This window comes from Paenibacillus sp. OK003 (genome assembly GCF_900109515.1).
In the GTDB taxonomy this organism is placed as follows: domain Bacteria; phylum Bacillota; class Bacilli; order Paenibacillales; family Paenibacillaceae; genus Paenibacillus; species Paenibacillus marchantiae.
This window is the reverse complement of record NZ_FOBD01000011.1, coordinates 173,014-221,720: the sequence shown is the minus strand read 5'-3', so window position 1 is coordinate 221,720 and position 48,707 is coordinate 173,014. Positions and strand designations below refer to the sequence as shown.

Below are 48,707 nucleotides of genomic sequence, written 5' to 3'. Positions count from 1 at the left end.
AGCGCCGATGGTACTTGGACCGCAGGGTCCTGGGAGAGTAGGACGCCGCCAAGCGAACTCTTTCATCCTACATAGAAAACAGGCTCTGCATGTTAACGTTGTACGATGAATTGCATTTGCACTGCAAATGCATATTATTCCCTGATAGCTCAGTTGGTAGAGCACTCGACTGTTAATCGAGTTGTCACAGGTTCGAGCCCTGTTCGGGGAGCCATTTGCTCTCATAGCTCAGTAGGTAGAGTGCATCCATGGTAAGGATGAGGTCACCGGTTCGATCCCGGTTGAGAGCTTTGGAAATGGGGCCCGTTGGTCAAGGGGTTAAGACACCTCCCTTTCACGGAGGTAACAGGGGTTCGAATCCCCTACGGGTCATAGGATGGAGGCTTAGCTCAGCTGGGAGAGCATCTGCCTTACAAGCAGAGGGTCGGGGGTTCGATCCCCTCAGCCTCCACCACTTAACTTAATGGGGATTAGCCAAGCGGTAAGGCAACGGACTTTGACTCCGTCATGCATAGGTTCAAATCCTATATCCCCAGCCATTTTAATTTTTAGTTTGAGTCATTAGCTCAGTTGGTAGAGCACCTGACTTTTAATCAGGGTGTCGAAGGTTCGAGCCCTTCATGACTCACTTTTCACATGCGCGTGTGGCGGAATTGGCAGACGCACTAGACTTAGGATCTAGCGTTTCACGACGTGGGGGTTCAAGTCCCTCCACGCGCATAGGTTTTGCGGACGTGGCTCAGCGGTAGAGCATCGCCTTGCCAAGGCGAGGGTCGCGGGTTCGATTCCCGTCGTCCGCTCCAATATTTGCGCCCTTAGCTCAGCTGGATAGAGCGTTTGACTACGAATCAAAAGGCCGGGAGTTCGAATCTCTCAGGGCGCGCCATTATTTTTCATAAGTATCGGGATGTAGCTCAGCTTGGTAGAGCACCTGGTTTGGGACCAGGGGGTCGCATGTTCAAATCGTGTCATCCCGATTTTTATTTGCGGGTGTAGTTCAATGGTAGAACTTTAGCCTTCCAAGCTAATAGCGTGGGTTCGATTCCCATCACCCGCTTCATGTTTCATCGAAAAGCCTCTTTATACAGAGGCTTTTCTTTTATTTATAGAAACAACACCTCATTAAAATAAGAATCTCCTCTATATTGGCTGATAAGTAAAAGAATACCTTGAGCCCCTTCATTAAATTCTACAAAAAGAAACAAAAAATTATAAATACACTCTTTAATTTATTGCGTCACTGTGATAAAGTATACAAAAGCTTGCTTTGCCGGTCATGTTTCTTTATGTTTCGTCTGGTTTGTAACCATGGAAATCACGCAGATACGAATCTATTCAGGTACAATGAACATTCCCACTCTAACTGTATATTTATGAAAAATTAAGAATAGGTATGAGTTATTCGAGTAGTGAAAAGTACGTGAAAAAGGTATCATGCGACAGCATCTGACCATTGATCGAAGCAGAACAAGAAAATGAATAATAAAGCGTGTTTTTGTGCTGTAAATCAGGGTAAATCCCCATTTTTACTAGTAGAAAAATAAAGATTTTCGGTCCATTTTATTGTATGATGTTATGAAGGTGTCAAATTTACGTGTACGAATGGAACGATCAGATGGGAGGATAAGCATGACTGAAACTATGGTAACCGCCAGCAAAAGCCAATCCAACAACCTGCTTCGGCGAGACGTGCGGTTCCTGGGCAATATACTCGGAGAAGTTCTTGTCCATCAAGGAGGCACGGAGCTTCTAGATATCGTTGAGAAGATTCGGGAAACGAGCAAATCGTTGCGTGCAGAGTTCTTGCCAGAACTTTATGCGGAGTTCAAAACGATGATCCAGGAATTAGACTCGGAAAATCGCCATCAGGTGATTAGAGCTTTTGCGATTTATTTTCAATTAGTTAACATTGCTGAACAAAACCATCGGATCCGGCGTAAACGGGATTATGAACGTTCTGCAGGGGACGCTGTGCAGCCAGGATCGATTGAAAAAGCAGTACAAGATCTGAAGGAACGTGGACTGTCTCACAAGGAAGTAGAGGATATTCTAGAAGATTTATCGCTGGAATTGGTTATGACAGCTCATCCAACCGAAGCCATGCGTCGGGTTATACTGGACATCCACAAACGGATATCCGAAGATGTCATGTCACTTGATAATCCTACGCTGACGTTGCGTGAACGTGAACAGTTGCGGGAGAAGCTGCTGAACGAAGTCATTACACTATGGCAGACGGATGAGCTTCGTGACCGTAAACCGACTGTGCTTGATGAAGTACGGAACGGAATGTATTACTTTCATGAAACGTTGTTCCATGTACTTCCGGATGTATACCAGGAGCTTGAACGCTGCCTGAATAAATTTTATCCTGACCATGACTGGCATGTGCCGACGTATTTGCGGTTCGGTTCCTGGATCGGTGGAGACCGGGATGGAAATCCTTCGGTAACTTCAGATGTAACATGGCAGACACTGTTGATGCAGCGTAAGCTCGCTTTACGTGAGTATCAACGGATTATGATTGAACTTATGGGACATCTCAGCTTCAGCACGAACATCATCCACGTATCGGATGAACTGGTTCAGTCGATTGAGCAAGACCGTAGTTGTGTAACATTGAAAAAAGTGGATATGTGGCGAAATGAAAAAGAGCCATATCGCATTAAATTGGCATATATGATTGCCAAGCTGAACAATGTCCTGGATGAGAACAAAGTAGGACAGCCTGATCGCTATGACAGCGCTCAAGGACTGATGGATGATCTGATGATTATCGATCGCAGCCTGCGTCATCATTTTGCAGACTATGTAGCAGATACGACCATTCGCAAAATGATCCGTCAAGTGGAGCTGTTCGGTTTCCATACGGCTTCATTGGATGTGCGTCAGCACAGCAAAGAGCATGAAAATGCGATGTCGGAGATTTTGGCCAAGATGAACATCGTAGAAGATTATGCTCGACTGACGGAAGATGGCAAAATCGATTTGCTGGCTCGTTTGCTGGATGATCCTCGTCCGCTGACGTCCCCTTATCACCAATACACAGAGGGAACCAAAGAGTGTCTGGATGTATTCCGTACGATCAAGCGTGCTCAGAGCGAGTTTGGGGCCGGTTGTATCACAAGCTACCTGATTAGTATGACCCAAGGAGCAAGTGATCTGCTTGAGGTTATGGTATTTGCCAAAGAAGTAGGTTTGTTCCGTAAAGAACATAACGGTGAAGTGGTATCTACGCTTCAAGCGGTTCCATTGTTTGAAACGATTGATGATCTTCATGCCGCTTCGGAAATTATGGAGAAGCTGTTCAACCTTCCGATATATCGCGCAAGTGTGAGTGGACGGAATGAACTGCATGAAATCATGTTGGGTTACTCGGACAGCAACAAGGATGGCGGAGTGGTTACAGCCAACTGGGAGCTGCGCGTGGCGATGAATGCTATCACCGATGTTGCTAATAAACACGGCGTTAAGCTGAAGTTTTTCCATGGTAGAGGTGGGGCGCTAGGACGTGGAGGCATGCCTCTCAACCGCAGTATTCTTGCTCAACCACCACACACCATTGGTGGGGGAATCAAGATTACAGAGCAGGGTGAGGTTATTTCTTCCCGTTATTCCCTTCAGGGAATTGCATACCGGAGTCTTGAGCAGGCTACATCGGCTTTGATTACCGCTGCACTAAACGGTCTGGAGCCGCAAGAGTCGGCATCAGAGCGTCATTGGGATAGCATCATCAAAGATATTTCTCAAGTTTCCCTGACCAAATACCAGGATCTCATTTTCCGTGATCCAGACTTCTTTACCTTCTTCAAGGAATCGACACCGCTGCCTGAGGTTGGGGAACTGAATATTGGTTCACGTCCATCCAAACGGAAAAACAGCGACAAGTTCGAGGATTTGAGAGCGATCCCTTGGGTATTTGCCTGGACCCAAAGTCGTTATTTGCTTCCCGCATGGTATGCGGCAGGAACGGGACTGCAAAGTTACTATCAGGATAAAGAAGAAAATCTGGTTGTCCTGAAAGAAATGTATGAAAACTTCCCATTCTTCCGTACACTAATTGATACGGTCCAGATGGCTGTTGCCAAAGCAGATTTGGTCATTGCGAAGGAATACTCGGCCATGACTTCCAATGAGGAAGCACGTGATCGCATCTATGGTCAGATTGAATCGGAATTCAAGCTCACCAAAGATCTGATTCTGAAAATTACCGGAGAAGCTGAAATTCTGGATGATGTACCGGTAATTCAAGAGTCGATCCGACTTCGTAATCCGTATGTCGATCCATTGTCCTACATGCAGGTCCAACTTCTGAGTGAGCTCAGAGACATGCGTGAGCGCGGCGAGGATGACACAGAGTTGCTGCGAGAAGTGCTGCTTACGATTAACGGCATTGCTGCAGGACTTCGTAATACGGGCTGATCGTTAATCTGCTTAACCATAAATGAAGTGAATTTTCCAGCCAAGTAGATAGCAAAAAGCTTAATTCTTTCCTCAGCCTGAGTGAGAGATGAAACGGGACTCCTTCGGGAGTTCCCGTTTTTACTGTTTTTGGCGGATATTTTCCGGCACAGTCTTGATTTTTGACCAAAGTTGATTTACGATTTGATTGGTGAATTACAAGTGTGGACGGGTATCAGAACGCGGAAGACCCATCAGCATGTCTGGGGGAATAAGGGTGGACAATTTGGAGAACAGGCTTGTTAAGCTGGTACTGAAGGGTGACCAGCGGGCCTTTGCAGAAATCGTTGAATTATACAAGGACAAGCTGTTTCATCTGGCATACCGGATGCTGAACAATCGTCATGAAGCCGAAGACGTTGTACAGGAGACGTTTTTGCGTGTGTTTCGTAATATGGAAAAGTATGATCCGAACCAGAAGTTCTCAACATGGATTTACCGGATTGCGACCAATCTGTGTATTGACCGCTTACGGCGGAAGAAACCTTCTTATTCATTGGATGCAGAACTGAATGATCAGGAAGGATCTGACGGTTATGCGATGCTTCCAAGCGATGATCGTACACCAGAGAGCGAAGCACTTTTGTCTGAGACACAGACACTTATCCGTGAAGCGATTGACAGTTTGCCGGCCAAGTATAAATCAGTCATGATTTTGAGATATTTACAGGACTTGTCGCTACAGGAAATCAGTGATGTGACAGGTATGCCCGTAACAACGATTAAGACTCGTGTTCATCGGGGGCGTGATTTTTTGCGTAAAAAACTGGAGTATAAGTTGTAAATGAAAAACGTCTTTATTTTGGGCGAATTTATTTGAAACATATCCGAAACGGATACGTATGTAATGTATGCAAGTCTTATGCGTGCTTTTTGGCGATGCAAGGACTAAGTGATCTAAGAAAGGATTGGCTCTCATATGGATTGCAACTCGGCCGTCTCTTTAATGCATGAATGTTTGGATGAGTCGTTGTCCCCGGCCCAGAAGGTTGAACTGAAAAGTCACCTTGTGACCTGTCCGGATTGTCGCATGCGCTTTAAAGAGTTGGAACAGACGGAAATGCTACTCTTTGCCATGAAACACTATTCACCGTCTGCCTCGGATGAGCTGACCAATCGAATTATGAATGCTCTGCCCCAGCCCAAGAGACAGCAAATATGGCTCAAATGGGTCAAAGGACATCCCGCGCTGACGGCGGCAGCCTTCTTTTTGGTCGTGATGCTCTTTAGCGCCTGGAATTTCTGGAATCAGAATAACGAAATGGTCGTTAAGGGAAATAATCTGGACCAGATCGTGATTGAAGGAAACACGGTTATTGTTCCGGAGGGCAAGTCCATTGCTGGCGATCTTACGATAGAGAATGGAACTGCTCAGGTATACGGTGATGTAAATGGCAATCTGACAGTCATCGACGGACAGTTGTATCAGGCCTCAACGGCACATATTTCCGGTCAGGTGAAAAGTATTGATCAGGCGCTGGACTGGTTCTGGTACAAAATAACCAATATGGTAAATGAAGTGGCTTATCGCTAAAACAGGGTAAATTCTTCAATGGTATATACCAAGCAGGGTACCTCCAGATTGCTGGGGTACTCTTTTTTTATCTGATGACTTTGTAATTTATGGGATTTGTGTTGTTTCTGCGCAGTTTGTGACTCCCGTAACTTGCAACCTGAACGTTAACGTTATAACCTAGATACTAAAGAGAACATACTACTACATATAGATAAGCTTTTTGCATAAATCTAAAGAGCGTCTTTCCATCAGCAAAATATAGATCGAAATGATTCTATTCGTCTATACGTTGGTTGGATCAGAGTGCTCTTTCCTGGCCAACTTTTGTTTCTGAGGGCGAGCCTGAATGGATGATGCAAATGCGAGAAAAGGATTAATTAAATCCGAATGGGTTAATATGAGAGCAGGGTTTACTCATCAATGGGGATAGCGGGGGCTGGCTTATGAACTATTTTGCTGACTTAACGTGGAAAGAGTCCATTAAGGACGTTATCGATATATTGATCGTTACCTATATTATGTACAAATTGATTTTGCTTGTGCGGGGTACCCGTGCGGTTCAGCTGCTCAAAGGTATTTTGTTCCTTGTAGTGATCTGGGCATTAAGTACGTGGCTAAATCTCTATACGCTCAAATGGCTGATGAACCAGATGTTTACGTTTGGTGTCGTTGCGGTCTTTATTATCTTCCAACCGGAACTGCGCCGTGGTCTGGAGCAATTGGGTCGAGGCAAGCTGTTTGGACGCTCGGCAGCAGCAAGTGATGAAGAATTAACGGTGTTAATTGGTGAGATTATCAAGTCCGTAAATTATTTGTCACGACGTAAAATTGGTGCACTGGTTGTATTCGAACGGGAAACGGGTCTGAACGATTACACAGAGTCTGGGATCCAGATGCAATCTCTGGTCAGCTCAGAGCTGATGATTAACATTTTTATTCCGAACACACCTCTCCATGATGGAGCCGTCATTATACAGGGCAAACAGATTTCGGCGGCAGCCTGTTATTTGCCTTTATCCGAGAATCCGTTTATTAGCAAAGAGCTAGGAACACGTCACCGTGCAGCAATCGGAATTACCGAGGTTGCGGATGCGATCTGTTTGGTTGTTTCGGAGGAGACAGGACAAGTGTCGCTTGCGATGAATGGACAGGTTGTTCGTGATATTAAGGAAGAATCGCTGATTGCCAAACTATACGAAGAACTACGTCCAACCTCCAATCTGACTAAAAAGAATGGTTGGACTACCCTCTGGAAACGGAAGGGGGGACGTAAAAATGGATAAATGGTTCAATAACAACAATTTTGCCAAGATTCTCGCTTTAGCGGTGAGTTTGTTGCTCTGGTTCATGATACATCTGGATGAAGTACCAACTACGCCAACGATCTCGACCGGGACAACGAATAAGGTTGTGGAGCGCACTGTGCCTGTTCAGCCCTATGGTCTCGACAGTAACTCCTACGTACTTACTTCATTAAGTACGGATGAGGTCCGGCTGGAGATTAAAGGGCAGCGTTCAATGTTAACTTCGATTTTTACGAATGATGATTATAAAGTGCTAGTGGATCTTAGTCAGGTGAAGGATGGGTCCAATACACTGCCATTGGTGCCTGATCTGCCTTCCGGGGTTGAGGTAGTCAGCATGGAGCCTTCCATGGTTACGGTCAACGTGGAAAAATTGGGCACCAAATCCTTCGATGTGAATATTGTACCCGAAGGAGAACCATCCGCCGGATACAACGCTGGAACGCCCGTTGTTGAGCCTTCAGGTCCAGTTAAGGTAACTCTGCCGGAAGGGCAGCTAGACGCCGTAGCGAAGGTTCAGGGCAGTGTGAGCGTGAAGGATGCCAAGGATGACGTGACGCAGAAAAAAGTGAAGCTTCAGGCATACGATGCCGAAGGCAAGGTTATTGAAAATGCGATTGTTACACCAGAAACCGTTGAAGTCCGTATTCCGGTCAGTCAGCCCTATACAACTGTGCCCTTAAGAATCAAATATTCGGGACAGCTGCCGGAGGGAATGGTGCTCTCCACAGTTGAGCCAAGCGTGAAAGAAGTCTCGGTTTACGGAACAGAGGATGCGCTTGCGGGTATACAGTCCTACGACCAAGTAACCCTTGATCTTACTCAGTTCGATGAGGCAGGGACGTCGACAGTTAACCTGGACTTGACGCCGCCGCCCGGTTTTGAGAAAATCGAGCCTAGTTCGATTCAGCTTAAGGTGACGGTATCGCCTTATGATGAGCTTCAGGAGACGACCAAAGTCTTTCCGAACGTACCCATTACGCTTACTGGCGCGGGAAACGGGCTGGAAGGGACACTGGTTACTCCCAAAAGTGGCGGCTTGAATATTACGCTTAGAGGTTCTTCAACGATGCTTGAAGGTCTAAGTAGCGATGATATCAAGTTGACTGCGGATCTTGCTGGACTTGCGGTAGGTACGCATGAAATAAAGCTTGAGGCTGACTTACCTCGTTTTGCCAAACTGGATGAGTCATCAGATGATCTGAGCGCTACCGTCAAAATTAGTGAAAAGGCTGATGATACGACGGTTGCTCCCGGCGAGGATCCGAAGGATCAAGGGACGGTGGGGCCTGAGCCTTCACCAGCCGAAGTTGAGAATGGGGATACCGAAACTGCTCCTGGAGAAGAAGAAACAGAATCGAATACGGACAATCAGGAGCAGAGCCAGCAGGGGAATACCAGTCGAGGTAACTCCAATAACAGTGGTAGCAGTAATAGTGGCTCCAATCCGTAAAAGAACATGTTCAGATCCGAATTTTAAAATAACGTTTATGCTCTTATATGATGCGAATAGAAGGAGTTAGATCATGGGGAAATATTTTGGTACAGACGGCGTAAGAGGTGTTGCCAATAAAGAGTTAACGGCGGAGCTGGCTTACAGCATCGGACGTTGTGGTGGTTATGTGCTTGCAGGTGGTGTGGAAAGACCAAAAGTGGTTATCGGTATGGATACCCGAATCTCGGGGCTTATGCTGGAATCCGCACTGGTTGCAGGTTTGCTGTCCATTGGCGCTGATGTAATTCGTCTGGGCGTTGTATCCACTCCTGGAGTGGCGTATATTGCTCGTCTGCTGAAAGCCGATGCAGGGGTAATGATCTCGGCTTCCCACAATCCGGTTGAGGATAACGGAATCAAATTTTTTGGGGGAGATGGCTTCAAACTGTCGGATGAGACGGAGAACCGGATCGAAGAATTGATGGATGCAGAAACGGATCAATTGCCGCGCCCTGTGGGTGGTGGTTTGGGAACCGTAATAGTGGATGAAGAATCCCGTTATCGCTATTTGGACTACCTGAAAACAACGGTAAATGAATCGTTTTCAGGACTCAAAATTGTTCTGGACTGTGCTAATGGAGCAGCTTATGAGCTGGCACCCAAATTATTCAGAGAACTTGGTGCAGAAGTCATTGCCATTGGTGCTGAGCCTAACGGCCTGAATATCAATGAGCAATGCGGATCAACTCACCCGGAGCATTTGAAACAAGAGGTGCTGAAACATAATGCGGATCTGGGCCTTGCTTTTGACGGGGATGCGGATCGACTGATTGCTATTGATGAGACAGGCGCTGAGGTTGATGGTGACTTCATTCTGTGCATCTGTGGTGATGCGATGAATCGTGCAGGCAAGCTGAAAGACAGTACCGTGGTATCTACCGTAATGAGTAACATCGGATTCTACAAAGCAACGGAGAAACTGGCACTGAAAACAGCAAAGACTGCCGTGGGTGACCGTTATGTGATGGAAGAAATGCGCCGTGGGGGTTATAACCTGGGTGGAGAGCAGTCCGGTCATGTTATTTTCCTGGATTACAATACAACAGGCGACGGCATGCTGACAGCGATTCAGCTCGTGGACACGATGAAAGCTTCCGGTAAAAAACTGAGTGAACTTAAGGCGCTGATGACCCAGTATCCACAAGTATTGGTGAACGTTCGCGTTGAAGATAAGAGCAAATACGAGGGCAATTCGGCGATTGAGCAAGCTATTGCTACAGTCGAGCAGCATCTGGGTGATAATGGACGTGTACTCGTTCGTGCGTCCGGGACTGAATCCTTGATCCGCGTTATGGCGGAAGGACCAGATAAGGATGAACTTGAACAATTCGTATCTCAAATTGCAGATGTTGTGCAAAAAGAACTGGTATAGGACCTGATCTATAGGCCTTCCAAACACGGTTGTATCAAGGGAATCACTGTCTCATAAGGTTTAATCTAACAGGGTTTATGCCATACAAACCCATATTCCTACGTCCCGGCCTAGTGAGACCATGGGTCTGTTTAACCGGTCGGGATTGTGGGTAAATATGCCGAAATTGTCACAGGTACTTTGCTCCATTGCAAAATGAACCTGACGTGCATATAATGAGTGGAGTCGTCATTCAGACACAGAAAGTGAGGATCGTAAGGTACTAGTTACACAAGCGCCAGAGCTTGAAGTTGCGCGGGAAGGATTTTGATCGGTATGAATCTTGAAATAATGAAGATGCTACTGAGCAAGATCGACGGCAATCAAGCTGACGAGGTGGAGGTGTTCGGATTGTTCGGCGGGGACCTCCCGGTGATGCACCAGAGCCGTGAACCGGATTGCGGAAAATGGATGGGTGACTGTCCACACAACGCGCCGGTAGGTGCAAGATTCAACTAAAATTCAAATGAATGTGCGCGAAGAGCGTGAACAGTGCGCGGACGGGAAAATGATGTACATTCATGATTGCATCTAATAACAGCTTATGACTGCGGAGCGGCAAGAGGCTGCTCTGATCATTGATAATTGAATAATTGAAAGTTCTCATGATACGTTAGGCAATCATTTTCATTTTTTCGATATGCCGTGCCAGCCTGTTTCTCTTCGTGACACAGTATTCATATACAATCGGAGGAAATAAACTATGTGCGGTATTGTTGGATATATTGGTAATAAGAACACTCAATCGGTATTGGTCGAAGGATTGAAGAAACTCGAGTATCGTGGTTATGATTCTGCAGGTATCGCGGTATTCACACCAGAAGGTCTGCAAATCACAAAAGCTCTTGGTCGTCTTGCGAATCTTGAAGCTAAGCTGGATGGTGCACCACTGGTAGGTAATGCCGGAATCGGACACACACGTTGGGCAACTCATGGTAAACCATCGGATGAGAACTCTCATCCACACACGGATGGAAGCCAGAAGTTCTCTGTTGTGCATAACGGTATTATTGAGAACTACCTGGATCTGAAGGACGAATTGATGGCTCAAGGTCACACGTTCACTTCCGAGACAGATACTGAGGTTATTTCTCACCTGATTGCGCGTGAATACAATGGTGATATCGTTAAAACAGTGCAAAAAGTGATCACGTTGTTGCGTGGCGCATTCGCACTGGGTGTATTGACAGAGCATGAGCCTGAGAAACTCGTAGCTGTGCGTCAAGCAAGCCCATTGATTATTGGTATTGGTGAAGGCGAGAACTTCATTGGTTCCGACATCCCGGCAATTCTGGAACATACACGTAACGTGTACATTCTGAATGATGGTGAAATGGCTGTATTGACACATGATGCTGTCGAATTGATGACGATTGAAGGTAACTTTATTTCTCGGGAAATGATTCGTGTCGATTGGGATGCTGTAACTGCAGAAAAAGGCGGATTCGAGCACTTCATGCTGAAAGAAATTCATGAGCAACCAAAAGCATATCGTGATACAATGCTGGGTCGCATCGATAATGAAAGCAAAAAGGTTCAACTTCCTGAGTTGAAAATGACTGAAGAACAAATCAAAAATATCCGTAACGTTCAAATCATTGCATGTGGTACAGCGTACCATGCAGGTCTGGTTGGACGTACTGTAATCGAGCAACTGGTACGTATTCCGGTAGAAACAGATGTTGCTTCCGAATACCGCTATCGTTCCCCGATCGTAAGCAAAGATACACTTGTGATTGTGGTGAGCCAATCCGGTGAAACGGCTGATACACTTGCTGCACTGCGCGAAGCACAGTCAAATGGTGCACATGTACTCGCCATCACTAACGTTGTAGGTAGCTCCATTGCACGTGATGCGGACGATGTGATTGCAACACTGGCAGGACCGGAAATTGCTGTAGCTTCCACTAAAGCGTACACTTCGCAATTGATCGCGTTCAACCTGCTGGGTCTGTACCTTGCACAAGTTCGTGGCACACAAACAACAGAAGAGATTGCTCACACGCTCGCAGCAATGCAAGCATTGCCTGAACAAGTGGAATCCATGCTGGAGCAAGCGGAGGCCATTAAAGGATATGCGGAGCAAATTTCCAAACATGAACATCTCTTCTTCATCGGCCGCGGTCTGGATTATGCAGTAGCACAAGAAGGATCGTTGAAACTGAAAGAGATCTCTTATATTCACTCCGAAGCGTATGCTGCGGGTGAGTTGAAACATGGTACGCTCGCATTGATCGAGGACGGTATCCCTGTCATTGCTCTGGCAACGCAGGAGAACGTTCTAGAGAAAACCGTGAGCAACATCAAAGAAGTGAAAGCACGTGGCGCAGACGTACTGGCAATTACGTACGAAGAGCACGTAGCACCATTGCTGAAATCCGTAGACCAAGCGTTTGCGATTCCTAAGACGTTGCCACTGCTTAGCCCGGCTCTGTCCGTTGTAGCATTGCAATTGCTTGCATACTACGCTTCCCTGGCACTGGGACACGATGTGGATAAACCACGTAACCTGGCGAAAAGCGTTACGGTAGAGTAAGACTTTAAACTAAATTATTACTTGTTTATAGAGTTTAAAAAAGTGTGAAACCAGTAAAGAATGTCCGGAACCAATGTTAAAAATGTGGAACTACACAAACTGTTGTTTGATTCCATTGAGAACTGGTTAATCAATGGAATCAATAATGTCAAAATAAAATAACGGAGGCTGTCCCATAAGCGAACTGCACCCCGTCAAGTAGACAGTACAAAAAATAAAAATGGTAAGCGGCCTTGGTCCTGAATTCATTGGGACTGAGGCCGTTTAGTTTTGCGTGTAACCGTTCGTAATTGTAAAAGTATAGTAATCATCAATGTCTTTTTGGAGCTTTTCAAAAGTTCGGTAGGTATGCAAGTAGTACTTATCACATTTAAGCGTTCCCCAAAAAGATTTCATGGGTCCCTTATCAATGCAACGGCACACTCGGAACATACTTTGTTTGAGTTTTTCTTCGTGTAACATCGCATTGAAACGTAAAAAAAAGTATACTGGAAACCACGGTCGCTATGAAGCAAGGGGCGCTTTCTGGGGCGGTCTTCAATGCCAACTCCAGCGTTTTAAAGACCAGCGAATTATTATTAGAATGCCTAAAACGTAAGCAATAATAGACTTGTCGTGCAGATTCTTAATTGCGCTTAAATAGGCCTTCTTTCCGTTGCCGTACTTGAATTCCGTTGCACCGGTTACCCATTTTTTGGTTGGGAATTTCCGCCTCAAATTTACGATTCAGTACGTTCTCTGCAACCTGCTGAGGTTGTAGAGCCTACGTACTTCTTCCTCTTTCTTCGGGTGACAGACTGGATGCCCTGGAGCTTCAACAGACGATATACTCGCTTCGTGTTAATAACGCTGACCATTTGCCTGCGTGGATTTTATTATTTCACCTGTCTACTATATGGGGGAGCATATCATTTTGAGACAGCCCCATCTATTTTTTTATAAAGGAGCTCATTAGCAAATATCCTACGCATCCAACTCATTTATGCTCTTTACATAGTTTGCTTTAGAGAGAGCATGCTTCAACTTTTAGCTCTTGTCCAACCAGTAGGATACTGCCGTTCTCGCGGCGTATATGCCATGGTCAACGGAACTGCCTGCGGAAATTCGCATCCTGTAAACAATTTTTATTACATATCGTACCAGCTCCCGTCTAACTCTACCAGATGGGGGTTATTTGACGCTTAGTGTGTTCTGAAGAAATGCAGTAATGAAAGGAATGAAGCTGGACAAAAGTAAAGAACTGCTGAAGCGTCGTTAAGATGAAGTTTAATCGAAACCAGAGATTTTAAGCGATCACTGGAATAAGGTCTAACGTAAATCTGATCACTCGCTAGATGGTCATCGGCGTAGAGGTTACAGGAGCATGACACAGGCTCTCGGAAGTAACGGGAGAAGTCTGAGTTCTAATGGAAATCGGAAATTTCGAGTGCTAAAACGTCTAGGGGGAAGTAGAGATGTAGGACTCAGATGCGGAAGAACTCGTAGTAGTAATGAAACGGCTGTAATCGCGGTGGAGCGAACTAATGGCTTCAGTTATCCTCCATTCTTTTGTTGATAAACCAGAAAATTGATTATTATATTAAAGAAGGAAAATAGCACGATGTTTTGAAGTGTCAAGTTTGGGAAGCGTAAAAACGCGTCAAAGCGAATCGATGTGCTCCCGAATTATACAGCATTCGAGAAGAATCTGAAAAAGAACCTCTATAAAATATGGAACAGGCTGTCATCGGGCAGTTACATGCCAACGGCAAGGGAGTCGAGATTCTAAAGACAGAAGGAAAAAAGTGACTCTTAGGTTTACCGACCATAACGGACAGAATCGCACAGATGGTGGTACGAATGAATTTCGAACCATTTGTAGAGCTCTCTTCTGCAAAGGTTCTCTATGGATATCGGCCCAATCGAGCGGCTTCCGATGCGATAGGTATAACGCGGCAGCAATGCTAGAAAATGCCGTGGCTGATTGAGTATGACATTAAAGGTTTATTTGATCACATCGGTCACGAACTGATCATGAAGGCGGTTCGCCAGCATACGGAAAATAAATGGGTGATTCTATATATTGAACGTTTTCTTCTGTGCCGAACGTGATTCCGGATGGGAGCGTGTGGGAGAGAACCTCCCACAAGGTGGAGTTATCAGTCCCGTATTGTCGAATCTCTATATGCACCACACTTTTGATAATTCGATGTAACGAAGATATGCAAGAATCCCATGGCTCGGTATGCGGATGATGGGATCATTCACTACTGGAAGAAAGCTGACGCCGAGCGTCTTCTGCTCGATTCGCAAGAGCGGATGAAGGCATGCAAATTGGAAATACATCCGGTTAAAACGAAGAACGTGTATTGCAAAAGTGATAAACACCAAGGAAAGCACGAGCATCAAGAGTTCATATTCCTTTGGTTATACGTTTTGCAGACGATACATTCGCAACAAGCAAGGAAAGTTTTTCAATTGCTTCTCACCAGCAGTCAGCAAGAGTGCTGGACAAGGATTGCGATATCGGATAAAAGAGATCCGTACCCGCTATAAAATAGTCTCCATAACGGAGTTAGCAAAATTAATGAATCCTGTCATACGAGGTTGGTTCAATTACTTCTCGAAGTTTATCGTTGGTTCGGCCAAAAGAATCTTGACTTACGTAAATTTCACGATTGCTTGATGGACCAATTCCAGGTATAAGTCGATGAAGGGAAGCACGCTAAAGACGATAAGATTTCTAAAGCGTATTGCCAAGTGCAATCCTGATCTCTTTTACCATTGGTAAATAGGGCATTGCCGCTATCGGATAACAAGAGCCGAATGCAGTGAGACCTTTACGAGAGGTTCTGTGAGAGACTGGGGGTGAGATTCCCCAGGTCTACTCGACCCTATTCAGTTGAAATGGTTTTTTATAGATGTTGTAATAATGATGTAAATGTTGTAATTGTGTGGGTTGATTGTTAGATAGTTGTATTTAATAATATGTTAATGAGGAGCTTTTTAAAAATTTTCTTAGGAATATTGTATTAATTAGATTAAAGGAATAAAATAATGAAATAATAGTTTTTTGTGACAGGAGGCGGAGCTAAAATTCGAAAGCCGAATTATTCGATTCTGTATGAAAAAACCTCGGATTTTTTTTAAAAAGAGTGTAAGCGCTCTATCTATTAAATCTTTTTTTATAATAGAAGCGCTTTCCGCAATACGGGACAAGGTAATTATCGAGTTACAGAAAATAATTACCTTATTCTTAATCACGGTCAAGAGTATTCCATAATGATTGACTCTGACACTACTGTCGAATTTTTTTATATATTTTTTCCATAAATGGGCGAAAGAAGTTTATACTACCCTATTGTCGGCTGAAAAAGTGCTATTGGAGGCAGGATATGCTGGAGATTGGATAGTGTTTGTGTTGAGTTCTTTGAAAAAAACTCTCCTATTGACCAAATAGTAACTCCGATTTTGGATAGTGTTCATCTAAGCACGATAACGAATAAGGCGGATTCATTATGGTTAGATAGTAAATTATATTTGCTGCTACAAAACATGATTACGCTGCATAATCTTGAAATGGTGAAAATCAATGCTCTGTAGAATGTCCGATTATCGATTAGAAAGGAAATATACAAAAGGGTTTCAATCGGACAAGATTACATAAATGCTTTTCTATAATCAAAATCGTAGGCTCTAAGAGATTACGAGATCGGCCATCGCCCGGATCTACCGACACAAGAATACGCATATATCCGGATCCTAATGAACCTACGTGATAAGATGTCGGCAAATTTAACACTAACTAAAGGGTTGTATCGTCAATTTGTTTGATCGCTTCTTCCCGGAGTATACAAGTGTCTTCAAGGTAAGGCTTCACGCATGACACTTAAGGAGTTTCAGCTGCCCGCCGAGATTGTGGCTAAGGGCTCTAGGACGTCCTGGAGCCCTTCAAGACAGAAGTAAAACGGTGGTGTCAGCGGCGAGCAGAGATGCTCGTCGCCACCGCTGTTGCCTTGATCGGTCTTACGGAGGGTGTAGCGGCAGCTCGAGTGAGCTATCAGCCTTGTTGCAGCAATACGACCTGTTTAGTGAGCAACTCGAAGCAATAATGGTTAAGGTATTTGGAATCCTTGAGTGCATTCCCGGAACTGCACAGATATTGTCGGTGCCAGGCGTCGGAGGCAGGGTTTCTGGCTGAAGTTGGGGATATTCATAACTATGACCTCAAACAGCAGATCATCTGGTTGGCCGGTCTCAACTTGAAGGTGAACAGTCTGGTAAGCGCAAGGGTAAGACGGGAAAAAGCAGAGCGGGTGCTCGCGTCTTCGAGCCCTGCTGTTTCGAGTCGTATGCCGATGGTAGCTAAGAACCCTGAGTCCAAGGCGTTGGAACACTACTTTACGACGAGAAGCCAGAACCTGTTAAAGAAGAAGCATGCAATCATCGCGTTATGTGGAAAGCTGATCCGAATTCTCTTTACGTTAGGAACCAAGCAGAAAGAATATGATGCAAATGATGTAATGGGGCCGGTTCGTCAGGCTCAGATACAGTTGGCAGCTTAATTAAAGCAAGTCCTGTAAATCTGGTAAAAACTCGATCATCAGCTAAGACATCGGAAGCCTGGAGAAGCCGAAGGACGACATTCCATAAGGACAACGTCCCCGTAAAGGAGCAAGAATCGGCATCCAACCATTGAGAGGTAGAACGATGGAATGTGAGGGTACAGACCCAGCGTGACATAGGAGGGTAAACCCAAAGGGTGAATTTGGATATCCAAATGTGCGATCATACTGAATTATCCACATTTTTGGAATCTGGTCTCCTAAGCTCTGTTCCCGCCTACGCTATGACTTCAGTCAGTTGCACAGGCTACATTCACCGCAAGTACCTCTCAACCTGTCAAAGCTGAAAGAATGAGTTTACGCGAGAAAACAGGAGAAAACATTACTTTATAGTGGGAGGCTGTTCATTATTAATATGAAGATATTGCCTATGTACGAACCCCAATTAAGTACATATAACGTTTATGCGGCGTTGTTCTCCATTATTGCAAAGAATGACGATTATCTTCCATGGCTTTATAGTAACTTTATTTCAATTGGAATTAATACTTGCGATGATACTATATATTTCACGGATCATTTTTCCTTTTTTGAATATGGAAGAGGATATACCTCGTGCCCATGGCTGGAAGTTGAAAAACCCGCGCATAAACTAATCTATTCTTTCTATAAATCAAATATTAAAGATGCTTTGTTAAGTTATTTAAATCAGGATAAATACGTATGGCTCTACTTGGATCAATATTACATTCCTCAAAGTGAAAATCACTTGAAGAAGCACAGGGATCATTCTGTTCTAGTGTATGGTTACGACGATGAACAGAAATTATTTCACTTAGCTGACAATTTAGATGGCGGCAAGTTTGCTAAAGTTACGATTACGTACGAACAACTCGTCAATGCATGGGAGAACGATATATGTGAGCATTTTCGTAGATTTTTTATCGTATTAAACAGAAAGGATGCCAGTTATGATTTTGACATTTGTAAAGTAAAGAAGCAAATCGAAAACTATTTGTCTTCTAGATGTATCGACGAAGGGTTTTTCTGGAATCAAATAGCCGTGGATGGACCACATGCTTATGTTCAGCATAAGGATTATTGGATCTTTGGGCAAGATGTGTACAGGTATGTTCAGCAACAAATTAACAAAATAAAAACAAGCAAAATAGATACTGATTTAGATATACGGGTTTTTCATCTCTTATGGGAACATAAAATATGTATGTTAGAAAGAATGAAGTTCATAGTGAATAATGAAGATCTATGCAACGAATATGAAGTTGTTTCACATGTATCATTAGTGATTCGAAATTTAGTTATAAAGTATAACATTTCCAAAAACAATCGATTGTTAGATGATATTAATAACAAACTAGAAGAGGTTGTGCAATTAGAAAAGAACGTATTAGTAAAATTAATTGCTATTCTTTAAATCGACAGACCTTGTTGTAGTTGGGGAACCGACGATACATTGACTCGCCAAAATGAGCGAAAATCTTATTCTTCGCCTTCGTAGCGGTTTCATTAATCAAATCAAGGAATTGTTGCTGGGGTGACAGTCCAATCGATCATACTGTCTTCATTGCAAAGCAAATTGAATAATGCTGTCTGTGCTTCCAAGCAAGCAGATTTTATCGCGTGAATACAGTATTGTATGCCAATCTAAAGTATTGATATGGAAATCAAAGTTCGGTATGAAGGATTTACGTGGATACGGTCGTAAGGAACAAGAAAGTGAACAAGAATATATCCGAAATCAGATACAGGAAGATATCGTCGCAGAACAAATAACAATGGCGGAGTACATTGGTTCATTTACAGGAGAAGAAACAAAGGATCAGCGAAAGAAGAAGAAATAGGGAACCTTTAAGGGGGAGCTGAAAAAGTAGTGCGGTTCGCGAACCCTTCCATGCCCTTTTAGGGCTGGTTAGTAACAAAGGCTTTCAGCCGCAGAGCAAACCACCCGTTATGAAGTGTTCCCATAAAGTTAGGTCCGTTATATCATTAGGCAACTTGTTGGGCATGAATCCGGTAGCGTACGGGACTCATGCCCTTTAGTTTTGCCTTAATGCGTTTGTTGTTGTAATAATCGATGTATTTTGAAAGCTCTTGTTTAAAATGTGAGAGACTTTCAAATTCCTTTAAATATAGAAATTCGGATTTCATGATGCCAAATAAGTTCTCAATGACGGCGTTATCGTAAAAGTTACCTTTACGGGACATACTTTGCGTGATACCGCGTTCTTCAAGGGCATGACGATGCGGTTTCAACCTTGATCCGAATGAATAAGGAGCTTATCCTCATCTGTTAATCGGTGAAATGCTTGATTTAACATCGTGTAAACAAGTGAGTAGACTGGTCTTGAACCAATCGTATATGTAATGATTTCTCCATTATATAGATCGATTACGGGGGATAAATACAATTTTTCTCCGAACAATTTAAACTCTGTAATATCCGTAACCCACTTCTCGTTTGGCCTTTCAGCATGAAAGTTGCGTTCTAATAGATTTGGTGCGATCTTACCAATCGTCCCTTTATACGAACGGTATTTCTTCATACGTGCCAAAAACTTCAATCCCAATAACTTCATCAAACGGTGTACCTTTTTAAGATTCACACGGTGTCCACGATTGATTAACTCATCACGAATACGTCGATAACCATAGCGTCTCTCTTGCTCATCATAAATTGTTTGGATCATGTCTTTTAACTCCGAATCCTTGTCTAGCGCACCCAACGCTTTTACCACGTAATAATAAGTGCTACGCGGGATATCTGCTAGCCTCAGAAGTGCTTTCACCGAAAATTCGTTCCTTGGTTCATAGACTACTTGAGCTTTTTCTTTGGTTGCAGGGCGTCTATTAAATATAGCAGCCGTTTCTCTAACAGACGTCCCAAATTTCGTTATTATAATGAAGTACGTCTAGTTTAGTCTGTGCAGGATATGATGTCTAGCCCTTTTTAAAAGCTTTTTCACCATGATACTCATATTGTCTAATTCAGTTTAAAAAGACAGAATGGTGAAGCCCAATGGATTTTGCGATGTTTTTCAAGCTCTCTGATCCCTTTTCATAACGTATAACGGCTTGGATTTTTTCATTTGTACTGAATTTGGTCATCAAAAACTGCACCTCCAATTGGTAGTTGTATCTAACAATTGGAGGTGCAGTTCATTATTCGGGTAGTATTGATTATGAACCTTTCCATTATGAATCTAACGTTAAAGTTCCTGTGTCGAAATCAGGAGAGGGAACATTTGTGAACCCCTTTGACCGAAGCCAAGTCCATAGGGTAAGCACTCTGGTTATAAGGACCGCACAGAGATTTTATCTATTTTTTGAATGAAAGTAATGACTCTCTACACGATTAATTTCTAACTGGTAATGCCCACGAGCAAAAGGATAATTTGAAATGAGTTTAAAAATGATGCTCATAAATAGAGTTCTCCATTGGCATGTTCGGATTGGAATTTATTGTTGGTTACGCCCAAGTCGTAATCGTTTCAACCGGGAGACGATAGGAAGGATAGCCATCTTTGGCTGCTTTACCTATGGAGATCAACATCACGGGCTGGAAACGCTCTTTATCCAAGCCGAAGGCTTCAGCGATCTGGCCTTTGTCATAACCGGCCATAGGGTTGGTATCATAGCCATGAGCACGGGCAACGAGCATGAGTTGCATGGATATGAGGCCTGAGTCAAGGAGATTAATATCATGTAGTTCGGATGCGCTTATGTTCGCATAATAAGGTTGTACCTGTTGCATCTGCATATCCATAATGTCTTGGGGCATGTATCCAAGTTCCACTGATTTGCTGAAAATCTCTTCCATGTATTCAACGTTATTAGCATCGTAAAACACGGCAATGACAGCTGAGGATGTTAGTGCCTGCGTCTGGTTAAAAGAGGCCAGTGGTGCAAGCTTCTCTTTGCCTTCAGCACTGTCGATGACAAGAAAGCGCCATGGCTGCATGTTAATCGCCGAAGGGGCACGTGAAGCTTTCGCCAGTATTTCGGTCATCTCCTGGCGGCTGATTTTGACTTCAGGGTCGTAGACTTTAACGGAATGGCGCTCCAAGACGATACTATCAAAATCATTTGTTTTGTTGAATTGGCCGGTAATTGTATTCATATGGATATCGCTCCTCATATCTAATATTGGTGAGAGTGGGTTATGGGGTTACCTCAATTCGTCTCACTATGAGGATTGTAAACTATGAAGTATACTTTATAGCAAGAAAAAGAAACGAGGGCGATCCATATGAAAATCAGTGAAGTAGCCAAGAGTGTAAACCTTCCGATATCCACTATTCGTTATTATGAGAAGATAGGTATTATCACGGATGAACATATGCTGAGAGATCAAAATAACTATCGGATATATGCTCAGAGCATTATTCAGCATCTGGATGTAGTTAAACAATGTGTAGCTGTTGGTTTTACGATCCATGAGATCCAATCTATGATCTCTAAACAGGGATTTTCAAGTAATGAACAAGCGAGCATTATCCAAGCGAAAATAACAGAAATTGAAGAGGCACAGAAAAAATTAGAGAATTCCAAACAAAATCTGTACGATATTCTTAAGGCGGATATCACTTGTGAGGAGGGTTTTGGTAAGTATTGAGTCGGACGTCCCTCTTGAGCTTTTCATTTAGTATACTCTCATATCAAATCGAAACCATGGAATACAGACCATCCTGTATACGTAGACTACCGGGTTGCCCCGTTGCAACCTTCACCTCAGTGGCAAAAACGCCGGGCATACGTCCGTCTGGGAACCAGGGCATCTCTTTATCGATTACAATAAACATGCCTTCTGCGTCACCGATGGGGGCAAATTGCTTTCCGTCTCCGGCAAAGGGTTCAAGCTGATACTGTCCATTCATTTTGCTTATGGTATCGGGTACATCATCGACAGGCATGCCGATCTCACTAATGCATAGCAGCTGGCTGGAATCAAAGTCATCTTGGACTGCATTATCCAACGAATGGTGAGCGATGAACTCCATCAAATTACCACTCGGGTCATAGAAATAGAAAGCTGTTGCGTCCCAGTAGGGGAAATAGAACTCATCTTTATCGTCCTTGGAAAGCAAAGGAATGTTTCGATCTTGAACCCACTTCTTGGCTTGAGTGAGTTGGTTTGTCGGAATCGTAAACGCCACATGATAGAAGGGCTTTTCCTGACCAGAAGCTTGCTGAAATGAAAGGATCGAATTTCCTGTGCGAAACGATATGGACGATGTACTCTCCTCCAGCAGCTCCAACTCCAATAACGTATCGTAAAACGGCTTCATGGCCTCCATTTGATCTGTGAACAAGTTAACCTCTTTTATTTGCATTCAAGTCACTCTCCTTCTGAACTTATCCTTGATTAAAATAATCAATGGTTTTCTCAATAAATGCTTTGGCAGATTGGGTCAGGTAACGGTCGGACCGATGAATGATCTCAAAGTGACGGTAAGGGGCATCGTCCGTGATTCGGATGATGCGTAGTGTCGGTTCATTCATTGCCTTGATCAGTGGATAGGGCAGTATCGTACCGCCAACGTTAGCTTTGACCAGACTAATAATGGAGGTTGCCGAACTTGTCTCCATAATTGTATTCAAGGTGAAACCATATTTCCGGCAATAGCCATCAACCAGTTCTCTGCCTGTGAATCCTTCTGGGAACATTACGGTCTGAATATCGCGCAGTTCTTTAATTCCAATCTCATTTCGTTCAGCCCAAGCGTGGTTTTCCGAAACGACGAGTACGTATTCTTCACTGCACAAAGGAATGCGGACAAGACGGTCATCAGAAATCGAAGTAAGCTCGATGCCGATGTCTACTTCGTTATCCAGCACTTGATTCAATACATAAATCGAAGAAACAACCTTTAATTTCACCTTGGGAAAATGGGCATGAAAATTAACGAGCAATGGAGTAAGACGGTAGTCCAAATCGGAGGGTAGGACACCAATCACCAGCTTGCCTCGCTGATCATTGCGGAATTCAGCTAATGCATCTTGGGTATTCTGTAAATGGCGAACCATTTGTACACAATGCTCAAGGAATAGCGTGCCCGCCTGGGTCATCACAATCTTTTTGCCTACCCGGTCGAACAAGGGAACACCCAACTCATCCTCCAGCGCTCGAATCTGCTGGCTCAAGGTAGGTTGAGAAATGCCAATTTTATCTGCTGCACGTGTGAAATGGAGTTCCTCACAAACGACGATAAAGTTCTCCATTTGACGAATTTCCATATGCTTTCCCTCTAATCATTGGTTTTTATAATCATTTTAATAGAAACTATTGTATTGTTCAATCATTATAATACATCTATACTAGTCTTGCACCACAAAAAGATCTACAGCCTGGATCATTAGTGAATGCAACTAAATAACAATACATGAGGTGATCCATAGTGAAACTGTTTTATACCGTCCTGGCGCTTATTCTGGCTTCATTGAATTTGCGACCACCCATTACATCCATTTCGCCACTAATGAGTACCATACAAAGTGATCTGGGTATTAGCGGAATTACCGCAAGTCTGTTAACTACGCTTCCCGTATTATGTATGGGTATATTCGCTCCATTTTCCGTAAAGCTGAGCAGGAGGTGGGGGAATGAAGGCGCGATCGTTTTGGCTTTAACCCTCATTGGAATAGGTACGGCATTGCGGTTGTTCGTGGGTGCAACACCTCTGATGATGTTTACTTCATTTCTATCTGGTGTAGGGATAGCATTGGCCGGTCCGCTGTTGTCCAGCTTTATCAAGCAGTACTTCCCTACGCGAGTTGCTGCGATGGTGGGGGTCTACTCTACAGCAATGGTCGTGGGGGCCAGCATTAGTGTTGGATTATCGGTTCCCCTTCAAAATCTCCTGGGGGGTTCGTGGAAGGGATCGTTAGCGATATGGGCATTGCTCGCGGTCATTGCTTTGCCGATCTGGATGAAATTAGCCTTGTCAGCACAAAAGGATCGACAATCCGGGCAGGTTTCGGCTGTGAATGTTGAAGCTCTTCCAGTGAAAAATAGTCGAGCATGGGTGCTGACGTTGTTCTTCGGACTGATGGCAGCGATCTTCTATTCATTGACTGCATGGCTTGCGCCTGCGATCCAGAGCCAAGGATATACAAAAGAGACTGCCGGAAGCATCCAAACGTTATTTACGTTAATTTCGTTGCCGTCGACGTTATTCATTCCAATGCTCGTTCATCGTTACCAAAGACGTGTATTCTGGCTTGTTGGATGTGCGTTAATGGAGTTGGTCGGAGTTTTAATGCTGAACCTGTCCGTCAGTCCTTGGCTGGCCGCGATCCCACTCGGCATTGGTGCCGGGGGACTGTTTCCAATCGCTTTGATGCTGCCCATTGATGAGACGAATAATGCTCAGGAAGCCAGCGCCTGGTCAGCCATGACTCAATCGGGCGGTTACATTCTGGGCGCCCTCGGTCCACTGGCGATCGGCTGGCTCCACGATACCACGGGCAGTTTTGTCCAAGCGTTCTATGGTCTGGCTATAATCATCGTGCTGCAAATCATAGTTCAGTTGGCGATAGGCAATAAAAAAAGCTCTCCAGCGGTTCATGATAAATCAGAGTCCAGAGTTTGACGAAAAAAGATGGATATCGATGTATGATGAGGTCTCTGGAGGTATCATCTTCATGCTGGTTCCTGTTGCAGGCACACATTGCAATTGGTTAGTTGGTGGCGATAGTTAAACATGGTCGAGTAAATCCAGATAGTGTTGTCTTAAGGATTCCTTTAAGGTTTCAGGCTCCATGATCTTGATGGACTTGCCAAAGCTTGCGAGATAACGAATGATGAACTCAAGCTCATGGGCTTCATACGACCCGACTAAATAGGCGTATCCAGTTTGTCCAGTATCAGTTCCAGATTCGTTCATAAGCTGTATGGATGGAAACTGTTCTTGCTGGAACAGCTCAACGCCGGCTTCATTGATCAGACATTTGAATGGGATAGCGTTCTCTGATGGTTTCCATAACGAGTGGGCATCCTGTAGATTGAGTTCATTAATATGTGGTATAGGTTCGATATCTGTCACCTCGCATGAGGTGATTCGGTCACATCGGAACACACGGTACGCCTGTTTATCGAGATCATACGCCTGACAATACCAATAGCCTTTCATGGCATAGAGGGCGATGGGCTGAATGGTGCGTGTGCTGGGCTTAGTTTTACCGGGATTTGAGCTGGTATCTGGGTTACTACTACTGCTGCGAATATGTTGATACGTAATCTGTATCACTATATTCTGTACAGCGGCCATCAATAGAAACTCCAGATGCTCACTATCCCGGATTTGCTCGGTGTGTCGGAAAGAGACCCGATGCTGGATTTGTTCAATATCCTGTCTCTGGTTTTCGGATAGGGCACTTAGAAACTTCTCGTGAATGGAGCGAAAAGAGACCTGAAAGGGCAGGTTGGTAAAGCTGCGCAATGCCTGCATCGCAAAATAGAGAGCATGAAGTTCACTCGTATTAAACGAAATGGGTGGCAGCTGCATTTGTTGAAGCAAACGATATCCGCCATAACGTCCATACTCGGCATAAATGGGTGCACCGATTTCCTCCAAGGACGCGATGTCTCGTAATGTGGTTCTCTTGGATATCTGAAACTCCTGCATAAGATCTTGCAGGGTGAAGTGCTGTTTTTGATTAATAAAGCGCAGCATCTGGTTCATACGTTCTGATTTTTTCATAAATAAACCTCTCAATGGTGCCATAGATTGGCACCTTTTTTCGTTATAGTAAACAGTGTAATCCAATCAAACGAAGGAGGCAATACAGATGAATTTTGAAGTGATTCCTTTTCTGTCGATGAATGGAGACGCTGCGACAGCCATTGCTTTTTATGAGAAGTATCTGGGGGCTAACGTGTTATTCAAGAAAAATTACAAAGAGATGAAGGAAATGAATCCGGGGTTTGAGTATCCTGAAGGGCAGGATGAATATATAACACATTCGGTACTCCAGATCGGGGTAAATAAATTGATGATTGCTGAGGAAGAAATGGATACGGAGCGTCCTTGGCAGCTGGGAAACAGCACGTCATTATGCATTCAATCGAAAGATAAAAGTACGATGACGGAGCTGTATCATTCGCTGGTACAACATGATGAGGTTAAGGTGCTGGTGCCTTATGAGCAAAACGAATTTAGTCCGGGGTATGGAATCGTCCGTGATCCGTTCGGAATCGTGATTCAGTTATGTGTAACGGTGCATGATTTTTAAGTGAGTAAAAGTGAATCCCTAATGAGCCTGGAGGATGTAAATCCTTTGGGCTCATTAGGGATTCTTTAGAAGTTGTGGTTTTCTTCTCTCTAAACTTTCTGCAAAAGGGCGGCGTCCAGCTTGGCAAGACGTTTCATCAATTTCTTCAGCATAACGGAGGCTTTGACACGGAGAGGAAGATCGTTGGATATTTCGATGCTGTACGTACCAGCGAGAATCTGCTCTTTGAGCTCGGCAACCGATGCACATGGACGATCCAGCACATTGAATACACTGCCGTATTGCAGGCACTGGTGGGTATCGCTTCCGGCAGTGACGGGTTTACCGAGGGACTGGGCGAATGGTTCAACCTGGCCGCGGCACGTCTCGATGCCGTATTGGTACATATCCTTTGCGTTCAGATCAAAAGCGTCCAGACGTCCCAATAAATCACGGTCCAGCTGATACAGAGGGGTGGACTCGCGAAAAGGGTGTGCGCCAATTTTCAGTAAAGGCCAGGCTTCGGCCATATCCAGCAGATTGGCAAAAGGGATGAATGAACCTTTGGCTGTATATTGCTCCAGGCCGCTGCGGACGGCAAGGATATGTTCTTTTTGACCCACCAGCAAAATATGTCCTGTCTCCTGAATATCCACTTCCATCCCCGGAAAAATGCGCAGTCCATCTGCATCGTAGTACTCTCCGTTGTAAGGATAAAGACGATCCAACGTCTCATAGACCTCGTAGAAGTTGCGGGTGTTAAAATGTTCGGTAAGCGCGAGGGCTTCAAGCCCGCTGGCTTTGGCTTCCTTGACCATTTCGGTGAAGTAATCGACTGAGAAATCAGAGTTTTTGGATAATTTGCCGTGAGTATGAAGATCAATGCGCATAAAAGACACTCCTTTATTCCATGAATGATTAATGGTATGAATAGTTACATCATTTTATTTTGAATTACAGAATCTCGTAATGCCCGCCGAGCCAGAACAGCAGTGCAACATAGATTGCCGATCCGGCGAGAAATCCGAGGTCACGTGAAGTGATTTTCAGATGGGCCAGCTTCAGGCGTTTGGACTCAGGATGCTTCATGCCATACGAGAAACCGCGTGTCTCCAGGGCTTCCACCGTTGTGCGGGAGCGTTTGGCGGTAGCCAGCATGAGCGGGAAGAAGGACACAACGAACAGCTTCATATAGTAGACAATGAGCCGCCAGTAGAGCCATCCGTGCCGGGAGGGAACCTGCCCCCGCAGTCTGTAGGACAGCATGATGTTGCGGAATTCACCGAACAGCACCGGCAATATGCGATAAGCATATGAGAGGCTGAAGGAGAAGGCTGCAGGCATGCCGAGCGCAAGCAATCCATCGCCGATCCGTTCCGGGTCCATGCCCGAAAAGACGGTGATACTCGCCAGCGAGACGATCGACAGCTTCAAGGTGAGCAACAGCAGGGGGAATGCAGATTCCAGATTACCACCGAAGAACAGTGAGATGATAAACATCCACCCGACCTGGCCGATTAATCCTAAGCAGAGAATGATAATGATAAAAGGAGCGGCTCTGGACAATATGGTGGTAGTCACCATCAACAGAAACATGCCGAGCAGCACAGTCCCGTTATGAACAAACCAGGGAACGATGGCAAAAAAGAGATACCAGATCAGCATGGCACGGGGATCAATCCGCGACAGGCTGGCATGTCCGCTGCCATATACGGTATTCATCAGCTCAAGCTGAATGCGTTCAATGGATATTTTGTCAAACCAGTTGCGGACGAGCTGCATGATGCATATCCTCCTTGGTGATTGATTGATTCAACAGGCTATCAACAAAAGCCTCCGTTGTCGGTGAAAGTGTCGGCAGTCCCATCCGATGGGAGAGCTCCATGATCTGCGTAAGCGCAAGTCCGGAGCGGCGCAGAAGGGATTCATCCGCAAACACGTCGGCAGGTGTGCCGTCTGCTTCCACCTGACCATGGTGAAGCACGATAACCCGACTGGCCCACTGGGTAACCAGCTGCATGTCATGCGTGGCAATAACGGTTGTTCGCACATGCTGGTCCAGCTCATCCAGTACACCTATCAGTTCCTCGCGAGTGGCAAGGTCCAGATTGGCGGTGGGCTCATCCAGCAGCATAAGTGATGGCTTCATGGCTGCACCGATGGCAAGTGTGACACGTCGCTGTTGTCCACCACTGAGAAGCCGGGCATCCCGCTCTTGCAGCCGAGTAAGCCGGAAACGCTCCAGTACATGTGCAATTTGCTGGTCAGCATCCGGGATGCGACGGTTCTTCAGGAAATACGCAACTTCTTTGCGGACACTATCTTCGATAAACATTTCGGAAGAGTTCTGAAAAATATAGGCGACCTTCCCTGCCAGCTGCTCCAAAGAGGAACGGTGCGTAACTTCACCCAGAACACTGACGCTGCCTTCCTGAGGCAGGCTAATACCAGCCATCATCTTCAATAAAGAGGATTTGCCGGCACCATTGTTGCCAATCAAGGCAATCCGTTCTCCTTCATGGAGTGAAATATTAACACCACGAATGACTTCATGTTCTTTTTTGCCCAGTCCTCTGTAACGTAGCCGGGTTTGGTGAAACTGTACAATAGGCATCAACGGTTCAGCAGCCGACGCAGGCGTTGGGCGTTCTGTATTTGCAATTTGGCTAGAAACGTCGCGTGCCAAGGTCGAATAGGATGAAGGTTCATTTTTAAAAGACACGGATGGGATGGATGGGTAATGGTCTGCAAAATAAACGTTTGCTTCTTCCACAGTGATCGGGAAGCGTTGTCCTGAACCTGAGAGGTCCACATTTGTTTTTTCTCCCTGCGATATCTCCGCAGCCTGAATAGCTGCCCGTGTAACCTCAGGAGGTTGAATGCCCAGCCGTTCCAGATCGGTAATGCGATTCAAGCCTTCCTTAACAGGAAGGTTCCACAAGACACGCCCTTTGTCCATCAGTACCACATCTGCGCAAAAGTCAGCGATAAATTCAGTATGGTGTTCGATGACGATAATCGTCTTGCCATACTCAATATTCAATCTCGAAAGGCACTCATAGATGAGTCTTGCATGCTGCGGGTCAAGCTGTGAGACAGGTTCATCCACGATCAGGATATCGGGGTCGAGCGACAGAGCTCCGGCAAGAGCGAGCAGATGTTTCTGCCCACCACTCAATTCCCAGATGTATCGGTTATGAATGGTATCCAGACCACACATGGAAAGTGCGCGTTCTCCGAGCTCCCGATAGTTGGGCAGTCCGTAATTGAGTGGTGCAAAGCAAGCCTCGTCCAAGACGGTGGGACGCACGAGCTGGTTGTCGAAATCCTGATAGACGTAACCGATCTTTCTGGACAGATCTGCAACACTTTGGCCTTCGGCAGGCATGCCAAGTACACTGACTTCACCGGAGAAGTCTCCTGTGTAGAATTGAGGAATAAGGCCATTAAACAATTTGCACAGGGTGGATTTGCCACATCCGTTCCCCCCGATAATGGCTGTAAAACTGCCTCGTGGGAGTTCGAGCGAAGCTCCGTTCAGGACGGGCTCTTCCGAGCCAGGATACGTAAAGATGACATTTTGAATGGAAATGGCAGAATTCGATGCGGACACAGAAGCTGATGTGGACATTACATTATGCATAAGGGCGGTTCTCCGTACCGGGTACTGTTTTATTTTTGTTCCGTTTTGCGCGCATGATCAGTAATGTCACCACGGCAACCAGTGCAGCAGCTCCGATACTAATCCATATGGATGCCGAACCATATTGATCTGCATAGTCCGTCTCCCAAACAGCGAAGTTGATATCCATTTCGGACAGGGATTCCGCTCCAAAGGCAAGTGCAAGCAGCAGCACACCAATCAGTATCAGTTTCGGACGGAAGAAGCCGATTCCTTCATATTTCATGCCTGGATTACGAGGCTTGATGCCGAGCAGGGGTTCAATTTTGCCATAGAGCAGAGGTACGAGATACAGCGTAGGCAGCAGAGCGAACAGGATGCCTGAGAACAGTACGTCATTCAGAAAGCCAACCCCTTCAATCAGCACAACACTTTCCGCAAGTCCAGGGACGGCCTCCAGCTGCTCCACACCAATCCACACTTTACCGATATCCACCAGTGAACTAAGGAACTGATGAATGATGACTCCCGTCATGGCTGCGATTCCGACCTGTCTGCGATTGCGAGGATCACTCACCATACGTCCTGCGACGTACATGGCAAAGGAAAAGGTAATAAATTTCTCCAGCTCGCCCAGTCCGCCAAATTGCCCCAGCATCAGCTCACCGAAGATCACTTCGCCAAGAGCCGCACCAAGGGCAGCAATCATGGGGTGGAACAAAATGCAAAGTGTCAGCGGAATGAAGGCAAAGTACTCAACAGACAATTCAATCGGTCCAAGCTGGAGCTTGGGAATAAGCTCTGTGAACATGTTGGACAAGCCGTACAGTGACATGGATAGCACAAACACCATCATTTTCTGTGAAGACGTCAGCGTATAACGCTCAGTCATCTTCTTCATCGATACATACCTCCCTGAAAGTTGGTGATCATCATAGCCACAGTCTAGGGGCAGAGTATTAACGGGAAAGAAGACATTTGTAAATCAGATGTAATTTTTATTACACATTAAGTTTTTTATGAAAAAAATATTACATACATGGCCCATTTATTATTCTCTGAACTGATATACTGAGTGTAGAGCGAGAAAAGGAGTGCATACGGAATGAATTTGTTTACTCATAAAGAACAGCTGTCACCAGGCCATCTGAAAATTGCTGATTTTGTTGAACGCAATCCGGAAGAGATTTTGTTCATGACGGAACAGGAGATTGCCGACAGGCTGGGGGTCAGTATTGCGACCGTATCCCGTTTCTGGCGTGCGATTGGATATGACAATGCCAAAGCGTTCAAAATCCGGCTTCGTACATCCGAAGACACTACACCTGCCCTTAAATTAAATAAAACCATATCCCGCATGGATACGGACAGCCTTCCCGTTCAGTTACTGGAGGCCTCCGTCAGCCATTTGCAGGAAACGTTGTCTCATATGAAGCAGGGAGATCTGGAGCACGCAGCGGCCATCCTTTCAGAAGCAAGAAGAGTATATGTATATGCTCCAGGCCCCTCCGCTGGTTTGGCGGAATTATTGTCCTTTCGGCTGTCCCGATTCGGATTGACGGTCATCCACCTCGCCGGAGGTGGTCATGAATTATTGGAATCACTGATGCACATACAGCGGGAGGATGTTGTGCTGCTGATGTGTTTTACAAGGCTCTTGCCTGAGGCAGAGGTCATTCTAGATTATGCCAGAGATACTGGCAGCAAAGCCGTACTTGTAACAGATCGGGAAGATCTCTTATATGGATTGGGGACGGAGTTATCTTTTTACGTTAGCAGAGGGGAGCTTGGCGAATTTCATTCCATGGTTACTCCGCTACTGTTGATGGAACAACTGGTGCTGGCGGTTGGATTGATGCAGAAGGAGCAAGCGCTATCCAAGCTGGAGCGGCTCGCTGATTTGCGCATTCGGTACGAAGAGAAATTGCCGCGAGGCTGATGGCTGAACAGGACTGTGTATTAAACAGAGTCGACTACAGATAACATCAAAGTCATGGAATTTTATACCATAATTAGAGGCGGTTAATCCGCCTCTTTTTGTGTTAGAATTTGCTCATGAAATATAATGTTTAGACGGTTAGTTTATTGGGTATAAAAAGTCAAACCGTAACCGAATTGTTGAAAATTAATTTGGAAGTGATCCAATTGTTTGCAATTGGAGTATACAATAATAGAGTCGTCTCTATTCAGTTGGATACATAATTGCAATACAGCAGGAACTGCCAGAATGAGAACGGTTTAATCATGGAAGAAGTCAGGGAGTGGGGATCGCTTTGCCTATAGTAGATGTGGAGAAAAAAGATGTTGTTACCGATGCGCTGGTCATAAAGGCCATGGAGAAAAGTCTGGCTATTATCCGATTCGATATGGATCGACGGGTTACGTATGTAAATGAAGTTTTTGCCCAGACGATGGGTTATACAGTAGCGGAGATGTATGGCATGCAGCATGAGCAATTTTGTTTCGACGAATTCGTGAGAAGCCCTGACTATAACGCATTTTGGAGTAGTATTTTTAACGGTACTAGCTTCCAGGACAAGGTTGAACGCAAGGATGCAAAGGGAAATCCCGTATGGCTTGAGGCAACATATATGCCCGTCTATGATGAAATGAACCAGAACATACTAGGTGTGTCCAAAATAGCTACAAACATCACGACCCGTCAGAACAATATCTCAGCTGTAGTTCATGAACTGAAGACGATGTCACATGAGCTGAACGAACATGCAGATATCGGTATTGAGCGAAGCCGTGAGTTGATGTCCAGTATCACATATATATCTGAGGTTTCTGCCCACAACCGAGCGACACTGAATCACTTGCAAGAACAGGCTCGTTCGATCCAGGGAGTTGTCAAAACGATCCGCGAAATTGCGTCGCAGACCCAGCTTCTGGCCCTAAACGCTGCGATTGAAGCGGCACATGCAGGCGAATATGGGCGCGGGTTCGATGTTGTAGCCAAGGAAGTACGCAAACTATCGGCCATGGTCGAAAATTCCATTAATGAGATTCGGGATAGTGTCAATGGGATAACAAAAGAGATTACAAACATTTCTGGCGGGACACAGAAGGTTGAAGGCTACGTGGAGCGAAGTCAGCAGCAGATCGAGGTAGCGCTGAATGATTTTACAACCATTGCGGCGTCTGCACATCTACTGGATGAGAAGGCACAGCACGTAACCAAAATCGTATAGATAAGATAAACTCCATAACCCTGTAGGGAAGCGGGTGCCAATAGAGGCATCTGCTTTTTTTGTCGTTCAAAAAAACGGGAATTATTGTGAGCAATCGGGGAAACAATACTCTGGAATACCTGCAAGTTCATAGCGCAGAGAAATGTTGGGGTGAGGGTGATGTGGTCAACGATTTGGTCGTACGTGCCGGAGTGGCCTATATGGTTACAGGCTTTTTTGTTATTTATCATTCCGCTATCGATTCTGAAAATAACCCGTTGGATTCGTTCTTCCGTGGATCAGGGAAGCTTCGCAATATCCACAGAACAAGGCCAAGGGGATAACGACGAGCAGTCTGCGTCATCAGGATCTGATGCGAACCAGAATTTAGAGACAGGGCGTTATGCCAATATTAAGCTTACCGGGAATTATACTACCGATTTAATTAGCACAAAGGAGACCTTTGCTCAGAATGCTGATGTACATATTCGAGAGTTTACCATACGAGGTACGAATACACGGGCAGCGGTCATGTATATCGATGGTCTTGTGGACCAGCAATTGATTGATCAGCATCTGATTACACCTCTGATGATCAGGGGGGTACCGGAACTGCAACAGGGGAGTTTCCTTCATCCAGCCGATATACATCAGATTAAGAACTATCTAAGTAATCAACTTCTGCCTGTCAGCCAGATACAGGAGACCGAATCGTTACAGGAGCTGGCCTTGGCAGTGCTTGGGGGTAAAAATGCACTTCTTGTGGATAGCATGCAAGGTGCATTATTGATTGGCACACCCAAAGGAATAAGCCGCAACGTTGAAGAGCCCTTGTCCGAAGCATTGCTTCGCGGGCCAAGAATCGGTTTTACCGAGCATCTCAGTGACAATACAGGTATACTGCGACGCTTTGGAAGCAATCAGAGTTTGTTTATTCAAAAATTTGAAGTGGGTACCCGAATCAAAAAAGATCTCGCTATCGCGTATATAGAGGATATTGCCGATCCTGAGCTTGTGGCAGAAGTCCAGAGGCGCATAGAAGGAATGGATATGGATGTCATGCTGGAATCCGGTTATGTGGAGCAGCTGATTGAAGACGATGAGCTGAGTCCGTTTCAGCAGATTCAAAACACGGAAAGGCCAGACCGCGTAATCAGCGGAATGTTAGAGGGGCGTGTTGCCATACTGCTTGATGGCACACCCTTTGCCTTAATTGTGCCCGCAACCTTCAGCATGCTGCTGCAATCGCCGGAGGATTATTACGAGCGCTGGATACCAGGCACATTTCTGCGCATGCTCCGTTTTCTGGCAGCCATGATTGCGCTATTTGCTCCTGCCTTGTACATCTCCTTTATTTCATTTCATCCGGGTCTGATTCCCACCAAGTTAGCATTGACCATTATTGAGACGCGAAAAGGTGTACCGTTCCCTTCCATTATTGAAGCACTCATTATGGAGACAGCCATTGAAATTTTGCGCGAGGCTGGTATCCGTCTGCCCAAACCGATCGGTCCGGCGATGGGCATCGTCGGTGGTCTCATTATCGGGGATGCGGCCGTGCAGGCTGGTATTGTCAGTCCATTCCTTGTTATCGTGGTTGCGGTAACGGCGATCTCCTCCTTTTCCATCCCTACCTATAGTGCTGGAATTACACTGCGCATTTTGCGTTTTACAGGTATGTTCAGTGCAGCGGCGCTTGGATTATTCGGGGTGATTATGTTCTTCCTGTTTATTTGCAGCCATCTCGTGCGCTTGAAAAGCTTTGGGGTTCCCTATGTCAGTCCAGTGGTCCCGTATAGCTTGAGCGAATGGAAGGACTTTCTGATCCGTGCCCCATTAAAGGTGATGAGGCGACGTCCGCGCATGATGAACCCTACCGATCCGGATCGCAAAAAATAGATGAACAGCAAACATAAAATAAACATTTAAACCTAGAGCAAAGAGGTGATAACGTGAACCGTTCCACGGATAAGCTGACGACAACCCAGACCGGAGTCATCATCATCAATTACATGCTGGGCGCTGGGATTTTAACACTTCCGCGTACTACGGTTGAGGCAGTTGACACACCGGATGTCTGGATTTCCATCATCATATCCGGGCTGATCGCCACGTTTATCGGTATTATGCTCGTCATCCTGTGCCGACGTTTTCCTGGCAAAACGGGTTTTCAGTTTGTTAAGGAAATAACAGGTTCATGGATTGCTTTTATATTGGGAATGGTTGTGATCATCTATTTCCTCGTCATCTCTGCATTTGAAATTCGGGTCATGGCAGAAGTAACCGGACTTTATCTGCTGGAAGGAACACCGGTATGGGCGATTGTTATGGTCTTCATGTGGGTTGGCGTCTACTTGAACTCAGGTGGCCTGGGTGCAGTAGCACGTCTATTCGAAATTATTTTGCCTATCACACTGATCATTTTTGTCATCGCGATTTTGCTGAGCAGCAAACTGTTTGAAATTAATAACCTGAGACCCGTCTTGGGAGAGGGAATAATGCCGGTATTCAAGGGACTTAAGTCGACTTTGCTTGCGTATACGGGTTATGAAGTTATGTTTGTCATCATGGCCTTTATGCAGCATCCGCAAAAAGGGATCAAAGCGGTAATGTGGGGTACGCTCGTTCCAACAGGCATCTATTTAATTACGGTAGTTATGGTCATCGGAAGTCTTTCCATCGAAGGCATGAAAACTCGAACGTGGCCTACTCTGGATCTGATGAGGAGTTTCGAGCTTCAGGGGTTGATCTTTGAACGTTTTGAATCACTTCTTCTCGTGATCTGGATCATGCAAATCTTCTCGACCTTCTCGATCACACACTATGTGGCTACGGTTGGATGTGCCCAGTTGTTCAAAAGTAAGAAAATTTTACCGGCTATGTTTATCCTGTTGCCTGTCATTTATATCATTGCCTTAATTCCCAAGGATGTGAATGAAACATTTGTGTTGGGGGATGCGGTGGGTAATTTATCTATTTATCTGTTTGGGATTCTGCCTACAGTTCTGCTGCTGATTAGCTTCATCCGCAAAAAAGGAGGGAAGTATGCATGAGTCGCAAGGTGAGATTAGCGCTATTGCTGCCTGGATTAATGCTGCTGTTGTTTACCTCTGGATGCTGGAGCAGCAAGGAGATTGAGGATCTTAGTGTGTACGTTGGACTGGGTCTTGATATGGCCAAAGAGACGGAATTTGAGAAGAGTGTGAATGAACAGGGGGGACACTACCCGAAAAGGAACAATATCACGGCTACGGTTCAGATTGTTCCTAAAGGATCATCCAAGGAAGAGAGTCAGCAAGGATCACCTGGCGCAGGGAAATCCTATTTTAACGAACAATTAACAGGGGATTCAGTAATACAGATATTTCGTCAGTTCTCTCTGAGAAGAGACCGGCCGCTGATTGGACATCATCTGAAAGTCATCGTTGTGTCCTCTGAGGTGGCCCGAAAATTCAGACTGGATCAACTGCTTGATTTTGTGTTGCGTGATAATGATATTCGGCCAAGCTGTCTGGTTGTTGTCAGTGATCGGAGGGCACTGGATGCTTTGACGTCCAACGATCCCAGTGAGATTCCTTCATTCTATCTTACCGGACTTGTGGACAATGTGTATCGTACCAATAAAATTTTGCCACCGGTGTCCCTCGCCAAACTGGACGCGACCATGCAATCGGGATCAAGCTATTTGCTGCAAAATGTTATCTCCTATGAGGGGGAGCACAAATTTTCGGGAGCGGCCATTTTCAGCGGGAAAACGAACCGATGGATCGGAAGTCTGAATCAAACGGACATGGAGGGCCTATCCTGGATACAAGGAAAAGCGATAGGTGGAGTCGTTAAGACATATACACCCAAAGACGGGAGCACGATAACCTATGAGATTAAACACATCAAATCGAAGATTATTCCCACAGTTAAGGGGGATGATATTTCATTTCATGTTCAAATTGAATCAGACGGCTGGTTTATGGAAAATTGGACAGCTCCGGAAGCGAAAGGCTCCGAGCGTTATCTGGATGGTCTGGAGAAGGATTTCAGTCATATGGCTGAACAACAGGTAGAGGAATTGCTTCACAAAATGCAGCATGTCTACAAGGTGGATGCAGCTGGGTTTAGCGATAAACTGCGGATCAAGTATCCACGGGTATGGAAGAAAATTAAAAATAACTGGGACGAGACGTTTAGTGAAGTCCCAATCACGTATGATATCAAAATTAAAATCACAAATCAGGGATCATCGACAGAATAAGGGGGACGTTTCTATTTAATAGTTGACACAAACATGATAGATCGCTATATTTATAAAAAATCATTTTCTTATCCAGAGAGGTGGAGGGACTGGCCCTTAGAAACCTCAGCAACAGATCTGAAGGATACTGTGCTAATTCCAGCGGGTGAACAGCCTGATAGATAGGAGCGTTTGTTTTTATTTGTCAGTAACGGCGCACTCTTCAGGAAGAGTGTGTCTTTTTGTTTTGTTGTTTTCTGGATGAAGAAGTAGGGGAGCAGGAATGAATAACAACAAAGATACAGGGCATTTTCAGCGCAAAATGCAGGCACGGCATGTAGTCATGCTCTCACTCGGTGGAGTTATCGGTACAGGGTTATTTCTTAGCTCGGGTTATACCATCCAGCAGGCAGGACCGATCGGTACCATTCTGTCTTATCTGATCGGAGCGATTGTCGTCTATCTGGTCATGCTCTGTCTAGGTGAACTTTCTGTTCATATGCCAGAGACAGGGGCGTTTCATAGCTATGCGGCAAAATATATCGGACCAGCAACAGGATACACAGTAGCCTGGTTGTATTGGCTCACCTGGACGGTTGCCCTCGGTTCCGAATTTACAGCGGCCGGGCTGCTGATGCAGCGCTGGTTTCCTTCAGTGAATGTTTGGATCTGGAGCGCATTGTTTGCGGTTATGATCTTCCTGTTCAACGCGCTGACTGTCAAATTTTTTGCGGAATCGGAGTTCTGGTTTTCCGCAGTTAAAGTCCTTACAATTGTAGTCTTCATTATTCTCGGAGGCGCAGCCGTGTTTGGTATTATTCCAATGGCAAATTCGGAACCTGCACCGTTTCTATCCAATATTACAGCATCTGGTTGGTTCCCCAATGGGGCTACTGCGATACTAATGACGATGCTTGCTGTAAACTTTGCGTTCTCGGGTACCGAACTGATTGGGATTGCTGCCGGGGAAACAGAGAATCCGGAGAAGACGATTCCAAAAGCGATCCATACCACGCTGTGGCGTTTAATTATCTTTTTTATCGGAACGATTGTTATCCTCTCGGCACTGCTGCCGATGTCGGATGCAAGCGTACTCGAAAGTCCGTTTGTGGCGGTCATGGAGCGAATCGGTGTTCCGTATGCAGCGGACATCATGAATTTTGTTATTTTGACGGCGATTTTGTCTGCGGCCAATTCGGGATTGTATGCATCTTCGCGGATGCTCTGGTCACTGGCCGATAAAAAGACGATCTCTCCATGGTTTGCCAAATTGACCAAACGTGGTGTGCCGCTGAATGCGCTCTTGATCAGTATGGTTGGGGGCGGTCTGGCTTTGCTGTCCAGCATCATTGCGCCAGGTACCGTGTATATTACACTGGTCTCCATTTCAGGTCTGGCTGTCGTTGCGGTCTGGATGAGCATCAGTGCTTCACAGTACATGTTCCGCAGACAGTATATCCGGGAAGGACATGCGGTCAAGGATCTGGTCTACCGCACACCACTTTACCCGGCGGTACCGATCATCTCGTTTATATTGTGCCTGGCTTCATGTATAGGCATTGCTTTTGACCCGACACAGCGAATAGCGCTGTATTGCGGAGTTCCATTCATCGCGGTGTGTTACGCAGCGTATTATTTGACAGAACGTGTGAATAAGAAAAGAGGACAAGTACATGACGCAAGTACAACAGACTAATCCCATAGAACAGATCCTGCGTGAGTATCCAGTCATGATTCTGGATGGGGCGCTGGCAACCGAACTGGAGCAGCATGGCTGTGATCTGGATGATCCACTATGGTCGGCTCGTGTATTGCTCGAGAATCCAGATGTTATCGTTCAGGTCCATGCAGATTATTTCCGCGCAGGAGCCGACTGTGCAATTACATCCAGTTATCAGGCGACGGTGGAAGGCTTCGGCAAGAGAGGAATCGGAGAGCAGCAATCGCTGGAGCTGATTCGCAAGACGGTAGAGCTGGCTGTGCAGGCGCGAGATGATGTCTGGGCAGAAGTGCAAGGTGAAGCCGCAGAGCATGTATTCGGCAATGAGTCAAATGGTAAAAAACAAACGGCAGTTGCCATGGGAAAAAGGGCAGCGGCTCGTCCAAGACCGATTGTTGCTGCATCCGTTGGACCGTATGGCGCATATCTGGCAGATGGTTCGGAGTATGTCGGTCACTATGGTGTCTCAGACGAGACGTTGAGCGCGTTTCATCGTCCCCGAATCACAGCCTTGCTGGAAGCAGGGGCGGATATTCTGGCATTTGAGACGATCCCATCCTTGCAGGAAGCACAGGTATTGGTCGCTTTGTTAAAAGAATTTCCGAACGCCTACGCTTGGCTGTCCTTCTCATTAAAAGACGGGACAGCGATCAGTGAAGGCACGCTATTGGAAGAGTGTGCACGATTGCTGGATGCCGAACCTCAGATTGCTGCGATTGGGCTGAATTGTGCTCCCATGGAAGTGGTAACGGAAGCGGTCGGTATTCTGAGTCGTGCCAGCGATAAACCGATTATTGTATACCCGAACTCGGGTGAGATATATGATGCAGTGACGAAGACATGGAGTGGTCAGGGCACTTGTGGCAGCATGAGCGATGCTTCAGAACAGTGGGTGGCGGCAGGTGCTAAGCTGATTGGTGGGTGCTGCCGAACTACACCGCAGCAGATTGGTGAGCTGGCGAAGAAGTGGCGGAAATAGCTCCTTCGTATGTGCTTGGGATTCACCCTGCCTGTGAAGGAGTCATACGAGCAGCCCTTTCGTTCCTATTGGGATACGGAAGGGCTGTTTATGTGTTTTTGATTATCGCAAGTAATCAGTCAGTGTAGAAATAAGACGAGGTTTTGGAAAGAAGGGTTGGAAAAAGAAAGCAGGCGATTGAAAATCAGCTGCTTTCATCCTGAAGTAAGGGGATTTGAGAATAAACTAAACCTAGACATGCTCCAAATCGATGGATTGATGGGCCTGGGATTTGAGATATTCAGCCGGAGACATTCCAAAATGGGATCGGAATACCCGATGAAAATAGGAATAGCTTGCAAAGCCGCATGTTTCGGCAATATGCTCTAGGGTCATATCGCTGTACTTCATACGCTCCAAGGCAGCGTTCAGCCGAATCTCAATCGCATACTGGATCATCGTTTGGCCGTAGTGCTCCTTGAACAATCGCACCGCACGAGACAGGCTTAGTCCTGCGTAGCGGGCGGCTTCTTCGAGTTTGAAGGTCACAGTGGCATGTTCTTCAATGAATCGTTTCAGCTTCAGTGTCGAAGAAACAGAACGATCCGTCTGGATATTCTCCTTGATGGCCCGATCGATATACAGACACAAACCACGCAGCAGTACGTCATTCAGTTCTATATTTTCCTCCAGCGGTCCACGGCGTTTCTCCAGGAGCATACTGCGCCAGAGACTGACCAATTTATCATCCAGCCCGATGTGGCTCACCGTGGATCGATGATGACGCTTCCACCAGCTATCAATCCATTCCCCTTCACAGAACAAATAATAGTCTCCGCTGGACAACCTGCCCTCCTTATGAGGTTCTTCTACCACGAGATAGTAATCGTCTCCGGGTTTGAGCAGTAGTAAATCGCCGCCAGTCATCTTAAATTCTTCATCCTGCACATATACCTTGCAAGAGCCTTCGGTTTGCAGACGGAACAGATAAGTCTGCAACTCGCCCTTCATATTATGGTTGAACGCCTTGTAGTGATATGAGTAATCACAGATCAGCACTGAGGTTTCCAAATGATGTATCCTCCAAATTTAAAAATTTGATCAGATAGTTCATGTTCTGACGATATTGTATATGTTCATTCTAGCCTGTTTTGCGTTAGGATGATACCAGATAGAGCAATGAAAGCAAATTTGAGAGCAGAGGTGCATCTATTATGAAAAAACTTAATATTGGTTTGCAATTGTTTACACTCCGTGATGAAACTGCAGCAGATTTCCGTGGAACGTTGCGCAAAGTAGCTGAGCTTGGTTATGAAGGTGTTGAATTTGCTGGATATGGTGACATTCCTGCCGAAGAAATGAAAGCGCTATTGGATGAGCTTGGACTGAAAGGTTTCAGCAGTCACGTTTCATTGCATGCCATGCGTGAAGATTTGCAACAACAAATCGACTACCTCAAAACCATTGGGGCTCAATATATGATCTGCCCTTACCTGATGCCTGAAGATCGTCCAGAGAATGCAGAAGGCTGGACCAAACTGTTTAACGAATTGCAGCAATATGGTGCTGAAGCGACTAAACAAGGTCTGATCTTCGGTTATCACAACCATGATTTCGAATTCCATGGTCAGGTTGGCGACGAAAATGCCTTTGATGCGATGTTTGCTCAAACGACGCCTGAAGCGGTTCAAGTGGAAATGGACGTATGTTGGGTACAATTTGCCGGACAAAATCCGATTGAGTATATCAACAAATATGCAGGCCGTCTGCCGTTGCTTCACTTGAAAGACTTCAGCAAAGATGAACAGGGCCAGATGAAGACATTAGAACTGGGACAAGGTTCCGTTAATCTGCCAGCTGTTATTGAAGCGGCTACAAGTGCAGGTGTAGAATGGCTGATCGTGGAACAGGACGTTTGCCAGAATCCACCGCTTGAGAGCGTAGCCAACAGCCATAACTGGTTGAAGCAGAATTACTTGAACCAATTCTAATTTAATTGTCAAAGGAGACATTTATACATGAGTAAAATTAAAGTTGCTGTATTCGGCTGTGGTGCCATTGCCGAGCGCAGACATATTCCAGAGTATGCTGCCAATGAGAACGTAGAACTTGTCGCATTTGCCGATCCGATCGTGGAGCGTGCGGAGAAGATGGCCGAAACTTACGGCGGTAAAGCTTACTCCAGCTACGAAGAATTGCTTGCAAACGAAGAAGTGGATGCAGTCAGTGTTTGTACGCCGAACTATCTGCATGCCTCGATGGCCATTGCTGCTGCAAATGCGGGTAAACATGTACTGGTGGAAAAACCAATGGCGGTTACAACCGAAGAAGGCGAGCAAATGATTGAAGCTGCCAAGAAAAACGGTGTGTATCTGATGGTTGGACACAACCAGCGCTTGATGCCTCCACACGTGAAAGCCAAAGAAATCTTGGACTCCGGCAAACTCGGCAAAGTCCTGAATTTCCGTACTTCCTTTGGTCATCCGGGTCCGGAAGGCTGGAGCGTAGACGGTGCAGAAAGCTGGTTCTTCCGCAAAGAAGAAGCGATTATGGGTGCCATGGGTGACCTGGGCGTGCACAAATCGGACTTTATCCGTTATTTGCTGAATGACGAAGTATCCGAAGTTGCTGGTTTTATCAGCACATTGCACAAGGAAAACACCAAAGTGGACGATAACGCGACATGTCTGCTTCGTATGAAGAGCGGTGCAATCGGTACGCTGGTAGCGAGCTGGACACAATACAGAGCAGGAGATAACAGTACGGTTCTGTGGTGTGAAAATGGTGTGATGAAGATCGGAACGGTAGAAGGCGACGAGGTTATCGTTGAGCTGACTAACGGTACGGTTGAAACATACAAAGTTGGCGCAATGGCTACCAACGAGAAACAAGTACCAAGCGGCGTTATTGACGCATTTGTAGAGTCGATTGTAACGCAAACACCGCCAAGCATTTCCGGTGAAGAAGGTCTGCGTTCCCTGCAAGTGATTCTGGCAGCATTCGAATCCGAGAAGACGGGTCAGATCGTGAAGCTGTAATCGTAACGACATCATCGCCATTACGTTAATTCGTTTGACTATCTAATATTAAGAAGGGGTTACCTCCAGAGAAATATTTCTGGCGGGTAGTCTCTTTTTATTACTTTTTTCATGATAACCAGGATGGGTAGAATCCGTAATAGAGGACAAGTCTGTACCCGAAGTTTGGCGATATGCTGATCCTAGCGAAAAGCGATAATTGTTCCTGCCTACGGCATGGCTACAATGGTTGAATGGTTAGCTGGCATTCCAAAAAGGACTGACCACTCCGCTACATCGCGGAAGAATCAGTCCTTTCACCATCAAGATTGAATTAAAAGTGTATGCCAGTTTTACACGCTTGGTTTCACATGACTGCCCAAATCCAGCCAATCCAGTTCCTCACGGGTTAGTATGATGCGAGAACCTTCGTCACAGGAGAGCAGTTCCGCCCGATTTTGAGCGCCAATCAGCGCACAGGTTGGAAACGGTTGGTTCAATACATAAGCAAGAGCAATCTGAATTGGCGTGGTATTTTTCGACGCGGCCAATTGTTCCGCCCGGTGCAAACGTTCCCAGTTGCCGTCACTGTAAAATACCCGAACGAGATCTTCATTATCCCGCACTTCTGGGGTGAAGCGTCCGGTAAAGAAGCCGCGAGCCTGGGATGACCAGGACAGCAATGGAAGCTTGGTGCGCTCATGCCATGCCAGTGTTTCTTCGTCTGCCGATACACAGCCTGCCCAGAACGGTTCGTTCGCTTTGGCGAGACTGAGATTCGGGCTGCTGAATGTGAAACCTTTCAGACCGTTAGCAGCCGCATATGCGTTAGCTTCCTCCAGCCGCTGCCAGGTCCAGTTAGAGGCGCCGATCGCGCCGATTTTGCCGGATTCAATATGTTCGTTCAATGCTTCGAGAATCACGCCAACGGGTGTGTTGGGATCGTCCCGATGCAGGGCATATAGCTCCACATGTTCCGTTTGCAACCGTTCCAGACTGGTAAGAAGATCACTGCGGATAGCATCAGCGTTAACGCGTGGGCCATTCTGGTCATGATGCGCACCTTTGGTCAAAATAACGATCTCGTTACGGTTACCCCGTTCTTGCATATAACGTCCGAGAACTTCTTCACTCTGCCCGCCACAATAAATATGAGCGGAGTCAACGGTATTACCGCCAATTGCCAGGAATGCATCCATGTTCGTAGCTGCTTTTTCATAGGCATCATGGTAGAAATAATCGGTTCCTTTAATCAATCGGGAGATAGGTTTGCCTGCACCAGCAATTTCAATGTATTCCATAATTCAGTTCATCCTCTCTTCTTATAGTGTAATTCGTGTACGTTCTTCTGCTGAACGAAGACAAGCTTCGAGTACTTTCATATTGGCTACGGCATCGGATGGAGCAAAGCGCAGAGCTTTACCTTGAAGTACAGCTCGTGCCATGTCGTCTCCCTGGAGGGAGTAGTGATTCACCTGTGGAACTTCAATCTCCTTACGCTCACCGTCAACCGTTACGAAGAAGTTGGAGCCGCGATCCGGATTGCTGATATAAGCAGAAGGAACCTCGATGATGCCATCTGATCCAAGCACCTCCAGTGTGTTGCGGAAGGCTGCCCACATACTGCTGTCAAAGGTCACACCAATATGATTGTCGAACTCAAGCAGACCGGAAGCCATCATATCCACATGACCATGCTCAGGGGAGAACATGCCAATGACGGTTGCCGCCGATGGCTCTTGGCCAAGCAGCAAGCGTGCTGCACTGATGGAATAACAGCCGATATCATACAGGGAACCGCCGCCCCAATCACGCCGGAAACGAACATTACCTGTCGAACCTGAACTGTTGAACGAAAATGTACTATGAATGCCGCGGATCTCACCAATTTCTCCGCTGGCGATAATATCCTTAATTTGATCATAACGTGGATGGTGTCGGTACATGAGAGCCTCAGCCAGATGCACACCAGCGTCTTCACAGGCTTGCACCATCTCCTGAGCTTCCTGCTCCGTCAGTGCCAGTGGCTTCTCACACAAAATATGTTTACCAGCTTCTGCGGCACGGAGTGTCCACTCCCGGTGCAGATGGTTTGGAAGCGGAATGTAGACCGCATCAATAGAATCGTCAGCAAGCAAAGCTTCATAGCTGCCATAGGCTTGAGAAATGCCGAGTTGGTCAGCGGTTTGTTTCGCTTTTTCTTCGTCCCGGCTGGCAATGGCGGTTACTTCATTCAACTCGGATTGCTGCAAACCTGGAATAACGGATCGCACGGCAATGCTAGCGCTACCAATAATGCCCCAGCGCAATTTTCGATCTGAATTCATTTGTTGTTTCCTCCTATGAATGAATGTATATTGTGATTATAAGTAATAGATGAATGAATGAAAATGATAATATATTGAAATGAGTTAACACAATATTGTTTAGAAAAGAGAATGGGCTATGATGAGACAAACTGTATTGCTAACCCTACAGGATATTCCGTATTTTTGTTATCCAGAATCCGTTGGACTTTATGTCGACCACCCCGAGCACACCGTATTACGGGAGGCTGGCGCACTGAACAACTTCAATATTCACTATGTGGCTGCGGGCAAGGGGTACGTGGAAGTGGATGGGGTAATGCATGAGCTTCGTGCCGGTCAGGCTGTACTGTATTTCCCGCAGCAGCGGCAGCATTACTACAGTAGTGAGGATGATCCATGGGATGTGCGATGGGTTCATTTTTACGGTGAACGTCTGCATGATTATATGATTGAGCGGGGGTTGCACCGCAATCTGTTGTGGACGCTGCGGCAGCAGGCTCCATGGGAAGAAGCACATATGGCTCTACTAAATGAAGCCGAGCAGAACCGGATGCTGCGTCCTGCCCAACTATCTACCCTAACCTACGCTGTGCTGGCCGAGTTCGTACAGCATGCGGTTCCACTGAAAAGCACACGCACAAGCAAGGCTGAGAGTCGTATCCTTGCACTGCTTCCACAGATGCAGCAGGAGGCATGCCAACCGTTTTTGTTACAGGATTGGGCGGATATGGCGGGTGTGAGTTCGTATTACTTTTGCAAAATGTTTAAGAGTGCTGTGGAGATGACCCCGATGGAATTTATAACCCGTTCGCGGTTACAGATGGCGAAGCAGTGGCTGCTGGAACGACCTACAACCAACATTGGACAGATCGCAGAGGAAGCGGGGTATCCCAATGCCAGTTATTTTAACCGCCAGTTCTTGGCCCATGAAGGCATGACTCCAACGGATTATCGCGGGCTTTACCATAGTTAAATGTAATGATGTCCATTTGTTTGATTTTGCGGGAACTTTCGACGTTTGACAGAGCGTTCAATCAAGTCTATTATAGATAAATTAAATCCGTATATAATGAGGTGCCCTCATGAAATATTCGAAAGCTACAAACTATGCCCTGCACACCATGCTTTTTCTGGTTGCGACCGAACCGGAACAACTGGTCAGTGTACATCAATTAGCTGAGATGCAGAAAGTATCTCCAACCTACTTATCTAAAATATTGACCAAGCTGGTTAAAGCCGGCATGATCGAATCGACTTCGGGTGCCAATGGTGGTTATCGGCTTAGCCGGAAGAATCCGGACCCCTCATTTCTGGAGATTATCCATGCGATTGAAGGACAGGCTTCCCTGTTCGAATGCTCGCAGGATCATAACGAAGGCTGCCTGATTCAGCAGGTGATGGTCCGTGCGGAAGAAGAGATGGAGAGCTATTTGCACAATAAAAAAATGTCTGAGCTGGCTGCCCAGATGAAAGCTGCACATTCCGTATAATATATTTGCTTACATCTTAGATTTCTGGAGGGACAACACATGAGCCAATCAACCATCACAGGACTGGAACAACTGCTTGCACTGGAAAACATTCGGAACACCAAAGCACGTTATTGTCGTTATATTGATACGAAGCAGTGGGATACGTTAGGTGAGGTATTTGCTCCGGATGCCGTAGCTGATTTCAGTTCAGAAGGCAATCCAATACCGGTATTAACCGGCCGTGACACCATCGTTCAAGTATTCCGGGATTTGGTGCATGTTGCTGTAACTGTGCATCACGTACATAGCGCGGAAGTTGAATTTGTATCCGAGAATGAAGCCAAAGTCATCTCTCCAATGGAAGATTGGGTGACGTTCCCTGAAGGCAATGACAATAAATCCTTTCACGGATTTGGACATTACCATGAGACGTTTGTCAAAATCGACGGTCAATGGCTCATCCAGCATACCAGTCTGAAGCGTCTTCGTCTGGATCTGTTTGAGTAGTGCTTGTATTCATATAAGAATATTAAAACGATAATAAACAAAGCCCCAAGAGCGCTATAGCTGCGTTCTTGGGGTTTTGTTTTGTTCAAGCTTTTACGTTCACTCAGGCTTGCATTCGAGGATCTGATTATAGTGAAAGGGTCTGACGTTTTTCTTTTGAAAATTGTTGTGTGACAACAAGCATGCCTAACGAAAGCAGAACGAGCAGTAGACATACCCAATAGGAATTTCGATATCCCCACGCTCCGGCTGTCCATCCCCCGACCAGACTACCAAATAATCTTCCCAACGTGGAGGCATTGGAATAGAGTGTTGACGCATAGCCGGGCATGGATGGAAGCAGATCCTGCATGTAACTGATCCCGATAGCAGAGATGACGGCGACGAAGAATGCGAGCAATAATTGTCCGGCCAGCAAGTGCCACAGTTCCGTGGAGAACAAAACTATTACATAATAAGCGGCACCCATCAGAGCGCCCCATAACATGAGTGTACGGTTGGGATATCTTGAGGCGAGCAGACCCAAGCCTAGCATAATGGGGATTTCAAGCCCCGCGCATAGACTGGAGATCCAGCCAACTTCCCGGGTTCCCCCGCCCAGATGGTGAATAATGAATAGTGATGCATTCAGATTATTCATCCAATGTGCCATATACAGAAGTGTAGTAATGAGAAACGGCATGTAGATTCTTGCATCCTGATGCAATTTCATGTGAATGCCACCCGTAGATGCACGGAGGGTAGAAGGCTCGGGTGCCTTTTTTAAGAGAAAGAAAAATAATAGCGCATTGATCAAAAAAATAATACACGTTGAACTGAAAATGCCGGTGTACCCAATATACGCAATCAGTAAAGTTCCCAGTAAAGGTCCCGTAATAAACCCCAGTGAAAACGCGGAGCGCAGGGTTGAATTGGCTACAGCATGATCGACGTCCGTTGCGGTATTGACCGCTTCTCTTGCAGCTGCGAACAATTGTGGCATGGCGGGAGATCCGAGCGCAGTCAGCACCGTCATATAGATGAATAATAAAGTGAAGTCGTGAATCCACAGATATCCGGCAAAAGCAAGAGCATTGCAAATCATGGCAGTCACCAGAATTTTTTTGCGAGCTCCGGGTTGATCCGATCGTCTGGCGATCCAGGAACTGAACAGCACACCCGCCATAAGAGTTACGGCAGTGAATAATCCAAATGTAGCGATGG

The 48,707-nt window shown here is 45.7% G+C and carries 38 protein-coding genes, 11 tRNA genes, 3 pseudogenes and 1 riboswitch (1 of these 53 running past the window's edge); of the genes and pseudogenes, 38 read left to right on the top strand and 14 right to left on the bottom strand.

Annotation, left to right across the window (positions count from 1 at the left end; translation table 11 throughout):
- Positions 1–138 precede the first annotated feature (138 nt).
- From BMW94_RS19025 to glmS, 19 genes are all read left to right on the top strand, one after another.
- Positions 139–214 (top strand) — tRNA-Asn (locus BMW94_RS19025).
- A 3-nt stretch (positions 215–217) separates the two neighbouring features.
- Positions 218–290: transfer RNA gene (locus BMW94_RS19020), tRNA-Thr, on the top strand.
- 10 nt (positions 291–300) lie between these two features.
- A tRNA-Glu gene (locus tag BMW94_RS19015) sits at positions 301–372 on the top strand.
- A gap of 6 nt (positions 373–378) precedes the next feature.
- Positions 379–454, top strand: a tRNA-Val gene (locus BMW94_RS19010).
- 10 nt (positions 455–464) lie between these two features.
- Positions 465–539: transfer RNA gene (locus tag BMW94_RS19005), tRNA-Gln, on the top strand.
- 16 nt (positions 540–555) lie between these two features.
- Positions 556–628, top strand: a tRNA-Lys gene (locus tag BMW94_RS19000).
- A gap of 10 nt (positions 629–638) precedes the next feature.
- Positions 639–720, top strand: a tRNA-Leu gene (locus BMW94_RS18995).
- An 8-nt stretch (positions 721–728) separates the two neighbouring features.
- Positions 729–803 (top strand) — tRNA-Gly (locus tag BMW94_RS18990).
- Positions 804–809: 6 nt separating this feature from the next.
- Positions 810–886: transfer RNA gene (locus BMW94_RS18985), tRNA-Arg, on the top strand.
- A gap of 17 nt (positions 887–903) precedes the next feature.
- Positions 904–977, top strand: a tRNA-Pro gene (locus tag BMW94_RS18980).
- A 9-nt stretch (positions 978–986) separates the two neighbouring features.
- A tRNA-Gly gene (locus BMW94_RS18975) sits at positions 987–1,057 on the top strand.
- A gap of 572 nt (positions 1,058–1,629) precedes the next feature.
- On the top strand, positions 1,630–4,422 hold the full coding sequence (gene ppc / locus BMW94_RS18970) for a phosphoenolpyruvate carboxylase (RefSeq protein WP_091000523.1): 2,793 nt from the start codon (positions 1,630–1,632) through the stop codon (positions 4,420–4,422).
- Between the two features lie 256 nt (positions 4,423–4,678).
- On the top strand, positions 4,679–5,245 hold the full coding sequence (gene sigW / locus BMW94_RS18965; RefSeq protein WP_017692117.1) for an RNA polymerase sigma factor SigW: 567 nt from the start codon (positions 4,679–4,681) through the stop codon (positions 5,243–5,245).
- Positions 5,246–5,380: 135 nt separating this feature from the next.
- Positions 5,381–5,995, top strand: coding sequence for a zf-HC2 domain-containing protein (locus BMW94_RS18960; RefSeq protein ID WP_063567043.1), 615 nt, complete (start codon positions 5,381–5,383; stop codon positions 5,993–5,995).
- A 425-nt stretch (positions 5,996–6,420) separates the two neighbouring features.
- A complete protein-coding gene (gene cdaA / locus BMW94_RS18955; RefSeq protein ID WP_091000522.1) occupies positions 6,421–7,260 on the top strand; it encodes a diadenylate cyclase CdaA in 840 nt (279 codons plus the stop codon).
- Complete coding sequence (locus BMW94_RS18950; protein WP_175480762.1) at positions 7,253–8,734, top strand: CdaR family protein; 1,482 nt, start codon at positions 7,253–7,255, stop codon at positions 8,732–8,734. Before cdaA ends, BMW94_RS18950 begins: the two co-directional genes overlap by 8 nt.
- Positions 8,735–8,807: 73 nt before the next feature.
- A complete protein-coding gene (gene glmM, locus BMW94_RS18945; RefSeq protein ID WP_064640679.1) occupies positions 8,808–10,148 on the top strand; it encodes a phosphoglucosamine mutase in 1,341 nt (446 codons plus the stop codon).
- Positions 10,149–10,463: 315 nt separating this feature from the next.
- Positions 10,464–10,646, top strand: coding sequence for a hypothetical protein (locus BMW94_RS18940; protein ID WP_063567047.1), 183 nt, complete (start codon positions 10,464–10,466; stop codon positions 10,644–10,646).
- Between the two features lie 244 nt (positions 10,647–10,890).
- On the top strand, positions 10,891–12,723 hold the full coding sequence (gene glmS / locus BMW94_RS18935; protein WP_091000520.1) for a glutamine--fructose-6-phosphate transaminase (isomerizing): 1,833 nt from the start codon (positions 10,891–10,893) through the stop codon (positions 12,721–12,723).
- Between the two features lie 148 nt (positions 12,724–12,871).
- On the opposite strand, the pseudogene BMW94_RS31345 reads toward glmS, so the two are convergent.
- Positions 12,872–13,018, bottom strand: a pseudogene (locus BMW94_RS31345) (IS3 family transposase); the annotation flags it as partial.
- A gap of 2,061 nt (positions 13,019–15,079) precedes the next feature.
- Here BMW94_RS31345 and BMW94_RS31340 point away from each other — a divergent pair.
- From BMW94_RS31340 to BMW94_RS30230, 4 genes and pseudogenes are all read left to right on the top strand, one after another.
- Positions 15,080–15,388, top strand: a complete 309-nt coding sequence (locus tag BMW94_RS31340; RefSeq protein ID WP_368086922.1) for a group II intron maturase-specific domain-containing protein — start codon at positions 15,080–15,082, stop codon at positions 15,386–15,388.
- A gap of 1,447 nt (positions 15,389–16,835) precedes the next feature.
- Complete coding sequence (locus BMW94_RS18920; protein ID WP_091000518.1) at positions 16,836–17,267, top strand: hypothetical protein; 432 nt, start codon at positions 16,836–16,838, stop codon at positions 17,265–17,267.
- 430 nt (positions 17,268–17,697) lie between these two features.
- Entirely contained in the window at positions 17,698–18,702 is a 1,005-nt protein-coding gene (locus BMW94_RS18915; protein ID WP_139209369.1) for a cysteine peptidase family C39 domain-containing protein, read from the top strand.
- Positions 18,703–18,923: 221 nt separating this feature from the next.
- Positions 18,924–19,129, top strand: a pseudogene (locus BMW94_RS30230) (IS200/IS605 family transposase); the annotation flags it as partial.
- A 145-nt stretch (positions 19,130–19,274) separates the two neighbouring features.
- Here the strand turns inward: BMW94_RS30230 and BMW94_RS18910 are convergent.
- A pseudogene (locus tag BMW94_RS18910) lies at positions 19,275–20,393 on the bottom strand (IS3 family transposase).
- 361 nt (positions 20,394–20,754) lie between these two features.
- Positions 20,755–21,405, bottom strand: coding sequence for a nitroreductase family protein (locus tag BMW94_RS18905; RefSeq protein WP_091000516.1), 651 nt, complete (start codon positions 21,403–21,405; stop codon positions 20,755–20,757).
- Between the two features lie 129 nt (positions 21,406–21,534).
- On the opposite strand from BMW94_RS18905, the gene BMW94_RS18900 reads away from it, so the two are divergent.
- Positions 21,535–21,900 carry a MerR family transcriptional regulator gene (locus tag BMW94_RS18900; RefSeq protein ID WP_175480760.1) on the top strand — a complete coding sequence of 122 codons (366 nt, stop codon included), beginning with the start codon at positions 21,535–21,537 and terminating at the stop codon, positions 21,898–21,900.
- Positions 21,901–21,943: 43 nt separating this feature from the next.
- On the opposite strand, the gene BMW94_RS18895 is transcribed toward BMW94_RS18900, so the two are convergent.
- Both BMW94_RS18895 and BMW94_RS18890 read right to left on the bottom strand, forming a co-directional pair.
- Entirely contained in the window at positions 21,944–22,618 is a 675-nt protein-coding gene (locus BMW94_RS18895) for a VOC family protein (protein ID WP_091000514.1), read from the bottom strand.
- 22 nt (positions 22,619–22,640) lie between these two features.
- On the bottom strand, positions 22,641–23,522 hold the full coding sequence (locus BMW94_RS18890) for a LysR family transcriptional regulator (protein ID WP_090954850.1): 882 nt from the start codon (positions 23,520–23,522) through the stop codon (positions 22,641–22,643).
- A 161-nt stretch (positions 23,523–23,683) separates the two neighbouring features.
- Between BMW94_RS18890 and BMW94_RS18885 the strand changes: the two genes are divergently transcribed.
- A complete protein-coding gene (locus BMW94_RS18885) occupies positions 23,684–24,877 on the top strand; it encodes an MFS transporter (protein ID WP_091000513.1) in 1,194 nt (397 codons plus the stop codon).
- A gap of 105 nt (positions 24,878–24,982) precedes the next feature.
- Here BMW94_RS18885 and BMW94_RS18880 read toward each other — a convergent pair whose 3' ends face one another.
- Positions 24,983–25,987, bottom strand: a complete 1,005-nt coding sequence (locus BMW94_RS18880; RefSeq protein ID WP_091000512.1) for a helix-turn-helix transcriptional regulator — start codon at positions 25,985–25,987, stop codon at positions 24,983–24,985.
- A gap of 88 nt (positions 25,988–26,075) precedes the next feature.
- Here BMW94_RS18880 and BMW94_RS18875 point away from each other — a divergent pair, with 88 nt between their 5' ends.
- Positions 26,076–26,519, top strand: a complete 444-nt coding sequence (locus BMW94_RS18875) for a VOC family protein (protein WP_091000511.1) — start codon at positions 26,076–26,078, stop codon at positions 26,517–26,519.
- Positions 26,520–26,608: 89 nt separating this feature from the next.
- Here BMW94_RS18875 and BMW94_RS18870 read toward each other — a convergent pair whose 3' ends face one another.
- The 4 genes from BMW94_RS18870 to BMW94_RS18855 form a co-directional block, all read right to left on the bottom strand.
- Positions 26,609–27,388: a PHP domain-containing protein gene (locus BMW94_RS18870; RefSeq protein ID WP_091000510.1), complete on the bottom strand. Its 780-nt coding sequence runs from the start codon at positions 27,386–27,388 to the stop codon at positions 26,609–26,611.
- A 64-nt stretch (positions 27,389–27,452) separates the two neighbouring features.
- Positions 27,453–28,280, bottom strand: coding sequence for an energy-coupling factor transporter transmembrane component T family protein (locus BMW94_RS18865; protein WP_091000509.1), 828 nt, complete (start codon positions 28,278–28,280; stop codon positions 27,453–27,455).
- Positions 28,255–30,141: an ABC transporter ATP-binding protein gene (locus BMW94_RS18860; RefSeq protein WP_254790290.1), complete on the bottom strand. Its 1,887-nt coding sequence runs from the start codon at positions 30,139–30,141 to the stop codon at positions 28,255–28,257. The genes BMW94_RS18865 and BMW94_RS18860 overlap by 26 nt, the downstream gene beginning before the upstream one ends.
- Positions 30,134–31,021 carry a DUF8171 family membrane protein gene (locus tag BMW94_RS18855; RefSeq protein ID WP_091000508.1) on the bottom strand — a complete coding sequence of 296 codons (888 nt, stop codon included), beginning with the start codon at positions 31,019–31,021 and terminating at the stop codon, positions 30,134–30,136. The genes BMW94_RS18860 and BMW94_RS18855 overlap by 8 nt, the downstream gene beginning before the upstream one ends.
- Positions 31,022–31,225: 204 nt before the next feature.
- On the opposite strand from BMW94_RS18855, the gene BMW94_RS18850 reads away from it, so the two are divergent.
- The 7 genes from BMW94_RS18850 (at position 31,226) to mmuM (ending at position 40,220) form a co-directional block, all read left to right on the top strand.
- Entirely contained in the window at positions 31,226–32,059 is an 834-nt protein-coding gene (locus BMW94_RS18850; RefSeq protein WP_091000507.1) for a MurR/RpiR family transcriptional regulator, read from the top strand.
- Positions 32,060–32,393: 334 nt separating this feature from the next.
- On the top strand, positions 32,394–33,314 hold the full coding sequence (locus tag BMW94_RS18845; RefSeq protein ID WP_254790289.1) for a methyl-accepting chemotaxis protein: 921 nt from the start codon (positions 32,394–32,396) through the stop codon (positions 33,312–33,314).
- Between the two features lie 159 nt (positions 33,315–33,473).
- Complete coding sequence (locus BMW94_RS18840) at positions 33,474–35,192, top strand: spore germination protein (RefSeq protein WP_091000506.1); 1,719 nt, start codon at positions 33,474–33,476, stop codon at positions 35,190–35,192.
- Between the two features lie 53 nt (positions 35,193–35,245).
- Positions 35,246–36,346, top strand: coding sequence for a GerAB/ArcD/ProY family transporter (locus BMW94_RS18835; protein WP_091000505.1), 1,101 nt, complete (start codon positions 35,246–35,248; stop codon positions 36,344–36,346).
- Entirely contained in the window at positions 36,343–37,542 is a 1,200-nt protein-coding gene (locus BMW94_RS18830) for a Ger(x)C family spore germination protein (RefSeq protein ID WP_091000504.1), read from the top strand. The genes BMW94_RS18835 and BMW94_RS18830 overlap by 4 nt, the downstream gene beginning before the upstream one ends.
- Before the next feature lie 65 nt (positions 37,543–37,607).
- Positions 37,608–37,710, top strand: a riboswitch (SAM riboswitch).
- 94 nt (positions 37,711–37,804) lie between these two features.
- Positions 37,805–39,217, top strand: coding sequence for an S-methylmethionine permease (mmuP, locus tag BMW94_RS18825; protein WP_091000503.1), 1,413 nt, complete (start codon positions 37,805–37,807; stop codon positions 39,215–39,217).
- A complete protein-coding gene (mmuM, locus tag BMW94_RS18820; RefSeq protein ID WP_091000502.1) occupies positions 39,195–40,220 on the top strand; it encodes a homocysteine S-methyltransferase in 1,026 nt (341 codons plus the stop codon). The genes mmuP and mmuM overlap by 23 nt, the downstream gene beginning before the upstream one ends.
- 231 nt (positions 40,221–40,451) lie before the next feature.
- Here the strand turns inward: mmuM and BMW94_RS18815 are convergent, their stop codons facing one another.
- Entirely contained in the window at positions 40,452–41,270 is an 819-nt protein-coding gene (locus BMW94_RS18815; RefSeq protein ID WP_091000501.1) for a helix-turn-helix domain-containing protein, read from the bottom strand.
- Positions 41,271–41,413: 143 nt separating this feature from the next.
- On the opposite strand from BMW94_RS18815, the gene BMW94_RS18810 reads away from it, so the two are divergent.
- Together BMW94_RS18810 and BMW94_RS18805 are read left to right on the top strand one after the other, a co-directional pair.
- A complete protein-coding gene (locus tag BMW94_RS18810; protein ID WP_024631488.1) occupies positions 41,414–42,190 on the top strand; it encodes a sugar phosphate isomerase/epimerase family protein in 777 nt (258 codons plus the stop codon).
- A 27-nt stretch (positions 42,191–42,217) separates the two neighbouring features.
- Positions 42,218–43,237, top strand: coding sequence for a Gfo/Idh/MocA family protein (locus BMW94_RS18805; RefSeq protein WP_090904620.1), 1,020 nt, complete (start codon positions 42,218–42,220; stop codon positions 43,235–43,237).
- Between the two features lie 332 nt (positions 43,238–43,569).
- Here the strand turns inward: BMW94_RS18805 and BMW94_RS18800 are convergent, their stop codons facing one another.
- The gene (locus BMW94_RS18800; protein ID WP_091000500.1) at positions 43,570–44,517 is read right to left on the bottom strand and encodes an aldo/keto reductase; all 948 of its coding nucleotides are present in this window, start codon (positions 44,515–44,517) and stop codon (positions 43,570–43,572) included.
- Between the two features lie 21 nt (positions 44,518–44,538).
- Entirely contained in the window at positions 44,539–45,543 is a 1,005-nt protein-coding gene (locus BMW94_RS18795) for a Gfo/Idh/MocA family protein (protein ID WP_091000499.1), read from the bottom strand.
- Positions 45,544–45,661: 118 nt separating this feature from the next.
- On the opposite strand from BMW94_RS18795, the gene BMW94_RS18790 reads away from it, so the two are divergent.
- The 3 genes from BMW94_RS18790 (at position 45,662) to BMW94_RS18780 (ending at position 47,504) form a co-directional block, all read left to right on the top strand.
- On the top strand, positions 45,662–46,498 hold the full coding sequence (locus BMW94_RS18790; protein WP_091000498.1) for an AraC family transcriptional regulator: 837 nt from the start codon (positions 45,662–45,664) through the stop codon (positions 46,496–46,498).
- Positions 46,499–46,607: 109 nt separating this feature from the next.
- Complete coding sequence (locus tag BMW94_RS18785) at positions 46,608–47,015, top strand: Rrf2 family transcriptional regulator (protein WP_076291179.1); 408 nt, start codon at positions 46,608–46,610, stop codon at positions 47,013–47,015.
- Between the two features lie 39 nt (positions 47,016–47,054).
- Positions 47,055–47,504, top strand: a complete 450-nt coding sequence (locus tag BMW94_RS18780) for a nuclear transport factor 2 family protein (protein WP_091000497.1) — start codon at positions 47,055–47,057, stop codon at positions 47,502–47,504.
- 127 nt (positions 47,505–47,631) lie between these two features.
- Here the strand turns inward: BMW94_RS18780 and BMW94_RS18775 are convergent, their stop codons facing one another.
- Positions 47,632–48,707, bottom strand: the 3' portion of a protein-coding gene (locus tag BMW94_RS18775; RefSeq protein ID WP_091000496.1) for a sugar efflux transporter. Its footprint extends 139 nt past the window's final position; only the last 1,076 of its 1,215 coding nucleotides appear in the window; its start codon lies beyond the right edge, outside the window; its stop codon occupies positions 47,632–47,634.

Coding starts and splice junctions, on each gene's coding strand:
- BMW94_RS18895 (WP_091000514.1), bottom strand. CDS start 22,618: ATGCAAATAAAAGAGGTTAACTTGTTCACAGATCAAATGGAGGCCATG.
- BMW94_RS18810 (WP_024631488.1), top strand. CDS start 41,414: ATGAAAAAACTTAATATTGGTTTGCAATTGTTTACACTCCGTGATGAA.
- mmuM (WP_091000502.1), top strand. CDS start 39,195: ATGACGCAAGTACAACAGACTAATCCCATAGAACAGATCCTGCGTGAG.
- BMW94_RS18905 (WP_091000516.1), bottom strand. CDS start 21,405: ATGAATACAATTACCGGCCAATTCAACAAAACAAATGATTTTGATAGT.
- BMW94_RS18795 (WP_091000499.1), bottom strand. CDS start 45,543: ATGAATTCAGATCGAAAATTGCGCTGGGGCATTATTGGTAGCGCTAGC.
- BMW94_RS18805 (WP_090904620.1), top strand. CDS start 42,218: ATGAGTAAAATTAAAGTTGCTGTATTCGGCTGTGGTGCCATTGCCGAG.
- BMW94_RS18800 (WP_091000500.1), bottom strand. CDS start 44,517: ATGGAATACATTGAAATTGCTGGTGCAGGCAAACCTATCTCCCGATTG.
- glmM (WP_064640679.1), top strand. CDS start 8,808: ATGGGGAAATATTTTGGTACAGACGGCGTAAGAGGTGTTGCCAATAAA.
- BMW94_RS18840 (WP_091000506.1), top strand. CDS start 33,474: ATGTGGTCAACGATTTGGTCGTACGTGCCGGAGTGGCCTATATGGTTA.
- BMW94_RS18850 (WP_091000507.1), top strand. CDS start 31,226: ATGAATTTGTTTACTCATAAAGAACAGCTGTCACCAGGCCATCTGAAA.
- BMW94_RS18785 (WP_076291179.1), top strand. CDS start 46,608: ATGAAATATTCGAAAGCTACAAACTATGCCCTGCACACCATGCTTTTT.
- BMW94_RS18890 (WP_090954850.1), bottom strand. CDS start 23,522: ATGGAAATTCGTCAAATGGAGAACTTTATCGTCGTTTGTGAGGAACTC.
- BMW94_RS18960 (WP_063567043.1), top strand. CDS start 5,381: ATGGATTGCAACTCGGCCGTCTCTTTAATGCATGAATGTTTGGATGAG.
- BMW94_RS18915 (WP_139209369.1), top strand. CDS start 17,698: ATGTACGAACCCCAATTAAGTACATATAACGTTTATGCGGCGTTGTTC.
- BMW94_RS18855 (WP_091000508.1), bottom strand. CDS start 31,021: ATGAAGAAGATGACTGAGCGTTATACGCTGACGTCTTCACAGAAAATG.
- BMW94_RS18860 (WP_254790290.1), bottom strand. CDS start 30,141: ATGCATAATGTAATGTCCACATCAGCTTCTGTGTCCGCATCGAATTCT.
- BMW94_RS18865 (WP_091000509.1), bottom strand. CDS start 28,280: ATGCAGCTCGTCCGCAACTGGTTTGACAAAATATCCATTGAACGCATT.
- ppc (WP_091000523.1), top strand. CDS start 1,630: ATGACTGAAACTATGGTAACCGCCAGCAAAAGCCAATCCAACAACCTG.
- BMW94_RS18875 (WP_091000511.1), top strand. CDS start 26,076: ATGAATTTTGAAGTGATTCCTTTTCTGTCGATGAATGGAGACGCTGCG.
- BMW94_RS18950 (WP_175480762.1), top strand. CDS start 7,253: ATGGATAAATGGTTCAATAACAACAATTTTGCCAAGATTCTCGCTTTA.
- BMW94_RS18880 (WP_091000512.1), bottom strand. CDS start 25,987: ATGAAAAAATCAGAACGTATGAACCAGATGCTGCGCTTTATTAATCAA.
- BMW94_RS18870 (WP_091000510.1), bottom strand. CDS start 27,388: ATGCGCATTGATCTTCATACTCACGGCAAATTATCCAAAAACTCTGAT.
- BMW94_RS18940 (WP_063567047.1), top strand. CDS start 10,464: ATGAATCTTGAAATAATGAAGATGCTACTGAGCAAGATCGACGGCAAT.
- cdaA (WP_091000522.1), top strand. CDS start 6,421: ATGAACTATTTTGCTGACTTAACGTGGAAAGAGTCCATTAAGGACGTT.
- BMW94_RS18900 (WP_175480760.1), top strand. CDS start 21,535: ATGAAAATCAGTGAAGTAGCCAAGAGTGTAAACCTTCCGATATCCACT.
- mmuP (WP_091000503.1), top strand. CDS start 37,805: ATGAATAACAACAAAGATACAGGGCATTTTCAGCGCAAAATGCAGGCA.
- BMW94_RS18830 (WP_091000504.1), top strand. CDS start 36,343: ATGAGTCGCAAGGTGAGATTAGCGCTATTGCTGCCTGGATTAATGCTG.
- glmS (WP_091000520.1), top strand. CDS start 10,891: ATGTGCGGTATTGTTGGATATATTGGTAATAAGAACACTCAATCGGTA.
- BMW94_RS18790 (WP_091000498.1), top strand. CDS start 45,662: ATGATGAGACAAACTGTATTGCTAACCCTACAGGATATTCCGTATTTT.
- BMW94_RS18780 (WP_091000497.1), top strand. CDS start 47,055: ATGAGCCAATCAACCATCACAGGACTGGAACAACTGCTTGCACTGGAA.